Raw genomic sequence first — 57,671 nt, forward strand, 5'->3', positions numbered from 1 at the left:
GTACTTGAGTCGGGTCGGTGTGTTTCCTCCTCATTTACTCCCAGCTCCATCAATCATTTTACAATCACTTATGACAATGACATCAGATGGAAGTTTATGGACACATACGAGCATTACATTATATCGCCTAGTGCTTGGTTTCTTATTTGGCACTGTTGCAGCATTAATTATCGGTGCCGCTGTTGGCTATTTTTCAACAGTTGAAAGTTTATTAGATCCGCTTATCCAAGCTTTTCGTTCCATTCCTTCATTGGCATGGGTGCCGTTATTTATTCTCTGGATGGGAATTGGGGAGCCTTCCAAGGTGGTTTTAATCGCTGTCGGTGTTTTCTTCCCAGTATATTTAAACATCGTTTCAGGCATTCAAGGAATTGACCGTAAACTAATTGAAGTGGGGAAAATCTATCATTTTAGTTCATTGCAATTAATTCGAAAGATTATTTTACCAGCAGCTTTACCATCATTTTTAGTCGGACTAAGAAGCGGATTGGGACTTGGTTGGATGTTCGTAGTCGCTGCGGAATTAATGGGCGCCTCTACAGGTATTGGCTACTTGCTCGTATATGGTCAAAACACTTATGCACCGGAATTAATTATTTCTAGTATCGTCTTATTTGCTATATTAGGAAAAATAACGGATGCCATTTTAAAACGACTAGAGACAAAAACATTGCATTGGCAAGATACGATTGTCAAGAAGTAGGAGGTGGCAAGATTGTTATCAATCGAACGAGTATCGAGAACTTTTTCCAATGGAACAACGGGATTCAAAAATATTGAATTAAAGGTAGAACAGGGTGAAGTCATTGGTATCTTAGGAACAAGCGGTTGCGGTAAAAGTACGCTTTTACGGGTATTATCCGGCTTGGATAAACAGTATGATGGTCGAGTTGTAATAGATGACGAAACTGTCCATGATGTTCATAAGAAAATCGGCATGATTTTTCAAGAACCTAGACTGATGCCTTGGTTAAAAGTTCATGACAATATTGGATTCGGTCTACAAAAGAAGGAACAAAGTAAAATAGCACAATATATAAAAGCCGTTGGGCTCGAAGGCTTTGAAAATCATTACCCGAAAGATTTATCTGGTGGGATGGCGCAAAGGGTTGCCATCGCCAGAGCACTTGTAACCTCTCCAGAAATATTACTTTTGGATGAACCCTTTAGTGCGTTAGATGCTTTTACAAAAATGCAGTTACAAGACTTATTATTGAATCTCTGGCAAACCTATCAATCAACTATTCTCTTAGTGACGCATGATATTGATGAAGCATTATATTTAGCCGATCGCATCATTATTCTTAGAGGACAGCCGGGAGAAGTATATCAAGAAATAAAAATTGAAAAATCGAAACCAAGATCAAGAGGAGATCAAGATCTTGCTGCACTAAAAGATAAGATTTTGCAATTATTAGATTTATCTCAAACGAAAGCAATCTAAAAATAAAGGAGCTAAGAACTTATGACAGTGATAGGGCGGCAACAGCTTGCTCCCATTGAAGGAGATTACAACTTAACGAATTATGAAGAGGCATGTCAACATATTTCATGGGATGAAGTTAAACAACAGTTTAGCTGGGGCCAATCAGGTCTCGTCAATATGGCTTATGAATGTATTGATAAACATGTGGTTGACGGTTATGGGAACAAAATAGGATTGCATTACGTGAATGGTGCATATGAAGAGACGTACACATTCGCAGAGATTAAAGAAAAAACAGATCATATTGCCACCGTTTTAAGAAACCAAGGGGTGAAAAAAGGTGATTTTGTATTTATTTTTTTACCTAAACATCCTGATTGTTATTTTGCCATGATTGCAACCATTAAACTCGGCGCAATTGCTGGTCCCCTTTTTGAAGCATTTATGGAGGAAGCAGTAAAAGATCGAATCTCTGATTGTGACGGTAGATTTTTGATCACGGATACTGACTTACTTAAGCGAGTACCAAAAAATGAACTGCCTTCTTTAGAGAAGATATTTATTACTGATGACGTACAATTATTAGGTGAAAAGGAAATTTCTTTAATCAAAGAATTAGAGAAAACAGAAATAGAAGAAGATATCACGACGTGGGTTGATCTTGAGCATGGTTTAAATATCCATTATACGAGCGGTTCTACAGGAAAGCCAAAAGGAATTATTCATGCCCATAGAGCGATGGTTCATCAATATCAAACAGGGAAATGGGTGCTGGATTTAAAAGAAGATGATGTGTATTGGTGTACGGCACATCCAGGTTGGGTTACGGGAACTGTGTATGGCATTTTCACACCTTGGTTGAATAGAGCGACAATTGTTGTTAATGGTGGCCGCTTTGATGCAAAGGGTTGGTATCATACATTAGAAACAGCTGGAGTATCTGTATGGTATAGTGCACCGACAGCATACAGAATGTTAATGGCAGAAGGAAATGATTTACCGAATAATTATGATTTATCTAACTTAAGGCATTTATTAAGTGTCGGTGAGCCGTTAAATCCTGAGGTTATTTATTGGGGACAAGAAACCCTAGGGAAAAGAATTCATGATACATGGTGGATGACGGAAACAGGGGCACAATTAATCGTCAACTTACCTTCAGAAGTAATTAAACCCGGATCAATGGGGCGACCATTTCCTGGTATAAGCATCGCTATTCTCGATGATGATGGCATCGAACAATCAAGAGGATCGATTGGTCATCTAGCAATTAAAGCACCATGGCCAGGAATGATGAAAGAAGTATGGAAGAATGAGGAGAAATACCAGTCATACTTTCCTTTTGAAGGTTGGTATGTATCAGGAGATCTAGCTGTTCAAGATGAAGATGGATATATATTCTTCCAAGGTAGGAGTGATGATATGATCAATTCTTCCGGGGAGAGAATCGGACCTTTTGAGGTTGAAAGTAAGCTCATTGAACATCCTGCTGTAGCAGAAGCTGGGGTCATTGGTAAACCAGATGTATTAAGAGGAGAAATCGTCAAAGCCTTTATCGTCCTGAGAAAAGGATATACAGGCAGTGATGCATTACTTGAGGAGATTAGAAAGTTTGTGAAAACAAGATTAGCTGCTCATTCTGCCCCACGGGAAATGGAAATTGTCTCAGAACTTCCAAAAACAAAAATCAGTGGCAAAATATTACGCAGAGAACTAAAGGCAAGAGAGCTAGCCAAACTTAGTCAACAAGTACAGTAATATCATGTAAAGGGAGGTAAAGGGCATGACGATAAATATCGCTTTACTTGGCTATGGTACTGTTGGTAAAGGTGTTTACCGGACAATTCAACAGCATCAAGGGCGTTTGCAGAAATTATTAGGTGAGGAAATAAAGGTTGTTGCGATTTTAGTTAGGGACATTAAGAAGCATACAGCCCCTGATCAGTCAGTTATTTTGACAAATCAATATGAAGAAATTCAACAATTGGAGAATGTTGATGTAGTTATTGATGCCATTGTTGGAATTGAACCAGCTGTGACCTATTTACAAAGTGCGATTGAAAAAGGCCGCCACGTGATTACGGCAAATAAAGAGATGTTTGCTGAAAAAAGTAACAAATTAAGAGAATTAGCAAAAAAATATCATGTCTCAGTTGGCTACGAGGCTACTGTTGCAGGCGGTATTCCTATTATTCAAACTTTAAAGAAACTGTTAAATGCTAATAAAGTAACGAAGGTTGAAGGCATATTGAATGGTACATCTAATTTCATATTAACCAAAATGAGAGAAGAACAATTATCATTTGATAATGCCTTGGCGCTGGCGCAAGAATTAGGTTATGCGGAAGCGGATCCAACGAATGATATTGAAGGCTTTGATGCGTATTATAAAGCATCTATCTTAAGTGAATTAATTTATGGCGAGAAACCGAAAAGTGAACAGGTTGAAAGAAAAGGGATTTCGAGTATCACTAAATCGGATATTACGTTCTTTAATGAGCTAGGTCTTAGATACAAGCATGTGGCAACAATTGAATACGCACATTCTCATGTGAAATGTGCTGTTCGACCAGTGTTAGTTGAAAGTAATCATCCTTTGTATCAGGTGGAAGATGTGCAAAATGCTATCCATATCGAAGCGGATATTGTCGGGAGTATTAGTTTGCAGGGACCAGGTGCAGGTATGTATCCAACAGCAAGTGCGATTATAGAAGATTTAATTCATTTAAAAGAAGAGGATCGGGAATATACATTTAATGAAGAGTCCGCCCTTGATCAACAAAGTGTGAAAACGAGTTGGATTGCATATGGGCGTTCAGCTTTACTGCAATTACCTGAAGGAGCAGAAATTATAAAGATGATTGCCAATGATACATGGGTAGTAGAAATCGAGGGGGAGTTAAGTATAAAAGATGCTTGCTTTATTGAAATTTTAGGTGATACCACAAGATTAAAAGAAATGAAAAAAATTCACTAAAGTAGTAGATGTTAAAACCTTATATCCAATTAATTGCCTTGTTCAACTGGAGGATTCATTCGTTGAACAAGGTAATATTTGTATGGCTCTAATACCATTGGCCAATAACAATAGAAATCAACCAAACAGAAAAAGGAATTATCAATGATATATATGTATGGTTCTGTTTATAGTCTTCTTTCTTATATATGAAGGAAAGAAAGATTCTAATACCATCAAAGTATATAAAATGAAACTCCTTGTTTTTTATGAAGAACCCATCATTAATCCTTTTAGTTCATCAATAACCAACGGTTTTTATTTCATACATATAAGTTCATTATAAAAATAAAAAAGGATAGCTAGCCCCGATTTGTAGACTAACTATCCTAGTAAATACATTTATCTGCTCTTTTAAACTGATTGCGATGGTGTTTTTACTGATTGTTTCGGAAGTAACGTTTGGTTAATTTCTGAATATAAATCCTTTATATTGACAGTGACAATTTTAGCCCCGATCTGTACGTGGACCATATTATCAAAGACTGCTGTAACGAGACCATTTAAAGACACGCTTGTTCCGATACTTACATCTTTCTTTTCATTCTTTCTTATATTTGTAACTTTGTTATTTGCCATATTCTCCACCATCCATTCTTATAAATTATAAGTATAGAAGTTTTCTACTTCGTTTACATTATATCTATTTATATTACCTGTTTATAGTAAAATAAACGTTAAAAGTGAAAATGTCCAGTGAAAAGGTTGGTCTTTTTATCGACAAATTTCTCTCATTTTATAATTGTAATAAATCATTCAATTGCTTCTTTAAAACAGGATATTGATTAAAGTTGTTAATCATTCCTTTAATGACTGGAAGGCGAGGATGTTCCCTTTGGGTTTCTTCTTCTATCATATCGAGGGAGACCTCTAAAGTTTCCTTATCATCGCATTCTTGAATTTGTTGTCTAATATCTGCAATGGTAGTCGATGGACTAGTATTTGGTAAACATAAATTAAACTTTTGCAGGAGACGGTTCATTTTATCTTCGGTGATCAAAGGTTCTTCTTTTTTTAAACCTTCTGCTAAAGAGTCCATTCTATTCAATAAATAATCAGTAACATTTTCAGGCTTAAATATTTCTTTATCAATAATTAATATTTTTACGTATGAATGAAAAAGACCATCAAGGAGCTGAGACAAATCCCATAAATATGGAGTCATTTCTTCTCCATATATAGAAGATAAACTTTTGCGGTAAAATTCATTCATTTCAATTTGCTTTGAGAATAATAATTCTTTAATTGTTTCATTAATAGGTATGGCTTGTTCTCTTGTTTGTGTAATAATAAAATCCTTATGTTGGATTATCATATTAATGGTTGTATTGATTTGTGCCTTGAATTTTTCTCTGGCTGAAAGGTTCTTGTTGTCCCACTTCATGATTTCTTCAGTTAATTGATCAATATAAAATATTAATAAGGACTCTAACAATTTTTCTTTTGATTTAAAATATAAATAAAATGCCCCTTTGGAAATGCCACTATGAGTGGCGATATCTTGTACAGATGTGGCAGTATATCCTTTTTTTGCGAATAATTTGATCGCAGCTTCAATAATTATTTTCTCTTTTTCTTTCATCTGTAACAACTCCTTAACCGAAGAAGGATCTCCGTGTTAACAAAAACTTCACAATAATATAATTGACACATGACTGACCGGTCAGTTATATTTATTGGTGATGTGACCCACTAGTCATATTCTATAGGATACCCGAGTTTGTCGTCAAGAAAACAACCAAAATAGATTGTATAGAACCGTAACGATTTTTTTGGGTATGATAGTTAGTATCCCTATTTGTTAGACTTCATTTACGCTGATTTCTACTATATACATAATGGTTATCAGGTAAAGGAAAATCGAATCTTTTAAAAAAAGAGGTGTCAATGTGAAGGGCATAGTCAATTTCGTTTTAAAGAATAAGCTCGCTGTGTGGTTATTAACCATTATTATTACAGTTTCAGGGGTTTACTCCACTACACAGATGAAAACTGAAACAATCCCGGATATCTCTATTCCATTCTTAATGGTGAATGGCGTTTATCCTGGTGCCACCCCTGAACAAGTGATGGAAGAGGTTTCAGTGCCTATTGAACAGGCAATCGAAGGGCTTGAAGATGTCAATGCTGTTTATTCTAATTCAAGTGCGAATGTAGGAAGTATTCAAGTAGAATATAAATATGGCGTCGATATGGATGATAAGAAGGTTGAACTAGAAAGAGCGGTTGCTAATCTAGATCTTCCTGAAGACGTGGAAGAGCCGACTGTAACATCTATCAGTATGAATATGATGCCAGTAGTTGCACTTTCAATTAGTAGTACAGAAGAAGATATTGTTGGACTGACTGAATTAGTGGAAGATGTTATTTTACCTGATATTGAGAAGATTGAAGGTGTAGCATCTGCAACAATGACCGGTCAACATATTGAACAAGTGGAATTTACTTGGGATGAAGACCAGCTAGCCAAGTTTGAATTGAATCAAGATGATGTAAAAGAACTGATTAAAGCAAGTGATATGGCATTATCTTTAGGTTTATTTGATTTTGAAGAAGCTGAAGAAGCGGTTTCGGTAGATGGGAAAGTAACAACTGTTGATGAGTTGAAAGAAATGATGATCCCAGTAACGCCAACTGCCGATCACCCACAACCGTTTGTTGAGTTAAGTGAACTTGCTCAGATTGAACAGGTAGGTAAAGTAGAGTCTGTTTCTCGTACAAATGGAGAAAATGCGATTGCCATCCAAGTTGTAAAAGGACAACAGGATAACACAGTAGATGTTGTTAATCGTGTGAAAGACTACGTTGCAGAAGAAACGGATAAGTATGATGGACTTGCTATTGATATTTCTTTAGACCAAGGGGAACCAATTGAAAAGTCTGTTAGCACAATGGTTGAAAAAGCTCTTTTTGGTGGATTAATTGCTGTTTTAATTATTCTGCTATTCTTAAGAGACTTTAAGTCAACGATTATATCCATTGTTTCTATTCCAGTGTCAATCTTTATGGCATTTTTAGTTCTCAATTGGTTGGATATTACACTTAATATTATGACCCTTGGAGCGGTTACAGTAGCAATTGGTCGTGTAATCGATGACTCGATCGTTGTTGTTGAAAATATTTACCGTCGCTTACATTTGAAAGAGGAAAAATTAACTGGTCGTGCTTTAGTAAGAGAAGCGACTATTGAAATGTATAAGCCAATTCTTTCATCTACATTAGTAACAGTGGCCGTTTTCGCTCCGTTAATTTTCGTAGGTGGGATGGTTGGAGAGTTATTTGTCCCATTTGCTTTAACAATGACATTTGCATTAGGCGCTTCATTAATAGTTGCCATTACAATTGTTCCAGCCCTATCTCATTTCTTATTTAAGAAGAAGCTTTACGGTAAGAAAGAGGAGAGCAATCATAAAGAAGTAGGTAAACTTGCTTTATGGTATAAGGGTATTTTAAACAAAGCATTAAATCACAAAATTATTACATCAGCTATTGCTATCCTTTTATTAGCTGGATCATTAGCACTAACCCCATTAATCGGTTTTAGCTTCCTCGGAAGTGAAGAAGAGAAGGTGATGTATTTAACATATACACCTGAAACCGGCGAAAAAATGGATAAAACAGAAGAAAATATAACTGAAGTAGAAGAAGAGTTATTAAAACGCGATGAAATTGATATATTACAAGTGTCCATTAATGACCCAGACAATGTAGATCCTGCTGCAATGATGATGGGCGGTGGAGCTGGTGGAGCTCTCATGTATCTAATCTTTGATCCAGACATGAAGGACTTCCCAGAGGTAAGAGAAGAAATTGAAGAATACGTATTTAATCTTGAACAATCAGGTGAATGGAAATCTCAAGACTTTTCTTCAATGGGTGCGAATACTAGTGAAGTAAGCTATACATTGTATGGTGAAGATTTAGATAAGCTAAATGATGCAGTGACACAAGTGGAAGATGTCATGCATGATACTGATAATTTAGAAGATATTTCTTCTACAGCAGAAGATGCGTATGTGGAACATATCTTAAAAGTTGAGCAGGCAGATGTCATGCAGTATGGCTTAACGACAGGTCAAATTGTTATGGCGTTAAACAATACAGATAATAGTGAAGTGCTGACAACTGTTCAAAGTGATGGTAATGAAATAGATGTCATTATTCAAACTGAAGCTGCTGAGCCTGCGAAATCAATTGATGAATTATTAGATACAAATGTTCCGACTGCAACAGGCCAAGAAATGCCATTATCTGAGCTTGTGAATGTCGAAGAAGGGACAACATTAAATACACTGTCTCGTAGTAAAGGTGAGTACTATGCAACTGTCTCTGCCACAGTAACTTCAGATGATTTATCTAAAGTTACAAATGAGCTGGATAAAGGTATCGATGATTTAGAATTGCCACAAGGCGTAACGCTTGATGTTGCTGGTGTAACTGCAGATATGAATGAAACGTTTACGCAATTAGGTTTAGCGATGCTTGCCGCCATTGCGATTGTATATTTCATCTTAGTTGTTACATTTGGTGAAGGTGTTGCACCGTTTGCCATTCTATTCTCACTACCGTTTGCTGTAATTGGCTCATTTGTCGGATTATACATTGCAGGGGAAACAATCTCTGTTACTGTAATGATGGGTCTACTCATGTTAATCGGTATCGTTGTTACAAATGCGATCGTATTGGTTGACCGGATCATTCATATGGAAAGAGACGGTATGACGATGAGAGACGCTATTCTAGAAGCGGGTGCCACTCGTCTTCGTCCAATACTAATGACAGCTATTGCTACAATGGGTGCGCTAGTTCCATTATTATTTGGTTCAGGCGGTGGAGGCTTAATCTCTAAAGGATTAGGTATCACAGTTATCGGTGGTCTTGCAAGTTCGACCTTATTAACTCTAGTCGTTGTTCCAATTGTGTATGAAGTATTATCAAAAATGTTTAAAAAGAATCGGAAAGATGTTCAAGATAATTAATTGATAAGTAACCCAAAGCGTTGATGCTTTGGGTTATTTTTTTTTTTAGTAAATGAAAACCCTGGGCTCGGCCTAGGGTTCCAAAAAGCTTATAGCGTTGTATTAAAAAAACTCTTCCGAGATGCTAAGATAATCATGGTTCGCCAACCAAAATCAAAGCAACGGAGGAGTTTTTAATGTCAAAAGACACTAATAGTTTAGCACATACAACGTGGAATTGTAAGTATCATATAGTGTTTGCCCCAAAGTATAGAAGGCAAGTGATATACGGAAAAATAAAGAAAGATATTGGAGAAATTTTAAGGCTGTTATGTGAAAGGAAAGGAGTTGAAATAATCGAAGCAACGGCATGTAAAGATCATGTACATATGTTAGTGAGTATCCCACCAAAAATAAGTGTATCGTCATTTGTAGGGTATCTAAAAGGTAAAAGTAGTTTAATGATCTTTGATCGTCATGCAAATCTAAAATATAAGTATGGGAATAGAAAATTCTGGTGTACAGGCTATTATGTAGATACAGTTGGGAGAAACAAGAAGGTAATAGAAGAATACATTCGTAATCAAATACAAGATGATGTAGTGGCGGAGCAATTAAGTATGATGGAGTATCTAGATCCATTTACAGGAGAAGAAGTAAATCGAAAAAAGAAGAAAAGATAAAAAGAAGGAGACCTTTGAGGTCTGGCCAGAAGAAGTAGTACAATTGGCGAACCCTTCAGTAGCCCTTTAGGGTCTGGTCAGTAACAAAGGCTTTCAGCCGCAGAACAAACCACCCGTTATCACGGGTGGTTTTGACTTAAATAAAGTTGATCTAATGAATTAATTGGGCTGATTTTAGGTATACGATCACTTTAGAGACGTTATTTTAAACTTTTTGAATACTGTTGTGATAATGTTAAAATGAACCAGAGCATGGAAAAGGTGAGTGATAACTATGGAAAAAAAGATAGGGTTTATCGGTTGTGGAAAAATGGCACAAGCGATTATTGGAGGCATATTAAAAAACGGGTTAGTAAGTCATCATGAAATTATTTCAAGCGCAAAAACGAAAGAAACACTACATAAGGTAGAAGAAAAGTATGCGATTCATACAACACAATCAAATAAAGAAGTGGCAAGAAACGCTGAAGTGGTATTTTTAGCGATCCCTCCAAGTGACCATAAAGAAGTGATTGAGGAAATAAAAGGAGAAGTAAATGAACAAAGCATTATCGTAACAATTGCTGCGGGCATTACTTTAGATGATATCGAAAAGTACTTTGGGCGGAACGTAATGGCTGTACGTACAATGCCAAATACACCTTCACTTGTTGGTGAAGGAATGAGTGTGTTAAGTAGAAACCAGTATATTAATGAAGAGAAATTAAGGAAAGTCATACGCATCTTTTCTGCTATCGGGCAAGTAGAAGTAGTTGATGAATCATTAATGGATGGAATTCCAGCAATTAGCGGCTCTTCTCCTGCCTATGTGTTTTTATTTATAGAAGCATTAGCCGATGGAGCGGTAAAGGACGGTATACCAAGAGAGACTGCTTATAAACTAGGTGCCCAGGCAGTATTAGGTGCAGCAAAGATGGTGCTTGAATCTGGTAAACACCCTGGTATGTTAAAAGATGAGGTTTGTACCCCTGGAGGCGCGACTATTGATGCGGTCAGCAAGTTAGAAGAAACAGGATTTCGTTCCTCTGTACTCACTGCTATGAAAGCATGCAGTGAGAAGGTAAAAAGTTTATAAGATGATTTTTATTTAAGCTGCGGCCATCACTTGAATTTTCAAAGTGATATCGCAGTTTTTTAATTTGTGTAAGCATATCAAGTGATGGTATATATTCATAAAAAAAGCATATACCATAAAGGATAATTAAAAAGGAATTCATACTTGACTTATAGGAATAATCGTATTAATATATGAAATTGTGCAAAAGTAAGATATTAGGAGGAGTAATGATGGATAATGTATGGTTTATTATTAACTTAGCATTAATGATTGGTTTTATTAGTTTATTATTTATTATGCAACGTAAACATATTTCATTTTCTAAAAGAGTCTTTACGGCATTGGGAATAGGGATATTATTTGGTTTAGCATTGCAACTAATTTATGGACCAACTTCAGAAGTACTTGAAAGATCAACGGATTGGTTTCAATTAGTTGGTGGGGGTTATGTTAAATTCTTGCAAATGATTGTTATGCCACTCGTGTTTATTTCCATTTTAGGCGCGTTTACAAGATTAAGCCTCTCAAGTAATATTGGTAAAATAAGTGTCTTAATTATTGGCATACTACTTGGGACTACAGCTTTGGCTGCAATTGTTGGAATAGGTTCGGCAACCGTCTTTAATTTAGAAGCAATCCAAATTGAAGAGGGTGATGCAGAGATCAGTAGAGGGACACAAATGGAAGAAACCTCTCAATCACTTGAAGCTCAAACATTGCCACAACAAATTCTAGAGTTACTTCCTGCCAATCCTTTTCTTGATTTAACGGGAGCGAGGGCGACTTCAACGATTTCGGTCGTTATATTTGCAGCCATCTTAGGTATTGCTTACTTGGGTGTACGAAGAAAAACCCCTGAGCAAGCAGAGGTATTTGCAAAAATCGTCGATGCCTTCTATAGCATTATTATGCGAGTAGTCACATTAATCCTCAGATTAACTCCTTATGGCGTGCTAGCTATTATGACTAAGACAGTTGCGTTAAGTGATTTTTCTGCAATCTATAATTTAGGGAAGTTTGTTATTGCTTCGTATGTAGCATTAGCGGTTATGATGTTAATCCATTTGTTATTATTACTATTTGTCGGATTAAGTCCACTACAGTACTTAAGAAAAGCCTTTCCGGTGCTTGCGTTTGCCTTTACGTCTAGAACAAGTGCTGGGGCATTACCTTTAAATATTAAGACGCAAAAATCCTTAGGGGTATCAGATGGGATAGCCAATTTTGCTGGCTCGTTTGGTCTCTCAATTGGGCAAAATGGTTGTGCGGGTATTTATCCGGCTATGTTAGCGGTTATGATTGCACCTACAGTCGGGATTGATCCATTACAGCCAAGTTTTCTGTTTTCTATTATCCTTATTGTTGTTATCAGCTCATTTGGTGTTGCAGGAGTAGGTGGGGGTGCAACATTTGCGGCCATTCTCGTCCTTTCTGCTTTAGATCTACCTATTGCTCTTGCGGGTTTATTGATTTCGATTGAACCGTTAATTGATATGGGAAGAACAGCGGTAAATGTAAGTGGATCTATGACTTCGGGTATATTAACAAGTAAGATTACGAAAGATCTCGACCAAGAAGTTTATAATAACCCAAATAATAAAATTGAAGAAGTTGACATTTAACTGTTTCAATATGAAAAGCAATTACTAATGAAAAAGTAAGAAAATCCGAACATTCATCATCAGATGCTACTTTGCTTTAGCATTTGAAGAGATGTTCGGATTTTTTATCTTTCCAATCAATTGACTTTAATGTGGTAAAAAGAGCAATTGAATGAGAAATAATACAGCGAAAATATAGACAAGCGGATGAACTTGTTTATATTTGCCTTTAAATATTTTTAAGATTGGGTAGGTAATGAACCCGAGTGCAATACCTGTTGCGATACTAGAGGTGAGCGGCATCGTCAAAATAATTAAAAAGGCTGGGAAAGCTTCGTCAAACTCGCTCCATTTAACTTTAACTAAGCTTCCCATCATTAAGCTACCAACAATAATAAGTGCAGGTGAAGTAATGGCTGCAATACCGGAAACCGCACTGACAAGAGGGCTAAAGAAGGCAGCTACGATAAAAAGGATACCTACTGTCAAAGAAGTTAGTCCTGTTCGACCACCGGCGGCAACCCCACTTGAAGATTCAATGAACGCAGTTGTAGGGCTTGTTCCGAACATAGAACCGACTGTTGTGGCTAATGAATCAGATAATAAAGCCTGCCTTGCACGAGGCAATTTATTCCCTTTCATTAAACCAGCTTGTTGTGCAACACCAATCATCGTTCCAGTTGTATCAAAGATTGTTACTAATAGAAACGAGAAAACAACGGCATAAAGACCATGAGTGATAACGTCTCCAATAGCTGATATCGGATTGAATACTAAAATGCCTTCTGGAAGCGAAGGTAAAGATGTAAGCCCGTCACTAAACTGTAGTTGTCCAGTAAAGAAAGCGATTAAGCCTGTTATAATCATACCGAAAAACAGTGCTCCAGATACATTTAGTGCAATTAAAATAAGTGTGATGACTAAACCAACTAACGTTAATATTGTCGAAGTTGCTGTTAAATCACCTAATGCGACAAGATTACTAGGATCACTAGTAATAATACCTGACATTCTCAGTCCAACAAAAGCAATAAATAAGCCAATACCAGCAGAAATTCCAGCTTTTAAGTTTTCTGGAATGGCCTCGATTAATTTTTCGCGAAAAGCAGTTAACGATAAAATGACAAAGATTAGACCGGCTACGAATACGGCAGCGAAAGCAGTTGCATAATCTAAGCCACCGCCAACGACAGAATAGGCGAAATAAGCATTTAATCCCATACCGGGAGCGATAGCAATTGGATAGTTAGCAAAAAAGGCCATCCAAAGTGTACCAATAACTGCGGCAATAATCGTTGCAGTAAAGACTTGATCAAATGGGACTCCAGCGTCAGAAAGAATGACGGGGTTAACAACAACGATATAGGCCATTGTTAAAAAGGTGGTAAAACCGGCGAGTATTTCTGTTTTTGCTGTAGAATTGTTTTCTTTTAACTTAAACATTAGAATCCTCCAAGTTTTAAATACATGGTCGTGTGTATAATACGAACGAAAAAAGGTCACATGGACTATAGTATTCGTTTTTATGAAGATTTTCAAGTTATTTATAGTATTTGTTATAGATGTATTCTTATGAGAAAAGAAAAAAATCCTTAAAGGATTCATACCTTTAAGGATTTGTATGCGTTATAGGAAAGAACTTAAAATTAAATAGGTTAAACCAGCTATCGTTGCTGAAATCGGCAAAGTAATAACCCAAGTAATTATCATACGTTGTGCTGTTCCCCATTTAACTCCTTTTACTCGATGAGCAGAACCTACCCCGAGGATAGATGAAGAAATAACGTGTGTTGTACTAACTGGCATATGTAGTGCGGTTGCACCAAAGATAACCATTGCCCCTGTAATATCTGCTGCTACTCCATTAACAGGGCGAATCTTCATGATTTTGCCACCAACTGTTTTAATTATTTTCCAACCACCAACAGATGTACCAAGTCCCATCGCGATCGCACAAGAAAGTTGAACCCAAAAAGGAATGTCCGTTGAGGTTACATAGTTGTTGGCAATTAACGCTAATGTGATGATCCCCATTGCTTTTTGAGCATCATTTGTACCATGAGTATATGATTGCAATGCAGCGGTGAAAATCTGTATTGTTCTAAAATTTCTATTTGTCTTTGTTAAATTATTATTTCTAAAAACAATTTTAAAAATGCTATAAATGATAAATCCTGCTGCAAAAGCAATCAGTGGTGAAAAAATGAGTGCCTGTATGATCCCGATAAATCCGCTATAGTTTAATGCAGAAAACCCAGCTGATGCAATGGCAGCACCTGCGATTGAGCCGATTAAAGCATGAGAAGATGAGCTTGGTATGCCGAAATACCAAGTCAAAAGGTTCCAAAAAATCGCTGCTATAAGGGCAGATAGTATGACAATTGAGCCGTTTTGCAATGTGAAAGGATCGACAATATCCTTCGTTATCGTTTTTGCTACACCTGTAAAAGTCATTGCACCTACAAAGTTCATTGTTGCAGCTAGTATAATGGCATGTCTAGGTTTTAAAGCTTTCGTTGACACTGAAGTTGCAATAGCATTTGCTGTATCGTGAAACCCGTTAATAAAGTCAAAGACTAAAGCGAAAATGACGATTAATACTGTGATAATTAAAATTGCATCCATTAGTTATTGCTCCTCACGCGTTTTTCATTATAATTGTTTCGAATGCGTTGGCAACTGTTTGGCAGCTGTCAGCAATTTCCTCTAGGTTTTCGTAAATTTCTTTTATCTGAATGATACGAATTGGATCTTTTTCAACGGAAAAAAGATGCTTAATCGATTGGCGTAATACGCCATCGCATTTTGATTCGAGATCTTTGATTTTAATCGCATGATCTCGTATTTTTAGCAACTTTTTAGAGGATAATAGCTCAACTGATTTTTCAATTTCTACTGCACTTTGTTGAATAGCTTCTACAAACTTCAACATATACTCATCAGCGTTCGTGATGGAGTACATTTCAAATAAATCTGCTGTTTGTTCAAAACCATCTAATACGTCATCCATAGCCATAGCAAGATGAAGAATATCTTCTCTTTCTATTGGTGTAATGAAGGCGTTGTTTAATTCTTTAATTGTTTCATGAACCAGCGTATCACCTTTTGTTTCGTATTCTTTCATTTTTTCTGAGAAGATTTTTAAGTCACTAATGTTATTTAGCTTATATTCGGCGAAGTACATTGCTCCTTCTTTCAAGTTGATTGCAATATCACTTAATAATTTATTGAATTTATCTTGTTTTTTAAAAACCATCATAAATACCTCCAGTAATTTTCGGAAAATAAATCCTTCAAACGTTACTATTTTAAACGAAAATTTTTATTGTATAAAGCGAAATTTTCGGGTCTAGAAGAAAAGTGTCGAATTATGTATACTTGTAACCAAAATGTAATATTTCTTATTATTTGATTAAATGACCTTTACCCCTTGTTATTATTAACTTTATTAGAGTATAAATGGGGGAAAACATGCTTTTTCTTATGAATTTGGTGATTTCACCTTTACAAAAAATTAATAATATTTATCATTACTTTTACATTATTCCCAAACTAAATTATCATATTGGAATACCTTAAAAGAAATGTACATTTATTTGATTGTTATGCATTTTTCTGATAATATATATTTCTTCTCACTTACACAACGTCAGATTACTCTCCATCAGCGGCTAATTATTAAAATGGAGGTAAATGATTATGACAACGGTACATCAACACCCCGATTACAATGAAGAAAGCCAGCGTCTAGAATATACAAAGAGATATATGGAAGCAGTTATTAAAACGGCAGAAACATCGAAGGATAACTTTCAAGACAATATGAAAGCAGCCTTTCAAGACGTCGATTCCAGCTTAGGTTATTCATCCTTATTAACGAATGCTCGCTTTTTTGATATGTCAAAAGAAGAACTATCAAGTTTAAAAAAATCCCGTCTCAAACCTTATTTTGCAAGAATTAATTTTTCCAGAAATGATCAACCAATGGAAGAAGTCATCTATATTGGGAAAACATCTTTATATTCAAGAGAAAATCAGGATCAATTAATTGTCGATTGGCGATCACCAATAGCAAATCTTTATTATGAAGGCAGGCTAGGGGATGTTTCGTATGCCTCGAATGGAGAAAACTTCAACGGTGAGCTTTTATTAAAAAGACAATTTATGATGGAGCGAGGTTACCTGACTGAGATTCGGGATATTGATTTGACAACAAATGATCAATTGCTGCAAGAAACGCTAGCTGGAAGTGCAAGTAATCGCCTCACAGAAATTGTATCTACTATACAAGAAGAACAAAATAAAGTGATTAGAGCAGATTTGAATAAACCAATCATCGTTCAAGGCGGGGCGGGAAGTGGTAAAACGACGATTGCTCTACACCGAATTAGTTATTTTATCTTCCAATACAAAGAAAACTTTGAACCTGAGCAATTGATGATTATTGCCCCAAGTAATCTATTCCTTGATTACATTTCCGAAGCGCTGCCAGAGCTTGGCGTAGAAAATATTAAACAAAAAACGTATGAGGATTATGTGCTGGGAGCGTTACAAAAGGAAAATATAAAATTGAAAAAAGATGATAAGTTAATTCAATTGTTAGAGAATAATCATCAGAAGGAAACCGTTCATGCGCTTCAAATATCAAAATGGAAGGGATCTAAAATTTTCCAAACAATCCTAAATGAATATATGAAAGAAATCTTTCTAACTTTTCATCCGTCTACTGATTTTTATGTTGATAAGTATCGATTATATAAAAGTGAGCGATTTGTCAAATTATTAGAAGAAGATTTTTATTATTTACCTCTGTATAAGAGACTAAATAAGTTACGATCGATATTACAAAATGAAATAAAACATAAAAAGAAGCGGATGCTTGAGAAAATTGAAACGTTTTATGATGACAAAATTGAGCGAGCATTATATCAAGCGAAAGATCCTATCAAGAGAAAAAGGTATGTATCACAGGCCCTTGATAAAAAAGAAGCGAGATTACAAGAAATGAAAACGGCAATAAAGACATCGGTTGCTACATATATGAAGCAATTTCCAAAGAAGAATATTTGGACCTATTATAAAGATCTATTTCAAAACTCACAGCAATTAGTCAAACGCTCGCATAATCAGTTAACACAAGCAGAAGCAGATTATATAATTCGCTATCAACAAGACTTGTTTAAGAGGCGAACGTATGAAAGAGAAGATTTAGCTTTATTATTGTATTTGCAGGTTCATTTATTTGGGATTGAAAAAGAATGGAAAGTAAAAAACATAGTCATCGATGAGGCGCAAGATTATACGTTCATGGAACTTCTTTCTCTTAAGAAAGCAGCTGATACCGATATGTTTACATTAGTTGGAGACTTAGCTCAAGGTATTCACTCTTATAGAGGGCTTACATCTTGGGAAGACGTCAAGGCTGAAATTTTCCCTCGAGCTACTTATACCGAATTACAGAAAAGTTACCGAACTACTGTTGAAATTATGGAAGCAGCTAATCATTTATTAAAAAAACTGCCGTATACTTTTCCTAAAGTGGAGCCTGTTGTTAGACATGGAGAGCATCCGCAGTTTATTCAATCAAATGAAGGCAAGCACTATATAAATATCCTAGAGGCTAAATTACTTAAAGTAAAAGAAGAAGGATATAAAACTTTTGCATTAATTGGGAAAACGATGAACGATTGTATGAAGCTTTATCAACAATTTGAAAAACATGGTAATATGTCGGTTTATTTACTAGGTGAACATGGACAAATTCCTAAAGAATCAGTCGTCATTGTTCCGGCTTATTTAGCAAAAGGTTTAGAGTTTGACGTAGTATTTATCTTTTCAGTTGATGAGGTGTTTACCGCAAAAACTCCCTTGGAAATACAGTTGCTATATGTGGCAATGACTAGACCGCTTCATCGTTTATATTTTTATGGGAATAAAAAAACAGATTTTTTACTTGAGGAGGATGAAGGATGATAAAAATACCTAATGTAAAATTAGCGAATGGAATCTTGATGCCCCAATTTGGGTTAGGTGTATATAAAGTAGAAGAAGGGAAGGAAGTGGAAAATGTCGTATGGAATGCGATTCAACTAGGTTATCGCTTAATCGATACCGCAAGCTTCTATGATAATGAAGAAGGCGTAGGTAAAGCGATAGAACAAAGTGGCATACCTAGAGAAGAGCTGTTTATTACGACAAAAGTTTGGAATGATGATCATGGATATGAGGAGACCATTGCAGCCTTTAAGAAAAGTTTGAATAAATTACATTTATCTTATATTGATCTATATTTAATACATTGGCCCATACCAACTAAGTATAAAGATACGTGGCGAGCACTGGAATATTTGTATGAAGAAGGCTTAGTAAAGGCAATAGGCGTTAGTAATTTTCACGAACATCACTTAGCAGAAATAAAAAAAGACGCCAAAATAATGCCAATGGTAAACCAGGTTGAATTGCACCCGCAATTATCCCAACAACCACTTCGTGAGTATTGTAAGAGTAACGATATTCAAGTGGAGGCGTGGGCGCCTATTGCAAGAGGTAAACTTTCTGAGGAGCCACTTTTCGTTACTCTAAGTGAAAAATATAATAAATCAGTCTCGCAAATCATCTTACGTTGGCATATACAACATCAAGTGGTCGTTATACCTAAAACAACGAAATTAGAAAGGCTAGAGGAAAATCAAGCTATATTTGATTTTGCTCTGTCTGAAGAGGATATGAGCATGATTGACAAATATAATAAAAATAAACGAATGGGTAAAAATCCTGACGATTTGTAAGTGGCATTTCCATATTAGGAAAAAAGTGAATGAATGATTTTTTGAATGCTATCACAACCTAAGTGTACATCTAATGAAGATGGAATAGATGTAATGAAGGAGTGAAGAGCATTGTTTAGCTTTTTATGGTCTTTAATTATTGGTGGTCTTATCGGCTGGGTTGCGAGTTTAATCGCAGGCAGAGATATTCCAGGAGGAGTTATAGGCAATATTATTGCTGGCTTTATCGGAGCTTGGTTAGGGTCTCTTATTTTAGGGGATTGGGGACCAGTAATCGCAGATTTTGCCATAATTCCAGCAATCATTGGTGCGATTGTACTTGCCTTTGTCGTAAGTTTCATCATGAGATCCATGAGGAAAACGACAGATTAAAAAAGTCAAAACGAACAGATTCAGGAACTCGAATTTGTTCGTTTTTTTATTTTTAAAGTTTTTCCTAATTGACTTTTATGGAGATATTGAACGGAAGTCTGCTGGTGCCGGGCAAGTAATCTCCTGCTTTTCTTTTGTGAAGGGGTGCTGCCATTCAAGTTTATATGCATGTAATGCTTGTCTAGTTAGAAGATGATTCCCACCATATAATTGATCCCCAACGAGTGGATGTCCGATATGACTTAAATGGACACGAATTTGATGGGTTCTGCCCGTATCAAGTTGACAAGTGATGAGTGAAATATTTCTTTTGCTGTCGTAAGCTTGGACGTCATAAGTCGTTTTAGCATACTGACCTGTAGTTGAGACTCTTCGCTTATTAGAATGATGGCGATCCTTACCAATGGGAAATTCAATACTATCATGTTTATTTTTTAATTGTCCATGGACGAGAGCCATATACGTGCGCTTGATTGATCTTTGTGCAAGTTCTGTATCAAGGATAGCGCCTGCTAAAGAATGTTTGGCAAACAATACTAAGCCAGATGTATCCTTATCTAAACGGTGAATATGGCGGATGTAAGTAGATTCACCCTGCGTTTGCATATAAAATTTGGCTGCATTTAAAAGGGTGTTTTTTTGAACTAAGTTGTGTGGGTGTGTTTCCATCCCAGCAGGTTTGTTAAAAATGATTAAATGATCATCCTCGTACTTAACATCTACATCTTTAAAGAAACCATCATTCTCCAGTGTCTCCACTTGATGATCAGCCAAAAGTTTGAATTGTAACCGATCTCCTTGTATTAGTGGCTTTTCCCATACAATAGGGTGGTTATTCTTTTTTACGCAGTGTTCCATGCGCATTTGATGGGTAAGCTTTTTAGGGGCGCCCCAAATCTCTCTAAACAATTGCATAGCAGATTGACCCGCCCATTTCTTTGGAATGGTTAATTCAAACCATTCTCCTTTTTTACTTACTGTTACCATTATTTACTTCCTTCCATTTAAGCATATCAGCTAGTGTTCATTCATATAGATGAAAAGTGTATTTTATCAAGGATTATTCATCCTCTCTTTTAGAAAACAACAGTTGCATCAATAGTATATAAAATCATGGTGATAATTACCACCAAGAGGCAAAAGTAGTTTATGCTATTCTATTGGTAATCATGAAGTATTAGTGAACAAAGGTGGGTTACTTGTGAAAGTAGTTTTTGCGGCAACAACAGAACAAGAGGAGCAAATTGAAGCATTGGTGGATAAAATGTTACATCATGTGTTACCTCATTATTTTTCAGAGAAAGAATTACAGACATTTGGTGATATGAATATTTTAAAGCCGACAGAGAAGTGTATGGATACTTTGGGAGATGCTTACTCGGTAATGGCTAGTTTACAAACTTTAATGCATCTGCTTGAAAATGAAGGGCTGAAGAAAGAGCATTGTGAGTTATTTAATAGAAATACTGAGATTTTAAATCGATTTGATATCTCTTTCCCATTTTCCTTTCAGCATTTCCTTCCTGAACAAACAAAAGAGTCAATGAATGTCGATCAAACATACTTACAGTAAGAATCAATTTAAAAGCGTGTAATGAACAAAAAACGACCAAATACATGATCATTTTGGTCGTTTTTCTTTTATTCTTTTTATTCTGTTACGTTTTCCTCAAACCAATCTTGAAATACAGCTTCTTCTTGGTATCCCGTAATACGAGCAACTTCTTTTCCATCTTCATAATGCACAATAGTTGGTGTTTCAGAAATGCCAAAGTCATTCCAACCTTGATCGAATTCTAGTAAGTTGTATTGTAATAAGTCAACGCCCATGTCATCGGATAAAGGAGCAACAATTGGAGTTGTTCTTTGGCAGTGAGGGCATGTTGGACTAAAAAAGTATACAGTAGCTTCGCCGCTTTCATTTAATTGATTGTCTAAATCCTCCGGTAGCACAATGTTGCTATAATTAGGATCATCTAACTGATCAATCGTTTCTTGCTCTAGATCAGTTGTTCCATAAGGGTTGTCCCCTGATACTTTTTGGTCGTTCTGCATTTTTGTTAACAGTGCAACTCCTCCAAAAAGGATAATAATGACTGCTAAGAATATGATGATTTTTTTCATTTCGTTGTCTCCCCCTTCGTTCTTTTCCATATCATGACACTACAAATAAAAATAATAATAAATGCTACCAATGCTAGAAATGGAATGGTAATAAAGCCAAACCAGTTAATATATTGTCCCGTACAAGGAACTCTGCCACATGCTGGAGCGGTTTCAGTTAAAAAAGAAAGCTTTTGAATCCCGTAATGGTAAATAGAGATGAGTCCTCCAATTCCAGATAAAATCATCGTATAAAAGCTGATTCGAAAGTCTTTTTTAACTACTGCTATGCCTAAAATGACAATGAGAGGATACATAAGAATTCTTTGGTACCAGCATAATTCACATGGTTCATACTGTCTAATCTCCGAAAAATATAAACTGCCGAACACTGCAACGACTGAGGCAGCCCATGCTGTAAACAGTATACTTTCCCTCGCATCCTTCTTTTCTGTTGGTTTCATAACGTTCTCCCTTTTTTCATATTTATAGGCGAAATGAAAAATATGTATACTAACGTATTTTAACAAATTATACGTCTCTTTATCGTAAAAATAAACGATGCTTAAAAAAATTCTATAAAAAGTCATAAAATGCACACAAAATAAGCATAGTTATGTGTTGACAAATGAATCTATAGGAAGGCCTTAGACTAAGGTTAGAAATAGGAGAATAGGGGTATAAGATTAACAAACGTTTGTTTCAATGAAAATAAGGGGAGTATTTATGAGAAAATTAGATTTAAGTAAATTTGAGAAAAAAATGATTATTAGAAATATGAAAGACGAAGATATCGATAAAATTATCGCGCTTCAAGAGGTATGTTTTCCTGGAATGGATCCATGGAAGAGAGATCATCTTGAAAGTCATTTAAATATATTTCCAGAAGGGCAGTTTGTGGCAGAATATGATGGTGAAATCATTGGCTCCTGTTCTAGTTTAATTATTAATTTTGATGAATATGATGATCGCCATACTTGGGCTGATGTGACAGATGATGGTTATATTACTAATCATAATGATGATGGCTACAATTTGTATGGAATTGAAGTAATGGTTCATCCTGAATATCGTAGAATGAAGATTGGGCATCGTCTTTATGAGCAAAGAAAGGAGCTAGCTCGGGAGTTAAACCTGAAGAGTATTATTATTGGGGGGCGAATCCCGAATTATCATAAGCATGCAAAAGAGATGAGTCCGAGAGAATATGTCAATGAAGTATCACTTCATAAAATATATGACCCTGTTTTATCCTTTCAATTATTAAATGGTTTTACACTGATGAGGATAAATCCGAATTACTTACCAGATGATAGGCAATCCAATAAATACGCAACATTAATGGAATGGAATAATGTTGATTATAAATCGACGACGAAAAGATTTTATAAAACAAGTTATCCAGTTAGAATTTGTGTCGTACAATATATGATGCGCCAAATTCAGTCATTCGAAGACTTCGCTAGTCAAGTTGAGTATTTTACAGATGTTGCGTCAGATGCAGAAGCGGACTTTGCGGTTTTTCCAGAGATATTTACGACGCAATTAATGTCATTTTTGGACGAGAAAGTACCGAGTCTTGCCATAAGAAAGCTTACTGAGTATACAGAAGAATATATACAATTATTTACTGATTTAGCAGTTAGATATAACATAAATATTATTGGAGGATCTCATTTTGTAAAAGAAGATGAGGATAAAATTTATAATATAGCCTATTTGTTTAGACGTGACGGTACAATTGAAAAGCAATATAAGCTCCATATTACTCCTAATGAAAGAAAATGGTGGGGGATATCGCCAGGCGACTCTGTCCGCGTCTTTGATACAGATTGCGGAAAAATAGCGATTCAAATATGTTATGATATTGAATTCCCAGAATTAGCCCGAATAGCAACTGATATGGGGGCAAAAATTATATTCGTTCCTTTTTGTACCGAAGACAGAGAAGGGTATTTACGGGTTCGATACTGTGCACAAGCTCGTGCAATAGAAAATCAAATTTATACGGCAATATCCGGCACAGTCGGGAATTTACCACAAGCAGAAAATATGGATATACAATATGCACAATCAGCAATATTTTCACCTTCAGATTTCGAGTTTCCTAAGGATGGGATTGTGGGAGAAACGAATGCAAATATCGAAATGGTGCAAATTGGAGATGTAGATTTAGAGGTATTAAGAAGGAAAAGACAAGACGGAACGGTAAGGCATTTAAAAGATAGAAGGCATGATATTTACCAAATTCAATATCGTCTTCATAAATAAATCTATGGACAGTATCCTTTTCACGAACAAATTTATTTGTTCGTGTTCTTTTTGGGAGGATTATTCATTGGGGCTCTTGTGAATATCCATCTAATGAAATGGAAATTGCATTAATTTATTGAAAATTTTATAAAAATCAACTATTTTTAATAAGAGAGAATAGCTTACAAAATGGATTAATTTAGTCGATAATGGAATGAGGTATTTAACTAGGGGGGAAATAAATACGATGGATTGGAAAAGCAATGTCGATAGATGGAATACATATTCACAATTGACGACTGAAATGAAAGAAGAATTAATTCAATTAAATGACAATGAAAACCATCTAGAAGATGCGTTTTATAAAAACCTCGAGTTCGGAACTGGTGGGATGAGAGGCGAGATTGGTGTAGGCACAAATAGAATGAATATATATACCGTTAGAAAAGCCTCTTACGGTTTAGCCAAATACATAATTGAAAAAGGACAGGAAGCAAAAGTAAGAGGTGTTGTGATTGCTTATGATTCAAGACATATGTCACCAGAATTTGCTTTAGAAGCGGCAAAAACGCTTGCTTCAAATGATATTCAAACATATATTTTTGATGAGCTAAGACCCACACCGGAGCTTTCGTTTGCTGTAAGATATTTGCATGCATATGCTGGTATTGTTATTACGGCTAGTCATAATCCAAGAGAATACAATGGCTTCAAAGTATATGGACCAGACGGAGCACAATTGATTCCAGAGGATGCTGATACGGTTATTGCAAAAGTAAATGAAATTGAAAACGAGTTACTTATTGAAGTAGAAGAAGAATCAATCTTAAGAGAAAGAGAACTGATTGTTACAATTGGCTCAGCTATTGATCAGGCTTATGTTCAAAAGTTGCAGACAATTTCAGAAGACCGTTCGATAGGTGAAAGAACGGATCTTACTATCGTATTTTCTCCACTACATGGCACAGGCAATAAGCCGGTTAGAGAAGGTCTTGCAAGCTTGAATTATAAGCATGTTCATATTGTAGAGGAACAAGAAAAACCTGATGGCGATTTTCCAACAGTAGAGAGCCCTAATCCGGAAGAAAGGTCTGCATTTACGTTAGCTATAAAAAAAGGCAAAGAGGTAGATGCGGATTTACTTATTGCTACAGACCCTGATGCTGACAGACTAGGTATTGCAGTTAAAAATGATAAGAATGAATATGAGCTTCTGACAGGCAATCAGACAGGTGCTTTAATCCTTTACTATATGCTATCACAAAAGAAGGATAAAGATAGCATTCCGGCAAATGGAATTGTACTGAAAACAATTGTTACTTCAGAACTTGGAAGTGAAATTGCCGCTTCGTTTGGTTTAACAACAATAGATGTACTCACAGGTTTCAAATTTATTGCTGAGAGAATTAAAGAATATGAAACAACAGGTGAGTATAAATTCCTTTTTGGTTATGAAGAAAGCTATGGTTATTTGATTGGTGATTTTGCTAGAGATAAAGATGCTGTTCAAGCCGCATTATTAATTGCTGAAGCCGCAGCTTTTTATAAAGAAAAGGGCCAAACACTATATGATGTATTAATGATGATTTATGAAAAGTATGGCTATTTTCGCGAAGGGTTAAAGTCGATCACTTTAAAAGGCCAATCAGGTACAAAAACAATTGCAAACATACTTTCCAAGTTTAGAAATACATCTTCAATGGATATAGAAGGTCTTAGTCATATCGCGACAGAAGATTATTTAACAAGTATTCGCACGGATAGTAATCGTAATTTTTCGGATATCCATCTTCCGAAATCTAATGTATTAAAATATTTCTTCGCAGATGGTACTTGGATTTGTTTGCGCCCATCAGGAACGGAACCAAAAATTAAATTTTACTTTGGTGTGAAAAGCGAATCATTAAGCTTGAGTCAAGAAAAGCTTGACCATGTTCAAATGGAATTAATGAAGAAAGTGGATCAATTGATGCAAGAGGAATTAAAAAACTAAATGAAAGCAAAAAATTCGAACATCATTCCAATCTATGTAAAGGATGCGAATGATGTTCGGCTTTTTTTTAATTAAGTAAGGTAGCCAAAATCATCCTTTGAACCGCGTAAAGTAGATTTGCATGCAGATCAGAAGAAAAACGTGTTTGAGCGCTTCGCGAAAGGATCACTGAATATTCACAAATTTATAGTTGGAAACAGTAATCGAACAGGCTTGATACATAAGACTTTAGACTGAGATATATTCATTGTTGCGAATGAAGATTATTGCATCAATACTCATTATAATCATTATAAAGAGAGGGTTTAGCGAATGGTGGATCAACAAATTCGTGAAGCAGTAATACTTAAGGAAATTGCGGAATTACTTAATGAAGGAAGCGAAATGAGAGAAACATTGTCTGCTGTATTAGAAAGATTGTTACAAGTAACCCGATTAAAAACAGGGTGGCTTTTTTTAATCAAGAATAATGAACCTACTCTAATCGCATATCATCATTTGCCCCAAGCATTAACAAGGAATCAGCTAGCTCCTATGTGTACGAAAGAATGCTGGTGTGTCAACCGTTACAATAACGGAGAATTAAATCGTGCGAGTAATATTATTAATTGTAAAAGAATTGAAGATGCAAAGAAGGATGGACATGCAGATATTGAAGGATTAACACATCATGCAACAGTTCCCCTCCGCTTTGGTGAAGAAATGTTTGGCATTTTAAATGTAGGAGCTCCGAATAAAATTCACTTTTCGGAAAAGGAACTTTCTTTATTAGAATCTGTTGCTTTTCAGATAGGATCGACATTGAAAAGAATGGCATTAACTGAGAGAGAGCGAGAAATGGCCCTTATTGAGGAAAGAAATCGCCTGGCTCAGGAATTGCATGACTCTGTCAATCAGTTGTTATTTTCGGTGAGTTTAACGGCTCGAGGTGGAAGAGAATTAACAAAATCTAAAACAGTTCAAGAAACATTTACTTATATACAAGAACTATCCCAACAAGCACTTCATGAAATGCGCGATCTAATTTGGCAGTTACAACCAAAAAGTTTAGAAAACGGGTTGCTTTCATCATTAAAGGAATACAGTGAAATGCTTGGTCTTCAGTTATATTGTCATGTTAATACATTAACAAATATTTCTGGACAAACAGAAGAAACTTTATGGAGGATAGCCCAAGAGGCGATGATGAATTGTAAGAAGCATTCTGGTCAGGATAAGATTGAAATTGCAATTGATTTTAACCAGGAGAAACAGAAAGTACAGATGATTATCACTGATCAAGGTGTTGGGTTTAATTACAGTCCATCAGTAATCTTACCTTCTCATGGATTGAGGAATATGCGTCAACGAGCTGAAAGGCAGAACGGTACAATGGAAATATTCACTAGTGAAGGGAATGGGACGAAAATCATTATAGATCTGTTCAATTAGGAGAGGAGGGACTAACGGGTGAATGTATTAATTATTGACGATCATCATGTTGTAAGAAAAGGGCTCATCTTTTTTTTGAAAACCCAAAAGAATATTCATATCGTTGGCGAGGGTAGTACTGGAGAGGAAGCAATAAGATTAACAGAACAATACATGCCCGATCTTATTTTAATGGATCTTGATATGCCTGATATGAATGGGGTTGAAGCAACCAAAGTAATTAGGAAGAAATTTCCCCAAGTAAAAATACTCATACTAACAAGTTTCTCAGATCGAAGCCATAGTCTCTCTGCAATAGCAGCAGGTGCATCAGGTTATCAACTGAAGGATGTAGAACCAGATGAGCTCGTAAAATCAATGAACGGAATAATGGATGGGGAAAATTATATTCATCCTAAAGCGACAACGCATTTAATGTCAAAGTTCTCTCATGAAAATGATGGCATACATTTATGGCATGAACTTACAAAAAGAGAAAAAGAAGTATTATCGGAAATGGGAAAAGGTAAATCCAATAAAGAAATAGCGGCCGATTTATTTATAACAGAGAAAACGGTAAAAACACATGTCTCACATATTTTGTCAAAGTTAGACGTCGATGACCGCACACAAGCGGCAATTTTTGCAGTGAAAAATAACTTTGTCAATTAAAAGAAGAGCACTACGATAGATAGTGCTCTTACATTATTTGGTGGAATTCTACATAAAATAGGGTGAAGCTGTTTTCATTTCTTCTTCCGATAATTGATTGGCGTGATCAATATAACGAAGAAGTGTATATAGATGCTGCTCGATTATCGTGTAATCTTTTTCAAAATTGTACGCATGAAGAAAATGCTCTATTTTTTTCGCTAAAAATTGATCACTTGTTCTAACCATAAGAATGAGTAAATTATCCCATTCGGAACGGTGAGTATAATATAGCGCGCGGTCATAATCCACTTTATTCATTATCATTCTCCTCCCTTGGGAGTTAAGAATAGTTTGAGCTATAATGAATTATTTTTTCAAGCAAAAATTTGGTCAACCTGTTATTTAACGTTTTTCAAGTTTTACCTGTATAAAATTAAATTCTTTTATTTATACATAATCAAGTTACAATTTGAAAAAGCTACAAGTAGTGATTTTAGATAAACGGGGGTTTATTAATGAAAAAGCTACTTTTATTGTTACTTACTGCAGTATGTTTGAATTACATTCAGGCACCAGTATTTGCCGACGTACATACACATGGAGAGCATAAAGAAAAAGTCGATTATAAAAAATACGGAAGAATCGCAACAGCGGTTGTGAAGGAAGATTACCCGGAAGAAGAAGTGGTTGATTATCAGTACGCTGGAAGACGTATGATTTCAGAAAATGAAGTCATTGATACTTTTATATTTCAAGTAAAAGAGGATGGAAAAGATTTGACTGTGCTTGTTAAAGTAACTCATCGACTAGACGATAGTAAATATTTAAATTTAACTGTTGAAGAGCAGGAGCGAAAGTGAAAAGAATGTAGTAGACGCCTAGCGACTTCTTTAGAAAAAAATAATTATTTCACAAAGGATGCTCATTTTAAGGGCATCCTTTGTTTGTCTAAATGAAGATTATTGGATCACTAAAAGTCTTGTTTGAATGACTGAAGTGTACTCATCATTCTCTTTTTTCTATCATAGATTATGTTAAAGGTGAAGATAGGAGTGAGAGAATGCTTGGTAGTGAACACAAATCGTTAGAATATGCAATAGACGAAATCACAGAAATCGCCACAGGTTTTGGTCTGGATTTTTATCCAATGAGATATGAGGTTTGTCCAGCAGAGATCATTTATACTTTTGGTGCTTATGGAATGCCAACAAGATTTTCACACTGGAGTTTTGGAAAGCAGTTTTTTAAGATGAAACTACATTATGACCTCGGTTTGTCAAAAATATATGAATTGGTGATTAACTCTGATCCATGTTATGCTTTTTTATTGAATTCCAACTCTTTAATTCAAAACAAATTAATTGTCGCACATGTTCTTGCTCACTGTGACTTTTTCAAAAATAATGTTCGATTCCAAAATACGAAGAGAGATATGGTTGAAAGCATGTCCGCTACGGCAGAACGGATTAGAAAATATGAAATTGACTATGGCAAAAAAGAAGTAGAGACATTTTTAGATGCCATTTTAGCTATTGAAGAACATATAGATCCTTCTCTCATGCGTCCGAAATTTATTTGGGATGATAATGAGGAAGAAGAGAGTTCGTCTTTTCCTGTTGAAACACCTTATGACGATTTATGGGGACTTGATCAAAAAGAAGTGAAACAAAAAAAGAAGAAAATGAAAAAGTTTCCACCTAAACCAGAAAAAGATATTCTTTTATTTATTGAACAATATAGCCGTGAATTGACTGATTGGCAGAGAGATATCTTAACAATGATGCGAGAAGAGATGCTCTACTTTTGGCCACAACTTGAGACAAAAATTATGAACGAAGGCTGGGCCTCTTTTTGGCATCAACGAATTTTAAGGGAGATGGATCTCACTTCTGGGGAAGCTTTGGAATTTGCGAAATTAAATGCGGGTGTGGTGCAACCATCAAAAACAAGTATCAATCCATATTACCTCGGCTTGAAGATTTTTGAGGATATTGAGGAGCGATATAATCATCCGACGGAAGAAATGATTCAGAGAGGAATAGAGGTTGGCTCTGGAAGGGAAAAAATGTTTGAAGTACGCGAAATTGAATCTGATATCTCATTTATCCGGAATTACTTAACAAAGGATTTAGTGATGAGAGAGGATATGTATTTATTTCAAAAGCAAGGAAAAGATTATAAAGTTGTCGATAAAGGCTGGGAAAATGTTCGTGATCAGCTAGTAAATATGAGAGTAAATGGAGGATTTCCTTATCTGACGGTAAATGATGGGGATTATATGAAAAATGGTGAGTTGTATTTAAAGCATTGGTTTGAAGGGATTGAGCTTGATTTGAAATATTTAGAAAAAGTCCTTCCTTATGTACATCAGTTATGGGGAAGAGCGGTTCATTTGGAAACAATTGTAGAAGAGAAAGAAATGGTTTTTACTTATGATGGAAAGACGCTTCATAGAAAATATCTATAAAGGTGATCATTGAAAAATTCAGTAATCGTGACAAATACGAACAGTTCTGATTTGAATCGATTCTGTTCGTATTTTTTTATGCAAATAGATGAATGGTATTATTTTTTTTAAATTAATGAAGAGCCGATTTAAATTTACTGCCTCGTGCTTCTTGTGTGTCCATAATAGTTGTAAAAGCAAGGGGATCAATTTCGGCAATGATTGTTTTAAGTTTCGATAACTCTAATCGCGTCACAACAACGTAGATAATTTCTTTATCTGAATTAATATATCCACCTTTGCCGTTCAACTTCGTGACACTTCTTCCTAGCTTTGTAATAATACAATCAGCCATCTCCTTATAATTGTCAGAAACGATGAGCACAGCTTTCGTATCTCCTTCAAATCCTTGTACAACCATATCAATCGTTTTAGAAGCAATATAGTAAGTGATAATTGAATACATGGCTTGTTCCCATCCTAAGACGAACCCTGCCCAGACAAAAACGAAAATATTAAAGAACATGATAAATTCCCCTATAGAAAAGGGGATTTTTTTTGTGAGAAGAATAGCCATAATATCGGTCCCATCTAACGCACCACCATATTTAATGACTAGGCCCACTCCAGCTCCTAGAATGACACCTCCGAATACTGTTGCCAGTAATGGGGTAGATGTAAAAGGAGTCGTATGATGGAATAGTGATTCGACTGCTGCTAAAGAGATAATACCTATTAAGGACGCAAGAAAAAAACTTTTTCCTAATAGCTTATAGCCAGCAATTAAAAAAGGAATATTAAAACAAATAATTAATACACCGAAATGGACGGTAGTTAAATGGTTAACAATTAAAGAAATACCAATAATTCCGCCATCTATAATCAGATTAGGTATAAGAAATAATTCAATTGATAAAGCAGCAAGTACAGCACCAACGATAATCATTATAAACTTATAGATAAGAAATGCTTTACTTTTGAAGAGTGCTTTTATCATGAAAAAATCCTACTTTCTGTTGAAGAAGCTTTGTTCTTTTGATTTTGGTGATGTTTTATATCATTTTTGTAAACAATACCATATTTTAGGCTACAAACAAACTTTTCATTCGGTTTTATACAAAAACATTTGAACAATTTCGTTAAGTTTGTCATAATGTAATATATGAACATATATTCATATATGAGGGGTGAAATATAATGAGTCATCATCATTCACATTCACATTCACATACGCATCATTCGTCTAACAATCAAAATGTTTTATTACTGACCTTCTGTTTAATTTTTGGATTCATGCTTATTGAGTTTATTGGTGGACTGTGGACGAATAGTTTAGCACTTTTATCGGATGCAGGCCATATGTTAAGTGATGCAGCCGCTTTAGGGTTAAGTTATATCGCCATCAAGGTAGCTAAAAGGGAATCAACAAACAAAAAAACATTTGGATTTAAAAGGTTTGAAATTTTAGCGGCGGCAATCAATGGGATAACTTTAATAGTCATTGCTATACTGATCATGATTGAAAGCGTGAAAAGGTTTATCTCACCGCCCGAAGTAGCAAGCTTAGGAATGTTAACAATCGCTACAATTGGTTTTCTTGTTAATATAGTAGCAGCTGTTATCTTAATGAAAGGTGACAAAGATGAAAACCTCAATGTGAAAAGTGCGTTTCTTCATGTAATTGGAGACTTACTTGGCTCAGTAGGAGCGATTATAGCAGGATTACTGATTTACTTTTTTGGCTGGGGCATTGCTGACCCTATAGCAAGTTTAATTGTTGCTATTCTGATTATAAATAGTGGATATAGAGTGACAAAAGAAGCCTTTCATGTATTGATGGAAGGGGCACCTGATGGGATACAAATTGAGCAAATTAAAGCTTCCATCAAAACACTTAATAAAGTAAACGATGTCCATGATATCCATCTCTGGACCATCACTTCAGGGTTCCCTGCTTTTAGTTGCCATATAGTCTTAAATGATGACGGGCATCATGACACTGTACTTAAAGAAACAAAAGAATTACTATCTCATCAATTTGGAATCAATCATAGTACGATTCAAGTTGAAGCCAGAAGCAGTGGTTGTCTAAACCTTGAGGATGTATGTAATTAAGAATGGCGAGTGTGTTCTATTGTTTGTTTTAATAAATGCATAACATGCTCATCATCGTGACTATAATATAAAGTAGTTCCTTCCCGTCGGAATTTAACTAGTCGCAAGTTTTTAAGAAACCTTAATTGATGGGAGACAGTTGATTGTAATAGAGAGAGCTTATCGGCAATCTCATTAACCGAGTGTTCTTCGTGAAAAAGTAAATGTAAGATTCTCAGCCTTGTCGGATCAGATAAGGCTTTAAAAGTTTGTGTGACTAAAAAAAGAGTTTCTTCGTCTAATTCGTTGTATGCTGGTTTGTCATTCATTATTTTATTCACCTTCCTATTTATCCTAAGTATACCTTTGTTAAAATTGAAAATAAATATCGAAGTCATCTTTCAATTACTTTTAGTGAGGACGCAATGTGACTTTCATATTTTTAACACCGTTTTGACACATAAATGAGATATAATTCTTTTATTAAAATAAAATATGTCTATTCATTCGAATAAAATAAGGTCTTTAAAATAAACTTAGATTACCTGTTTAAAGGATGGTGTTTATACATGAATTTATTAGTAGTTGAAGATAATGAAAGTGTTTGTACAATGCTTGAAATGTTTTTCATGAAAGAAGGATATAGAGGAACCTTTGTCCACGATGGACAATCAGGGTTTGAGGCGTTTAATAAAGGAGACTGGGATTTAATCATACTCGATTGGATGCTCCCGGCTATGGACGGTGTAACATTATGCAGAAAAATTCGTGATATTAGCAGTGTTCCTATTATTATGTTAACAGCGAAAGACAGTGAATCTGATCAAGTACTTGGGCTTGAGATGGGTGCTGATGATTATGTGACGAAACCATTTAGCCCTTTAACATTAATGGCAAGGATTAAAGCAGTAACAAGGAGATTTCAATCAGATACAACAGAGAAGGATCATCTTTTTACGACAAGTCATTTTTTTAAAATTAGTAAAGAAGCAAGAGAAGTATATTTTAAAGATGAACTGCTTTCAAACTTAACACCTAAGGAGTTCGATTTACTGTATTACTTTATTACACATCCGAAACAAGTATTTTCAAGGGAACAATTACTTGATAAAGTATGGGGATACCAATTTTATGGAGATGAAAGAACAGTTGATGTTCATATTAAACGTTTAAGGAAAAAGATAGGCAGTGCAGACCAACCATTTATCCATACTGTGTGGGGTGTAGGTTATAAATTTGATGAGTCGACAGATGCTCATGAGAAATAAGTATTTTCTTAAACTGCTATCGAGTCATGTTCTTATTTTAATATTGGCGTTTCTTTTAATGGGATTGATTTTTTCACAATTTGTAAGAAGTTATATTTTTGAAAATAAAGTGGAAGAATTAAATGAATATGGCCAGCAAATTCTAGAAGATGTATCCATTCATGAAGAAAGTCCTCAAACATTTTTAAACAAGTATAGTAAGCTGCTTGAAGCAAGAAATATTCAATATATTTTATTCGATAGTAATGCAGATATTATCTACCCCAATGTTTCTATGGACCCTAGTATACGGCTTTCCCAAAAAGAGTGGGACAAGTTATCAAAGGGTGAGTCTGTAACGATTCTTCATGATATTAAACGGTTTGATCAGGAAGTATCATTAGTAGCTTTACCATCAATGGAAGGTGAAAACATTACGGGTGGAATTTTATTACTTTCGCCGATAAGTACTTCTTTAAAAATGATTGGACAACTTAATCAATATTTATTATATACGATTGCTATCGCTGCAACTGCAGCAATCTTTTTAAGTTTAATCTTCTCCCGTAACTTATCAACAAGAGTGAGGGCATTTAGAAAAGCAACATCAATGATTTCATCAGGTGATTATAATGTACATGTGCCAGATGATTCAAAGGATGATTTAGGCTATTTAGCAAGGGACTTTAATGAGATGGTTGTGCAATTGAAAAAATCTCATGAGGAAATTGAAAGGCTAGAAAATCGCAGACAAAAATTTCTTGCTGATGTCTCACATGAACTAAGGACACCCTTAACGACAATTAGTGGATTAGCGGAAGGCATTAAAAATCAATTGATTCCTGAAGGGGAAGTTGATAAAGGGATGAATTTAATTGACCGCGAAGCTAAAAGGCTGATTAGGTTAGTAAATGAAAACTTAGACTACGAGAAGATTCGTTCAAATCAATTGGAATTACATATGATTGATATTCAAGCAATTGAGGTATTTGAGGTCGTCAGTGAGCAACTTTTAATGCAAGCAGATGAAAAAAACAACCAAATTTATATTGAAGCAGCAGATGATATCTTTATTCATGCCGACTATGACCGATTGGTCCAAATTCTTATTAATATTGTTAAAAATAGTATTCAATTTACAGAAAACGGATGGATATCCATGCGCGCCTTTGAGAATGAGCATGACATCTGTATTGAAATTGAGGATAATGGAATGGGGATAGACCCAAAAGAAGTTGATTGGATTTGGGAAAGATTTTATAAGGCGGATAGTTCAAGAACGAACAGTTATTTTGGTGAATTTGGGATTGGTTTGTCAATCGTAAAACAATTAGTCTCTTTACACAATGGTAAAATAGATGTTCAAAGTGAACCAAATAATGGAACCATTTTCCGCTTGTTTTTTCCTAAAAAATGAAGGAGGAAATAAAATAATCGCGCTGAATTTCAGCGCGGTTTTTATTTCACATTTGTACTTGTGATTCCGTAGACAAAGGAATTTGGGAAGGAGCTATTTCTTCAATAACTGGTTTTTTGAATGCTTCCACTAATTTGATATGGTGATCTTCCATTTCTACAATAGTAAACACAAAGTTCTCCTGTTCAATAAAATCGCCTTCTTTGGCTTCGAAGTTTTCAGTTAACAACCAACCACCTATCGTGTCAACGTCTTCATCATTGATGGAAATATTTAAGATGTCATTAATTTGACTAACTAATACTTTTCCTTCTAAGATATAATGATTTTCTTTCACTTTTTGAACACTCGGTACTTCGTCTACATCAAACTCGTCTCTAATATCACCGACAATTTCTTCGATTATATCTTCAACTGTCACCAATCCTGAAGTCCCGCCATATTCATCCATCAATATAGCCATATGAATACGTTCTTTTTGCATTTTTAACAACAAATCATGAATCGGTGTCGAATCGATTACACGAATGATAGGACGAATATAAGATGATATTGATTTTATTGTTGTCTGAGACTTAGAAGAAATTAGGTCCGTTAAAATTTCTTTCATGTTGATCATACCGATGATATGGTCTTTGTCACCGTCAATTATTGGATAGCGTGTGAACTTCTCATTCTTCGCGATAGGCAAAAATTCCTCTAGAGAATCATCTTTAGAAATCGAAATAATCTCTGTGCGTGGAACCATAATTTCTTTCGCAATACGGTCATCAAAATCAAAAATTTTGTTCACATATTTATATTCAGATTGGTTAATTTCCCCACTTTCATAACTTTCTGAAAAGATGATTCTTAATTCTTCTTCAGAGTGAGCCATTTCATGTTCAGAAGCAGGTTTTAACCCAATCAATTTTGTTAACAATCTGGCGGATCCGTTTAGTACCCAGATAAATGGGAACATGATACGATAGAACCAAATTAAGGGCTTGGCTACCATTAATGTGACCGCTTCGGCTTTCTGAATAGCAATTGTTTTCGGCGCAAGCTCTCCAACGACAACATGTAAAAATGTAACGATCGTAAAGGCGAATACAATAATCAAAATATGAGATAATGAGGCAGGTATTTGAAACAACTGGAATAACGGTAAGAGAAGATTTTCAAATGTTGTTTCACCAAGCCAACCGAGAGCTAATGCCGTAATTGTAATTCCTAATTGACAGGCAGACAAATACTCATCTAAATGAGTAGTTACTTTTTTTACTGAAATGGCTCTCTTGCTACCTTCTTCGATTAATTGATCCACTTTTGAGCTACGTACCTTCACAATAGCAAATTCTGAAACGACAAAGAATGCCGTTAAGCCAATTAAAATGGCAACAATAACCAAGTTTAATATGTCCAAATAAATTCCCTAAACCCAATAAAGGGTAGGGTGTCACCTCCTGAGAATTGAAAAATAGATGAGCTCCTATTACAAGCAAACGAAGCAATCAATGAGTTAAGTATTCTATTTGATGTATACTTAAATATTCCTATTTCAAATTTAGAGGTATAGGTTTTTTGTTTTTAATTTTAAAAAAAGATGGAATTGCTTCGATGATCTTGTAAACTATTGTAGTTCTTTTTCATAGAAAGTTCATCACAATATATAGAAGAAACTTCATATACGCCTATTTCCTGCAATAACTCAATTTTCACTAATCCACCGATGCGATAGAATATCCCATTTTACCACCTCAGTTTGAATATTTTAAATAATTATACTTCAATAAAATATAACCCGTCAAAGGGAAACTTCGTAATTAAAACTATTTTATTCAAAAATTCTGTAAATATGAAGGGCGAAAAAACGAATTTCTGTTCCATCTGGGTTTTATTAAGGGTATAATATTTATACATCTTTTACCAATTGTGATCTGTACTTAACAGAGAATAAAGAACAAGGTCATGAAAATGGTTATTAATGTACTCGTTGTCTCTGAGAATACCTTCTTGAGTAAAACCTAATCTTTCTGGTACTTTACGGCTTTTTTCGTTTTGTACGGCACATTTTATTTCTAGGCGATGAAGATGTAAAAGAGAAAATGTATAGTTAATGAGGTGATTAGCTGATTTCGTAATAAGACCTTTCCCTTGATGTGTTTGATCCAATAAATAACCAATGCTTGCTTGCTTATTTTGCCAGTCTATCGTATGAAGACTAATGGAACCGATTAATTTTTGATTTATAAATATACCTAAGAATATCCCGTTCTGTGTATGATATTGTTGGAGCCATGAGGAGATCATTGTACTTGTTTTTTCGATACTATTTGTGAATTGCACCCATGGCAACCACTCAGCTAAATAGGCGCGATTTTTTTCAATTAATAAATAAAAATCCTGCGAATGATTAGGCTCTAATAAGTGAAGTGTATGAGAGGAATCGATATTCATTTTCCACTTCGACAAAAAGCTCACCCCTTCGACATAAATAAGTAAAAAATAACCAATTTTATAGGTATAAAGTTCTGTTTTTCGTCATGGATGGACAAAATGTTTTGCAGAAATACACTTGTATATATTACGATTGTATCTCGAGTATATTATTTTATGGGAGGACTTCTATGAAAATTACCACAAAAATTATTATTGCGTTACTTGTTGGTGCAGTTGTCGGAATTATCTTAAATATAACCGCTCCTAATGTATTTGAAGTATTAGATACGTGGTTATTTTATCCGCTTGGACAAATTTTTCTTAATTTAATTAAGATGTTAGTAGTGCCAATAGTTTTATTCTCAATTATTCTCGGATTTACTGGCTTAGGGGATCCGAAAAAATTAGGGAGAATCGGTGTTAGAACCATTTCATACTTTCTTGTAACAACGGCAATAGCTATAGTCATTGCTATTTCTTTAGCGTTAATTTTCAAACCTGGCGAAGTGGGCACATTTGACACAGCAAATGCCGAATTTAATGCAGAAGAGGCACCACCAGTAAGTGATACCTTACTTAATATGATTCCTGCTAATCCATTTGCAGCGATGACTTCTGGTGATATGTTACAAATCATTGTTTTCGCAGCATTTATTGGTTTTGCATTAACAATGTTAAGAGAAAAAACACAAGGTATTATCAAATTGGTCGAACAAGGCAATGAGATTATGATGTATCTTGTTGGCGTTGTTATGAAGTTTGCACCATACGGAACTTTTGGTTTGATTGCTTCAGCAATTGGAAGTCAAGGTTTCTCGGCAATTAAAGCAATGGGATTATATTTTATCCTAGTAGTTGCTGCACTTATCATACATTTAATTATTGTATATGGTGGTACAGTGTATTTCTTAGGTGGTAGACAAAACCCATTGAAGTTCTTTAAAGGTTTCTCACCTGCAATGGGCGTAGCATTTAGTACGTCAAGTAGTAATGCTGTTTTACCAATCTCAATGGAAGTAGCCCAAGAGAACTTAAAAGTTCCTAAGCATATTAGTAGTTTCGTTCAACCTTTAGGTGCAACAATTAACATGGACGGAACAGCCATTATGCAAGGTGTGGCAACCATTTTTATTGCTCAAGTTTATGGAGTAGATTTAAGTGTTGGCCAATTATTGACAGTAGTTCTAACAGCGGTCCTTGCTAGTATTGGGACAGCAGGCGTACCGGGAGTAGGTTTAATTATGCTTGCGATGGTTTTACAATCAGTTGGTTTACCTGTAGAAGGAATTGCGTTAATTCTTGGAATTGACAGATTATTAGATATGGCACGTACAGCTGTTAATATTACGGGTGATGCAGCTTGTGCTGTTTACAATACAGCAGCAGAAGAGAGACGTGAAAAAAAGCTGGCTAAATAAGTTAATCCTATAAGAGGATTAATCAAAAATGGTTTCATTAAGATCCGAGCACATATGAATTCTTTCAAGAAGGATTTAAGGCATGTGTTCGGGTTTTTTCTTTTGATTAAAATATTGATGGTTATTTAAAAGTATGAGAAGTCTCTATTCCCAAATGACAATAGATTTTTCACTTAATAAACACCATAAAATTGATGGTGAAAATTGCCTGCATCTTATAAAAATAATGGCATTTTATATAGTCCGTATTTCTTAATTATTTGCAATTATGTTGTGTTCAATTGAGTAATCTTTCTTGCAATGTTAATATGATTATCAATCGATGTGTATTGGACTTTTAAATATATCTATAATATAAAATTACATTTGTTAAACAAATGTAGGATGTATATGCGTTATTCATTTCGTTTTTTATTTGAAAGGTTCGAAAAATTTAATTATAATCGATGTGAAAAGGTGTAAAAATACACGAAAAATAAATCAAGGGAATGAAATGATTTTGACTAGAGATGAAATCATATTAAAAGTTTCGGAGAAGATGCGCTTAATTCGTACTGAAGCCGGTTATACACAAGACAAAATGGCAGAAATCGTTGGGGTTTCCAAGAAAACACTTGTACAAATTGAAAAAGGTCGAGCAAATGCTGGTTGGTCGACAGTGGTGGCTGTATGCGCGTTGTTTAGAGAAACAGAGACAGTCAGGTTTTTATTCGGGAACGAGCCTTTGGAAGTAATTGAAACAGTAGTGCGAGAGGGAATTGATTTTCGCAAAGAGAAAACTCTAGGTGGAAAGATTTGGTGGAAGGAAATACAGAATAAAAGCGGTTATGTTTTGCAGCAAAATATCATTAGTCAACATTACCGAATTATTGACGAAGAGCATTTCCGCATTTATAGTAGTTTTGATGAAACCTCTGCTAAAGAGAGATTTGCTGAAGTCATTGAAGAGCTTCAACATCAATATTGATTCATTTAATACATAGCTTTAAAAAACCCAACAAAGTTGGGTTTTTTGCTTATTATTTGACGACCATTACACTACATGGTGCTTCTTTTGTTATTTTTTCACTATTGCTTCCTAAGAAAATTCTTTTTAATCCTTCTTTTGAGGAACTTCCTACGAATATAATGTCTGCATTTAATTCTTCTGCTAATTCGCATATGGCATCTGCCGGTTTGCCTTCTAATATTTTTATTTCTATTTTCCCTCCAGCATCATCAGCAATTTGTTTAGCATGTGTAATTGCTTGGTCGACACTGTTAATTACTGTGGAATGTGAAGTTTGTTCTTCTGCATGATTACTAATATGGAGAGGTTGTATTTGCATGCCTTCAACAATCATATTATTCGATCTTAATTGAGGGTTTTGTTTAGTTGCTGAATAAGAATGTTCAATCACTTCTTCATCAGCATGAGCTAGAATGACTTTTGTGTCAATCGTGGAGAAAGAAAGTGCTTTTTCCAATGCGTGTCGGCTGTTTTCAGAATCATCATATCCGACAATAATTGTTTGAAAGTTTAACAATCTTATCACCCTTTCGTCTTATGTTATACTTTACCCTTATTGAAGAAGTATAATCCTATAATAATAGAAATTTTTTTGCTAGGAACATAAGGTGGGATATTATGAAAAGGGGAAAAACACCATTTATTTGGTTGAAAAATGTCATAAAGAAATTGCATATATGGCAGGTAATATTATTACTCGTATCACTGGTGGTTCTTTTGGGTTTAATCTATCTCATTCCATTTGCAACAAACAATGATATTGAGGGTTTAAATAGTCAATTAAGTAAGCCAACCATTATTTATGATAAAAATGGTGAAGTGGCTAGTAAGGTTTCTGCGAATAAAAATGAAGGAGTAGCCTTTGATGAGATCCCCGAATCACTCATCCAAGCTGTTATTGCTATAGAGGATCATCGTTTTTTTCAACATGAAGGCATAGATTATCAAGGAATTGGCCGCGCTTTTTTCAGCAATATCAAAGCAGGTAGAATTGTTGAAGGTGGAAGTACAATCACTCAACAACTAGTGAAAAATGAGCTTCTAACTGCAGAAAAATCATATGACAGAAAGCTACAGGAGTTTTTTATAGCTAGAGAAGTAGAGCGCCAATATAGTAAAGAAGATATACTTCAAATGTATTTGAATAGAATTTATTTTGGTGAAGGTGCGTATGGGGTAAAAAAAGCAGCTAATAAATACTTTGCTAAAGAGTTAGACGAATTATCGTTAAGTGAATCTGCATTGTTGGCTGGTTTAATTAAAGCACCTTCTGTGATTAACCCTTACAATGATAAACAAAAGGCTATAGCAAGAAAAAATCTTGTTTTAAGGCAAATGAAGGAACATGGATACATTAATGAAGAGGAAATGAATCAGGCAATAAAGGTAGAAATGAGTTTTAAAGAAGGGGAAGCTGATCCAATAAAAGGAAAGTACCCTTATTATATTGATGCAGTTCTAGAAGAAGCAATGAATCAATATGATCTCACATTAGATGAGTTGTTAACACAAGGCTATCAAATATATACCGAACTAGACCCTAATATGCAAGCTGATATAGAGTCTACTTATCAAAATGATGAAATTTTTCCTTCAACAACAGGGGATAGACCGGTTCAAAGTGGGATGATATTAATGGATCCTAAAACGGGTGGAATTCGTGCTTTAGTTGGTGGAAGAGGTGAGCATACGCTTCTTGGACATAATAGAGCCATTCACCCTGTGGGAGAGCCAGGTTCAACGATGAAACCGATTATTCCTTATGCTGCGGCAATTGAAGCTGGATGGGAAAATACAGATATGTTGAACGATGAAAAATTATCATTCGGTGAGTATGCTCCAAACAATTATAATAACCAATATTTGGGTGAAGTCCCAATGTATGAGGCTATGATGCATTCCATCAATTTACCGGCTGTATGGTTATATAATGAAATAGGTGTAGAGACTGGAAAGAAGATGGCCGAACAATTCGGCATCCCTAAGAATGTATTGGATGGAGGGCTAGCTCTTGCCTTAGGTGGAACAAGCCGCCCCGTATCGCCTAAAGTAATGGCTGAAGCTTATAGTGTTTTCGCCAATGATGGTAAGAAAGAAGAAGCTCATACAATTATTGAAATAAAAACACAATCTGATGAGCCTTTCGTTCAATGGGAAAGTAAAAATAAAAGAGTCATCTCTGAACGGACGGCAAATCAAGTGACAGCAATGCTATTAGGTGTAGTCGATTATGGTACAGGGAAAGCTGCTAAAGTTGATGGAGTGGAAATCGCAGGGAAAACGGGTTCAACACAGTTGGGAATTGAAGGTTTAAGTGGGACTAAAGATCAATGGTTTGTTGGTTATACTCCTCATCTAGTAGGTGCTATCTGGGTTGGTTATGATCAGAGTGATCGTCATCATTATTTGACGACGAGTAGTAGTGAAGGCACTGCACCAATTTTCAAGGAAGTCATGGGGAAGGTGCTTCAAGGAAAATCGGTTGAAAGCTTTAATGTCGATAAAATCGATGATGAATATAACAAGAAACAACGTAATAAGGAGAAACAAGAACAAAGGGATGAAATAAGAAAGTGGTTAGAAGATAAAAGAAATCAGTTTTTTGATTGGTTTAATTAAAATGAGAGTAGCTTGGAAAGGGAAATAGTGAAAAATCTAATGAGAAAGTATAATAATCTCATTAGATATCCTATTTCCCTAATCCTTTACTGAATAAGATATCTTATACATGAACACTTTTGTTCAATAATAAATTTTGATTCTCGGCTGTAAAGTGAGCATCATCAGTACACAAAGTTTTAATTTGATTAAGTATTTCTTCTGGTTCAGTGCCTTCCACAATCACTTTCAATTCGTCTTTCGGACGGACCATCATAAGAAAGGTTACGAGCTTTGATAAGTGAGAAGGAATCACTACATTATGTTGATAAAGAAAGTAAATTGTACCGTCATATTTAGTTGCAGTTTGGTATATAGCAATCATTTTCTTTATAGCTAATGATTTTTCAAATTTTAAACTGGAAGAGATTATTTTTCTATTCATGATATGTAACTCCTTTATAAAAGAATTTAATAAAAAATTACCCCTTTCTTTTTAAGTTAAACATTTTGCATTTAGATTGTATTCACATTTAAATTCTCGATATTATTAATAGAAAAGTCGAATAACTTGATTCTGTTAATTAGGAATGTAAAACTAAAGATGAAGCTTGAATAAACCTATTTTAAAATGTCTTGAAATAGGAAAGTAATAGACAGGAGAGAATTTTGGGAGGTAGTAAGATGACTGAATATCGTGTAGAAAAAGATACGATTGGCGAAATTAATGTGCCTGCTGAAAAATATTGGGGGGCACAAACAGAAAGAAGTCGCAATAATTTCAAAATAGGTATTGAAAAAATGCCATTAGAGTTAATTTATGCCTTTACTACGATTAAACGTTCAGCCGCGATCGTCAATTACGAATTAGAAAAGTTATCAGAAGAAAAGAAAAATGCAACTATTGCAGCGTGTGATGAAGTGTTAGCTGGCAAATATGATGAACATTTTCCTTTAGCTGTATGGCAAACAGGAAGTGGAACGCAAACAAATATGAATGTTAATGAAGTCGTTGCGAGACGAGCAAATGAGTTATTAGGTAATAAAGATATTTCCATTCACCCGAATGATGATATAAACATGTCGCAAAGCTCTAATGATACTTTTCCAACAGCGATGCATATTGCGGCAATGAATAGTGTGGAGAAGCATTTAATTCCTGCCCTTATTAGTTTAAAAGAAGTTATCTTACAGAAGGAAAACGATTTTGCAGATATCGTGAAAATAGGAAGAACTCATCTTCAAGATGCAACTCCACTTACATTAGGACAAGAGATAAGTGGTTGGCGTTATATGTTAGAGAAGGATGAGCGTCTTATCAATGAAGCGAAACAAGCACTAGGGGAACTAGCTATTGGTGGAACTGCTGTCGGAACAGGAATTAATGCTGATCCTTCGTTTGGAGAAAAAATGGCTAATGAGATTTCTAAATTAACGAAGCTCTCGTTCACTTCTTCTCCTAATAAATTTCAAGCACTAACAAGTCATAGTGAGATTGTTCATCTTCATGGCACATTAAAAGGTTTAGCTGCAGATTTGATGAAGATTGCTAATGATGTTAGATGGCTTGCGAGTGGACCAAGAAGTGGGATTGGAGAATTAACGATCCCCGCTAATGAACCAGGAAGTTCAATTATGCCAGGAAAAGTAAATCCAACACAAAGTGAAGCGTTGACAATGATTTCAAGTCAAGTATTTGGAAATGATGCAACGATAGGCTTTGCTGCAAGTCAAGGGAATTTTGAATTAAACGTCTTTAAGCCAGTAATTATTTTTAATTTGCTACAAAGTATTACATTACTTAGTGATGGTATGAATTCATTTAATAAAAATTGCATCGTTGGTTTAGAAGCTAATACTGAAAAAATTTCTCTTTTTGTTGATCAATCCCTCATGTTAGTGACAGCTTTAAATCCCCATATCGGGTACGAAAAGGCAGCTGAAATTGCTAAATTAGCTTTTAAAGAGGAGACAACATTGAAGGAAGCAGCATTAAAATCAGGATATATTACTGAAGATCAATATGATGAATGGGTCGTACCAGAAAAAATGATCTAAACAAATAAAGCCCCCTAGATGATAGGGGGCTAATCCATATTATTAAGTTTTGCAACTTAGAACTTTCCGCCACCAAGTTGTTGTTCAGCCATTTGAACAAGACGCTTAGTAATTTCTCCACCTACAGAACCGTTCGCACGAGATGTTGTTTCAGCACCAAGGTTAACTCCGAATTCACTTGCGATTTCGTACTTCATTTGATCTAAAGCTTGAGATACTCCAGGTACTACTAATTGATTTGAAGATTGGTTTGCCATTGTGTTTCCACTCCTCTAAATTTTTTTTTTGGCTGGGTCAGTTGGTAGTGAACCAACGCAATTTTCTTTGCACCATATTTGGTTGAACCCATCGTTAGTAGAAGTTTTAAGCGTGTTTGCCGCTTGTAATAGTTATTATGGATGAAATCTAAAAGATTATGCCTGAATATGTTTAGGGAATTATTTCCTAATAAAGTTTTGTTGTCTTGATATCGTGCATAGGGAGAAACAAAGGAAACATGATATAATATAAATCATCAATTTAAACGTCATTAAAAATTATTGATTAATGATGAATACCCTAATCATTGAAAATGAGGTTAGAAGGTGAATAAATGCATTACACAGAGGATATGAAAAACAGGCTTAAAAGATTAGAAGGTCAAGTGAGAGGCGTATTGCGTATGATGGAAGAAGAACAACATTGTAAAGATGTGGTGACACAGCTGTCAGCTATTCGCTCAGGCGTTGACCGAACGATTGGTTATGTCGTCGCAAAGAATTTGGAGGCTTGTATAAGAGAAGCAGATGCCGAAGATAAAAATGCAGAAGAAGCGATACAACAAGCTGTTAACATGATTGTGAAAAGTAGATAAGGTGTTTTGTAAAAGGAAAGGAACGATTGTAAGCAATCGTTCCTTTTTACTCTATTCTTCGTCACAGCAATGCGGAGGTTGTTCTTTTTCTATTTCTCTTGCTTCTTCGATATTCGTGTATTCCCCGCTAACATGCACAGTACCTCCGGACATCCCTTCGTTAATATAACGATCAACATCGAGGAAGACTTCATCACGTCCTTCATATGGTAAATCTTTTTTTATATCGTCTTTTTTGTTTGCCATAATCGAACCTCCTTAATTTCAGAAGAATGGATTCATATTCTTCCACAATTCTTTACCGGTCATACACATGGTAAAGCATGAGTTCGTGTATATGGCTTTTTAATTTCTCCTCATGATTTTGGTCAGGAATAGTGGATAACCATTCGATTTTTCCATCACGATGATAAATACCTAAATACTTTTTGCCATAATGAAAAAAAGAAAATTTCCAGCCTGGTAATTCTTTGTTTTCATATAATGATTGAAATTGAAAATGTGAAATCATGATTACTCCTCCTTATTCTCATTTTAACTTGAATAGAGGAGTTCTGAAATGAAAATAAACATAAATTAATGAGGAAAAATGGGAAAACCACTTAATTGCATACATAAGTGACAAATGGCTTTTATTCGTTTGTTTTCAATATGCTCTTCATCAAAACTCATAGGCTTTGAATTTACCTCATACAAGTAGAATTTCCCATTAACATCTTTACCAATATCTAATGAGAATTCTCCAAATAAACCAAGGTGTTCATTAAATAAATGACCGACCTCTTGTATTATGGCATTAAAAAATATATCATCATCTTCTTTAGCGAGCAGTTCATAAGGCAGTATCTTCCCGCCGTGAGGGACATGTGTTGTTACTTGTTGGTGATTGCTAGATTGCCTTATACCGATGCCAGAAATGATAAAATGGTTCTCTGTCTTATGCGATAATATTCTAAAATCATACCTTGAACCATTATATAATGCTGGTTCAATCGCTTCTTGTATGATATATGGACCTTTAGCTAAATAAATTTTTAATTCATGCCATAATTCGTTAAAGGTCGCGAGCTGTTTTGTTAGATGAACCCCTTCCATTAAATAGTGATTTTCCTGTGCGAAGATTCGAAAGATCCCCTTTCCTTTCGCACTACTTACGGGTTTGATATATATATCTTGTTTATCTTCCATCCAATCATGTAGCATTTTTTTAGAAGTTAATAACGTAGTTTCTGGTAATAAAGGTTTTAATGTGGGAGATTGTTTTAATAAATGGTGCATTTCCAATTTGTTAATAAAACAGGGATTGAAAAAAGGAATATTATGTTTTTGTAAGAGTGATGTAAGTGCAGCAAAATCAGTATCTTCTTCTAGGTTGCGAAAAGGAATACGGTTATATACGACATCTGGTAATGGGGATGAGACCTGTATCCATTTCCCTAGAGCAGGATGAAATGTATAGCCAGTCATAAGTGAATTTCCTAAATCTTCTTGCGTAAAGACGATGGATAATGCGCCTATCTTAAAAAAATGTTGCACAAGAGATAAAAATAGCGGACCATTGCCCGCTAATTTTTTGTTTTTTCCTTTGCTTGTTAAGATTCCTATAATTGGACCGATACGGTGAGAATCTTCATTTAATGAGAATGGCACCCATTTTTTTGAATAATGAAAGAGTTTTTCTGTTTTTATTTTATTTTTTCCAAACATTTTTTCTTGCGCATGATACCACTTTTTGGATAAGGGGTCATAGTAGGTAGTACTCATTTAAATAATGCCTCAGGGCTTTTCATTGCTTGTTCTGTTAAATAGATACTATAGGCTAAAGAAAGCTTACGTGTTAAAAAATCAAATTTTTTCATACTTGGATGTGTAAAGATTGAGCGTCCTGGTTTAGAATTTGCTTCAAAAAACCAAACTTTCCCTTTCTGGTCGATACCTAAGTCAAATCCTATTTCTGCGACAAGACCTTCCATATTGTTTTCTATTGCTTCGCTTAATTTTAATGAAGCTGTTTGCAATTTCTTTGCAATTTCTTTTCTTTCAATTGGATCTTCGAAAATTTCATCTAATGATTGAATGGTACCTCCACTTTTTACATGGGTTGTAACACTTCCGTTTCCAGCCACTTTTGCTGCACAAGCAGTAACGTTCCACTGTCCTGTGGAATCTTTATTCGTGTGGACACGAAAATCAATGGAGCATTTCTCTTTCTTCAGCAAATAAATACCCTGTTGGATAATCATTCTTTCGAGGTTTTTACCTGCAAAAATATGCTTCATTAACCCTTCAAGACTAGAGAATTTCTTCAGTTTGTTCATACCGGCTTTTAAATCTCTGTACCGACAATAATAAACACTGTCTTGCTTGTTATAAATAATCTGATGAACACCTAATCCTAAACTGCCATTCATTGGTTTAATGTATATATGACTATATTTGGAAAGCATATTTTCAATTGCGGAATAGGAGCTAAATGGCTGTGTTTCAGGTAAATACTCCGAAATTTCTTCCACTTGAAATAAACGATCATAAATATCCATTTTATTGAAAAAACCTGGGTTATACCAAGGAATTAAATATTCTTGCTCTAATCGTGCTTTGGCTTCTTTTTGTTGTTTTTGCCGTTCACTCTTTCTATTTGGAAGACGATCATATATGACGTTTGGGAAAGGCACTTCAATGGTCTTCCATCCATTTTGTAAATAGAATAAACCTTGGATAGTGCCTGTATCCCAATTGATATGCTTCTCCCCAAATACGAACGGAATTGCACCGACACTAGAACTTACAGATAAGAGTTTAGAAAAAATAATGGAGCGATCACCGATAGGTCGCATAGGAAATGGTGTAAACCCTGACGTGAAGATACCAACAAGGGGTCCAATTGTTAAGGTTTCATCATGTATGAAAATATGAAGCGGATGCTTGACATAAGGGAAGAAAATGTTTGTAGCGAGATCCTCACTGATGGTGATTGATTGCTTTGAGCTTGGTTGTTGCTTAAATTTTGCATCAATGGTAACTGTACCGAAATTTAATTTGTAAAGGGCAGTATCCAGATTTAAATGGTTTGGCAAGAATACACAGCCTCTATCATCTGATGAGATATCTATCATAAATGTTTGATTCTTCATTTTTTCACTTCCTTTCAGTTAAAGCCTGCTGTGATAATAGATAATCCCCATACTTAAATGGAGAAGTGTAAAGGACATCAGCTAATTGTGGGTTTGTTTGTAAAACCAATTTTCTCCCTGGTTTAGAGTTAATATCAAGAATCCAGATGCCACCTTCTTGATCAATTCCAATATCAATACCGAGTTCAAATAGTGTAGAAAAGCATGATTCCATAATTGAGGGAAGAATAAATAATATTTCTTTTAATTCTTCTTGTAAAAACGACTTTTGGCTTTTTGGAATACTATCTAACCAACGCTCATAAGGGGAAGTTGTTCCACCAGCACTTAAATTAGAGATAATGCCATTTTCATGACCAGTTCGCATGGCTCTTGCTCGTTCTTTCCATTCACCGTTTGCATCTTTTTGCAAAAAAACGCGTAAATCAAACGGGCGATTCTGTTGGTCAACGAGTAATAAAAAAGGTTGGATGAGATATTGATATCTCTTTGTCAGCCTCTCTAGCCAGACCATTGCTTTATGAATGGGAAGTGTTTGTTTAATCTGTTTAGAGCCTTTGTCAGTTTTGATAATCACTGAGTCACCTTCGATTGAGATAACATAAATACCTATACCTTGTGAACCGTTTACTGGCTTTAATACGAGTGGAGCCTGCTTTTTTAATTGTTTAATGAAAGATTTTGCTGAAGTGAATGAATCTGAATGCAGTAAATAAGGAGCGAGTCTAGAATGTTTTAATGCATCATATATTTCTAGTTTATTTGGAAGTCCTTGACCTAAGAATTGAGTCTTACCACTATTTTTTAACCAATTAGTAATGACTTTGCATTTTTTTGAATGATCATCTTCTTGATAAAAGCAGCGGTCATATAATAGTTCAGGTAACGGAAAAATCGCGGACTCCCATAGCTCTGTTTCTTCATTAAATCGCTCTCCATTTACTTCATTATTGTGTGGTAGTATGTTTTTCGGGATAAAACGAAAGCATTGATAGCCATGATGTTTAGCTTGTGAAGCAATCGCTGTGATATAGGTTCTTTCACTTGTTTCATAAAGAGTCATAATACCAAGTGTTTTCATGCTGATTTCTCCTCCTAATGATCATGTTGAAAAAGCTAAAAAAGTGCAGTACTCTACAAGTGCTCTTGCAGAGGGTCTAATCTGATTAAATTGACTATCCATTTGTTTAGATGGCTTAGAGTTTGCTTCAATCATCCACAATTGGCCTTCATAATCAACGCCTATATCAATACCAAGTTCCCCATAAAGGCCAAATGTTTTTTGATCAATCATTGTGCATAGTTCTATTGAAATCTCTTTCATTAATGCTAATATTTGTCTTGCTGTGGTTTTATCAAATAGTGTAGTTAAAAGTGCTAATGGTTTTCTCATTTCCCCGCCCTGTGCAAGATTGGATACAAATTGTTCTGCATTAGAGATTCGGGCTACAGTAGAAGTAACCTTCCATATGTTTTGCCTATTTTTATGACATAGAATGCGAAAGTCAATCGGTCTTTTGTTGAGTTGAATTAGTGGTATTCCTTCTTGGATAATATAATTACTTGTGTGATGCTCCTTCTCAAATTGCGATATGAACCGCTCGATATGATGGAAATGGTGAGCTGTTCTTGCCTTTTTTCCCGATGAGTAGCCAACGGTGTACGAATCATTATTTTTCCGTATATGAATAATTTGTTTGCCCTGACGTCCATTTACAGGTTTTATGAAGATAGATGAATACTTTTGGATAAAATGAAGTAACTGTTCTTTCGAATAATTTTCTGTTTCTGGTAAATAGGTACGTAAATGGGTTTCGTCGAATAAGTATTCATATACCTCTTTCTTTGATAAAAATTGTTCATTAAAAAAGGGGATGGCATATTTGTATAGTAGATTTTTTAGGTTTTTAAAGCTAGGTGAGTTTTCAATTTTTCTAGAGTGAACACGGTTATAAATAACATCAGGCAATGGGAGTAGTTGTTTCTTCCATTCTCCCTCGATATTTATATAACCAAGGACTTCTGTTTCTTTAATATCTTTGGGATGACAAACATAAGTAATTCCTCCTAAAAGGTCAACCGTTTGATTGATTTCTTGGCAAAATTGATGTATGGTGCGAAAATGTGGAGGAGATTGATCTGCAATTTCAAAAAAGTCAGTCATGATAGCAATAATTGGCCCGAGTGACAATACCTTGCTTTGAACAATATAATTAACAAGCATAAGGTGGCCTTCAAGTGGTATATTGAAATAATCGAATACAGATTGACTAATGAACAGTTCCTTTTCATCTACTTGACGATAAATGATGCGAATGGTTAATTGTTTTTGTCCTAATGATAAAAGGATGCTCTCCTCATTAGTAATTAGTAAATGTTTTGCTAATGCTGGGTTGAGCTCTAGAACCATCTTATTTTCATATGGAAGAACTCTAATTTTAATGTTTGTATATCGTGTCATCATGAATCCCCATTTGCCCGCACGAAGCGAGTAATTATATAATAAAAATCTAGGCGAATGCTGATACGCTATCTTATGAATGGCAAGGTAAATTGGTGCGATTGCACAAAGAATTTGGTGAAAGAAGAAAGGTAGAGAGCGGAATGAAAGAAATTTTCACGACCCTGTTTATGATGGTGGCTACTGGTGCCATCATTGGAGGAGTTACAAATTATTTAGCCATTAAAATGATATTTAAGCCATATAAGGCAATTTATATTGGGAAATGGCGTCTTCCTTTTACCCCAGGTTTGATTCCTAAACGTAGAGGTGAGATGGCCGAACAAATGGGTAAGCTTGTCATTAATCATTTGTTAACACCAGAAGGGATACAAAAGAAACTACAAAATGAACGTTTTCAATCTATGCTGACGCAATTTGCTGCTGTAGAAGTAGAAAAGAAATTGAAAACAGAAGAAACGTTAGAGCAACTGTTGGAACAATTAGATATAAACGAACCGGCAAAAATGGCTGAGGATAAGATAGGTACGTTTTTAGAGATTAAATATGAAAATTGGATGCGTGAAAATCAAGATGTAGCTATTAAAGAAATCATTCCACAAAAGCTGGTAGGTAAAGTGGAGGGTGAGTTGCCACAACTAAGCAATTGGATTGTACAATCAGCAAAGAATTATTTCGCAAGTGAAGAAGGAAAAGAAAGTATTCAAAGGATGGCCGATGATTTTGTCCAAAAACGAAGTGGTATGATTAAAAGTATGCTACAAATGTTTTTAGGTAATGTGAAATTAGGGGAAAAACTCCAACCTGAAATCATAAAATTCTTAAATCATCCTGGGACAGAGGAGCTGTTAACATCACTCCTTAGAAAAGAATGGCGAAAATTATTAGACAAAAGAACTGCTGAGTTTGAAGAAAAGATAGGAAGAGATAGCCTTCTTCAATTCATCAAGCAGACTGTTTTCCGATTCGTTCAAGTTCATGAAATATTTCAAATGCCAATTAGTCAACTAACAGCAACGATAAGACCTTATATCATTTCTGAACTTATCCCGAAAGCTTCAGTTGGATTAAGTAAACTATTAGCTGATAAAATATCAGTTTTAATGGAAAAAATGAAGCTCAATGAAATTGTAAAAGAACAGGTGGACTCATTTTCTGTTGAAAGGTTAGAGGAAATGGTGTTCTCGATTATTAATAAGGAATTAAGAATGATTACATTTCTAGGTGCCTTACTGGGTGGTCTAGTAGGTGTGTTTCAAGGTATTTCTGCCATTTGGATATTATAAATCCTTATCAATTATAGGTTTTCCCTCGATTTTACTTCCATTGTCTGTTATAGTGGGGGAAGTCTATGAAAAGGAAGTGTTCAATTTGGCAAATAATTTACAAGACGCAGCAATCGCATTAGAAAAGGCAATCCGTGAAAGCAATGAATATCAAAGCTTAAAGGATTCTTATGATAAGGTGAATGCAGATCCATCAGCTAAATCGATGTTTGATAACTTTAGAAATATTCAAATACAGTTGCAACAGAAGCAAATGTCTGGTCAAGAAATCACACAAGAAGAAGTGGATCAAGCGCAAAAAACAGTTGCACTTGTACAACAACACGAACTGATTTCTAAACTAATGGCAGATGAACAAAAAATGAGCGAAGTGATTACAGACTTAAACAAAACAATCATGAAGCCCCTTGAAGATTTATATGGTGCAGCCGAGTAAGATATGAGTTAGACTTAGCTCTAATGGCAAAAACACAAACCTTGCTTTCAACAGCAAAGTTTGTGTTTTTTTGCGTGCAGATTTAACAACTCAATTTCTTCTTTAAGATGTGAATGTCTATATCCAAATAAGAGCCGGAGGGATAACCAGATAAGTTTATAGTCAAAAAGAGAATAAGCTTCATTTACTCTAAATCTTCCTGTTCTATTTTCTGTTTCAGGTACATAAAAGTGTCATAAGGACAATTTTCATCCAGAATAGGGGGCAAAAAGATGATTTATCGTCTCTTAGCTATAAATATTGATGGTACCCTTCTTCAAAGTAACGGAAGGCTGCATAAATCAACAAAGGAAGCAATTGAATACGTCCAGCAAAAAGGAATTTATGTGACGTTAGTAACAGCGAGAAGTTTTCCATCGGCTAAGAAAGTGGCTAAAGCATTAAAATTAAATTCCATTCTTGTGACATCAGCTGGTGCTTATACAGCGGAAAAGTTAGAACAACCAATTGAAGTGAAGCGAATTAAAAAAGAAGTAACCTTTGATATTGTACGTTTATTAGAAGGTTTCCCATGCCAAATAAGACTTGTGCATGAAAAGTTTTCCCTAGCAAATAAGACAAAAACAAATAATAATATTCTCGCTAAAACGGTGTTCTCAACAGGTGACCCTGTTTTTTATTCTCATCAGTTTGTTGAGTCCTTGAGTGAAAATTTGCTAGAAGATCCAGTGAAGCCACCAAAAATTGAAATTTATTTTGAAAATACCGACGATCTTATACATGCCAAAAAAGCATTAGCTGTCATGTATGATGAGGAAATTGCTATCACCCAATTAAATGACTCTCGTTTAGATATTGTCCCTTATGGCGTTTCCAAATGGAATGGTTTATTGAGATTAAGTAAGGAACTCGGTATTGGACCGCAAGAAATTGTAGTCATTGGAGATGGCTATGATGATTTGCAGATGATTGAAGGGGCAGGCTTAGGCGTAGCGATGGGAAATGCTCCTCATATCTTAAAAAAGCAGGCTGATTGGGTAACAAGAACAAATGATGAACATGGTGTAACATATATGGTGAAAGAGCATTTTCGCAAACAGCATCCTATTCAATTTTTAAGGAAAATGAATCTTTTGAAGTAAGGTAGAAGCTCTGAAGGTGGTAGAAGAATTTGCTACCTTCAGAGCTTCTTATTCGTATGGTTACAATTTGCAGGGATTGAGGGGTTTTTATGCTTTTAAAAAAAGATCAACTCTGAATCAGAGTTAACAAAATGACAAACTAAAATGACCCTTTCGAATGAAGATTGACCCGTAAGGTCTTTTTTTTGTAAACTTAAAGAAGTTTGATGAAGAGAAAGTATAAAGGTGATAAAAATGAATATATCTATTTTAGGTTTGAATGATAACCGTTATATAAGACCGTTGCAGTTAATTGGTAATTTGTTTTTCGAAGAATGCTCTGTAAAACTTGATAAAAATGAGGGTGCAGATGTAGTTGTATCTTTCCACTATGAAGTACGCGGAGAAATTAACATGAGTGTTACGCTTACTACGAACGAGGAAGAAGTGTTTACCGCTAATTATAGAAAGCAACTTAAAGCGTATGAGACAGAAAAAGAATACTTTAATCAATTAAAGTATGCAGCTTCCCATGTTTATTTAACTGTTTTACAGGATTGGACAGGCATTATCCAGAAGTGGGGCATATTAACCGGAATAAGGCCGACAAAGCTTTATCATCGTCATATGATGTCTGGAAGTAGTAAGGAAGAGGCTCATCAAGCTTTGAAAAGAGATTATTTAATTTCAGATGAAAAAATTAATCTAATGGAAAAAATCGTTGCACGACAATTAACGGCGATTCCAGATCTTTATGAATTAAAAAAGGAAGTCAGTATCTACATTGGCATTCCCTTTTGCCCAACAAAGTGTGCTTATTGTACATTCCCTGCTTATGCAATTGGTGGTAAACAAGGTAGAGTCGATTCTTTCTTAGCTGGCCTTCATTATGAAATGAGACATATGGGGGAATGGTTAAAGGAAAATGACATAAAGGTGACAACCGTATACTATGGTGGAGGCACGCCAACAAGTATTACAGCAGAGGAAATGGATCTTCTATATGAAGAAATGGTTGAGTCGTTTCCAGATGTGAGTCAGATTCGGGAAATTACGGTCGAGGCAGGTAGACCGGATACAATTACAGCTGATAAGTTAAATGTATTAAAAAAGTGGAATATTGACCGTATCAGTATCAATCCACAATCTTATACACAAGAAACGTTAAAAGCGATAGGTAGGCATAATACGGTTGAAGAAACAATTGATAAGTTCCACCTGGCGAGAAGTATGGGGATGAACAATATTAATATGGATCTAATCATTGGCTTGCCAAATGAAGGCACAACAGAGTTTGCCCACTCATTAAATGAAACAAAGCAGTTACTACCCGAGTCGCTGACAGTCCATACATTATCTTTTAAAAGAGCTTCTGAAATGACAAAGAACCGTCAGAAATATAAGGTGGCTGACCGCGAAGAAGCAGAAAGAATGATGAATATGGCTGAAGAGTGGACAGCTGAACATCATTATGAGCCCTACTATTTGTATCGACAAAAAAATATTTTAGGAAATTTAGAGAACGTTGGCTATGCGTTACCGAAACAAGAAAGTCTCTACAATATTATGATTATGGAAGAAATGCAAACGATTATCGGAATTGGTTGCGGGGCAGCAAGTAAGTTTATCCATCCTGAGACAGGTAAAATTACTCACTTCGCAAATCCGAAAGATCCTAAATCCTACAATGAAAGTTTTGTTGAATACACAGATAAAAAAATCGCTATGTTAAATGAGCTTTTTAATATTGAGGCGAAATCTATATAAGCAGAATAATGTGAGCTGTACCTTTGCTTTAGGTGCAGCTTTTTTGCTTTTAAAAAGAGCAGATTTAATAATCGCACTTTAATAGAGGATTTTATTAAAAAAACAAGAATGTAATAGGTACAAAAGCGCATATACATCTATGAATGATGTAAGCGGTTACTAAATGGGAGGCGATTGGTGATGAAGCATTCTTCTTTGACGATGGGACAGATGATCAAAAGAGCAGAAACGTTTTTCGCAAAAAAAGAGATTATATCTAGAACAGCAGGTGGTATGCAAACATTTACGTATAAAGAAATGGCTGAACGAACACGAAGACTTGCTTCAAGTTTACAAAGGCTTGGTATTAAAAGAGGGGAGAAGGTAGGGACATTTGCCTGGAACCATCATCGCCATTTGGAAGCATATTTTGCGATTCCTTGTAGTGGAGCGGTGTTGCATACAATTAATATTAGACTCTCGTCTCAGCATATCAGCTATATTATTAATCACGCAGAAGATAAAATTCTCCTCATAGATGAAGAGTTAGTTCCATTAATTGAACAATGTAGGGACGAACTTTCCAATGTAAAAGCATTTATCATTATGAGTGACCATAAGGAACCTCCAACTACAACTCTATCTCCAGCATATAATTATGAAAGACTACTAGAAGAGGCTGATCCCAATTATCAATATCCAGATGATTTAGATGAAAATGACCCGGCTGGGATGTGTTATACATCGGCGACCACCGGAAATCCTAAAGGGGTCATCTACTCTCACCGAGCGATTGTGCTCCATAGCTTAGCATTAGGTTTAGCAGATAGTGTTGGTGTAAGTGAAAAAGATATTGCCCTACCTATCGTACCGATGTTTCATGTCAATGCATGGGGCTTACCTTTTGCAGGGGTGTGGTTCGGCACAAAATTAATCATGCCTGGTCCAGCATTTACGCCTAAATTAATTGCAGAATTAATAGAAGAATATAAGATTACCATTACTGCAGGTGTGCCTACTATTTGGCTTGGTTTATTAAAAGAATTGCAAGCGAAAAAGTATGATTTAAGTTCTTTAAGGAGCATTCTTTGTGGCGGATCTGCTGCACCAAAAGCCATGATTAGAGTGTTTGAAGAACAGTATAAGATACCGTTTCTTCATGCCTATGGAATGACAGAAACAAGTCCACTTGCAACTGTCTCCAATTTGAAAAGCTATCAAGAAAATATAGATCTTGAAAAGAAACTAGAGTTGAGAAGCAAGCAAGGATTATTGGTTCCGGGATTAGAGATGAAAGTGGTTAACGAGAAAGGGGTAGAAGTAGAGTGGGACGGAAAGCAGATGGGCGAGCTCTGCTTAAGAGGTCCGTGGATTGTAACCGAATATTATAATGACGAGCGGACTGCCTCTAGTTTTAAAGATGGCTGGCTTCATACCGGAGATGTTGTCACGATTGATGAAGAAGGACTTTTAAAGATTGTTGATCGCACGAAGGATCTAATAAAGAGTGGTGGGGAGTGGATTTCATCTGTTGACATAGAAAATGCACTCATGGCTAATGAAGCCATTTTTGAAGCTGCTGTTATTGGTATTCCGAGTGAAAAATGGCAAG

53 protein-coding genes (2 of these 53 running past the window's edge) are annotated in these 57,671 nt (G+C 35.3%); 31 read left to right on the forward strand and 22 right to left on the reverse strand.

What is annotated here, in order from left to right; genetic code table 11:
* The 4 genes in view from MHH73_RS07180 to MHH73_RS07195 are tightly spaced (at most 25 nt apart) and all read left to right on the forward strand, a layout consistent with a single transcriptional unit that may run on beyond the window.
* A protein-coding gene (locus MHH73_RS07180) for an ABC transporter permease (RefSeq protein WP_225230628.1) crosses the window boundary here: on the forward strand, positions 1 to 703 show its 3' portion. It extends 125 nt beyond the left edge of the window; only the last 703 of its 828 coding nucleotides appear in the window; the start codon falls outside the window, past its left edge; the stop codon is at positions 701 to 703.
* 12 nt (positions 704 to 715) lie between these two features.
* Positions 716 to 1,444, forward strand: a complete 729-nt coding sequence (locus MHH73_RS07185) for an ABC transporter ATP-binding protein (protein ID WP_341065836.1) — start codon at positions 716 to 718, stop codon at positions 1,442 to 1,444.
* A 21-nt stretch (positions 1,445 to 1,465) separates the two neighbouring features.
* Positions 1,466 to 3,184 carry an acetate--CoA ligase gene (acsA, locus tag MHH73_RS07190; RefSeq protein ID WP_341065838.1) on the forward strand — a complete coding sequence of 573 codons (1,719 nt, stop codon included), beginning with the start codon at positions 1,466 to 1,468 and terminating at the stop codon, positions 3,182 to 3,184.
* A gap of 25 nt (positions 3,185 to 3,209) precedes the next feature.
* The gene (locus MHH73_RS07195) at positions 3,210 to 4,403 is read left to right on the forward strand and encodes a homoserine dehydrogenase (protein WP_341065839.1); all 1,194 of its coding nucleotides are present in this window, start codon (positions 3,210 to 3,212) and stop codon (positions 4,401 to 4,403) included.
* Positions 4,404 to 4,796: 393 nt separating this feature from the next.
* Here the strand turns inward: MHH73_RS07195 and MHH73_RS07200 are convergent, their stop codons facing one another.
* Both MHH73_RS07200 and MHH73_RS07205 read right to left on the reverse strand, forming a co-directional pair.
* Positions 4,797 to 5,021, reverse strand: a complete 225-nt coding sequence (locus tag MHH73_RS07200) for a hypothetical protein (protein ID WP_191814601.1) — start codon at positions 5,019 to 5,021, stop codon at positions 4,797 to 4,799.
* A gap of 157 nt (positions 5,022 to 5,178) precedes the next feature.
* Complete coding sequence (locus MHH73_RS07205) at positions 5,179 to 6,024, reverse strand: TetR/AcrR family transcriptional regulator (RefSeq protein WP_341065842.1); 846 nt, start codon at positions 6,022 to 6,024, stop codon at positions 5,179 to 5,181.
* A 307-nt stretch (positions 6,025 to 6,331) separates the two neighbouring features.
* Between MHH73_RS07205 and MHH73_RS07210 the strand changes: the two genes are divergently transcribed.
* The 4 genes from MHH73_RS07210 to MHH73_RS07225 all read left to right on the forward strand — a co-directional run bounded on the left by MHH73_RS07210 (position 6,332) and on the right by MHH73_RS07225 (position 12,762).
* Entirely contained in the window at positions 6,332 to 9,421 is a 3,090-nt protein-coding gene (locus MHH73_RS07210) for an efflux RND transporter permease subunit (protein ID WP_341065844.1), read from the forward strand.
* A 176-nt stretch (positions 9,422 to 9,597) separates the two neighbouring features.
* Positions 9,598 to 10,083, forward strand: coding sequence for an IS200/IS605 family transposase (gene tnpA, locus MHH73_RS07215; RefSeq protein WP_191817419.1), 486 nt, complete (start codon positions 9,598 to 9,600; stop codon positions 10,081 to 10,083).
* 274 nt (positions 10,084 to 10,357) lie between these two features.
* Positions 10,358 to 11,158 carry a pyrroline-5-carboxylate reductase gene (proC, locus tag MHH73_RS07220; RefSeq protein WP_341065847.1) on the forward strand — a complete coding sequence of 267 codons (801 nt, stop codon included), beginning with the start codon at positions 10,358 to 10,360 and terminating at the stop codon, positions 11,156 to 11,158.
* A gap of 212 nt (positions 11,159 to 11,370) precedes the next feature.
* A complete protein-coding gene (locus MHH73_RS07225; protein WP_341065850.1) occupies positions 11,371 to 12,762 on the forward strand; it encodes an L-cystine transporter in 1,392 nt (463 codons plus the stop codon).
* A 126-nt stretch (positions 12,763 to 12,888) separates the two neighbouring features.
* Here the strand turns inward: MHH73_RS07225 and MHH73_RS07230 are convergent, their stop codons facing one another.
* The 3 genes from MHH73_RS07230 to MHH73_RS07240 form a co-directional block, all read right to left on the reverse strand.
* Positions 12,889 to 14,184, reverse strand: a complete 1,296-nt coding sequence (locus MHH73_RS07230; RefSeq protein WP_191814611.1) for an NCS2 family permease — start codon at positions 14,182 to 14,184, stop codon at positions 12,889 to 12,891.
* Positions 14,185 to 14,367: 183 nt separating this feature from the next.
* A complete protein-coding gene (locus tag MHH73_RS07235) occupies positions 14,368 to 15,366 on the reverse strand; it encodes an inorganic phosphate transporter (protein ID WP_341065854.1) in 999 nt (332 codons plus the stop codon).
* 13 nt (positions 15,367 to 15,379) lie between these two features.
* Positions 15,380 to 15,997, reverse strand: a complete 618-nt coding sequence (locus MHH73_RS07240; RefSeq protein WP_191814616.1) for a DUF47 domain-containing protein — start codon at positions 15,995 to 15,997, stop codon at positions 15,380 to 15,382.
* 443 nt (positions 15,998 to 16,440) lie between these two features.
* Here MHH73_RS07240 and MHH73_RS07245 point away from each other — a divergent pair, with 443 nt between their 5' ends.
* From MHH73_RS07245 to MHH73_RS07255, 3 genes are all read left to right on the forward strand, one after another.
* The gene (locus tag MHH73_RS07245; RefSeq protein WP_341065857.1) at positions 16,441 to 18,714 is read left to right on the forward strand and encodes a HelD family protein; all 2,274 of its coding nucleotides are present in this window, start codon (positions 16,441 to 16,443) and stop codon (positions 18,712 to 18,714) included.
* Positions 18,711 to 19,529 (forward strand): aldo/keto reductase, encoded by an 819-nt coding sequence (locus MHH73_RS07250; protein WP_341065860.1) that lies wholly within the window; start codon positions 18,711 to 18,713, stop codon positions 19,527 to 19,529. The genes MHH73_RS07245 and MHH73_RS07250 overlap by 4 nt, the downstream gene beginning before the upstream one ends.
* 111 nt (positions 19,530 to 19,640) lie before the next feature.
* Positions 19,641 to 19,901 (forward strand): GlsB/YeaQ/YmgE family stress response membrane protein, encoded by a 261-nt coding sequence (locus tag MHH73_RS07255; RefSeq protein WP_191814622.1) that lies wholly within the window; start codon positions 19,641 to 19,643, stop codon positions 19,899 to 19,901.
* A gap of 75 nt (positions 19,902 to 19,976) precedes the next feature.
* On the opposite strand, the gene MHH73_RS07260 is transcribed toward MHH73_RS07255, so the two are convergent.
* Positions 19,977 to 20,888 (reverse strand): RluA family pseudouridine synthase, encoded by a 912-nt coding sequence (locus MHH73_RS07260; protein WP_341065864.1) that lies wholly within the window; start codon positions 20,886 to 20,888, stop codon positions 19,977 to 19,979.
* A 214-nt stretch (positions 20,889 to 21,102) separates the two neighbouring features.
* Here MHH73_RS07260 and MHH73_RS07265 point away from each other — a divergent pair, with 214 nt between their 5' ends.
* Positions 21,103 to 21,474, forward strand: a complete 372-nt coding sequence (locus MHH73_RS07265; RefSeq protein ID WP_341065867.1) for a DUF5365 family protein — start codon at positions 21,103 to 21,105, stop codon at positions 21,472 to 21,474.
* A gap of 77 nt (positions 21,475 to 21,551) precedes the next feature.
* On the opposite strand, the gene MHH73_RS07270 is transcribed toward MHH73_RS07265, so the two are convergent.
* Together MHH73_RS07270 and MHH73_RS07275 are read right to left on the reverse strand one after the other, a co-directional pair.
* Entirely contained in the window at positions 21,552 to 22,025 is a 474-nt protein-coding gene (locus MHH73_RS07270; RefSeq protein ID WP_191814629.1) for a thioredoxin family protein, read from the reverse strand.
* Entirely contained in the window at positions 22,022 to 22,468 is a 447-nt protein-coding gene (locus MHH73_RS07275; protein WP_191814631.1) for a disulfide oxidoreductase, read from the reverse strand. Before MHH73_RS07275 ends, MHH73_RS07270 begins: the two co-directional genes overlap by 4 nt.
* 262 nt (positions 22,469 to 22,730) lie before the next feature.
* Here MHH73_RS07275 and MHH73_RS07280 point away from each other — a divergent pair, with 262 nt between their 5' ends.
* The 4 genes from MHH73_RS07280 to MHH73_RS07295 all read left to right on the forward strand — a co-directional run bounded on the left by MHH73_RS07280 (position 22,731) and on the right by MHH73_RS07295 (position 28,332).
* A complete protein-coding gene (locus tag MHH73_RS07280; protein WP_341065872.1) occupies positions 22,731 to 24,275 on the forward strand; it encodes a bifunctional GNAT family N-acetyltransferase/carbon-nitrogen hydrolase family protein in 1,545 nt (514 codons plus the stop codon).
* A 229-nt stretch (positions 24,276 to 24,504) separates the two neighbouring features.
* Positions 24,505 to 26,250 carry a phospho-sugar mutase gene (locus MHH73_RS07285; RefSeq protein WP_341065874.1) on the forward strand — a complete coding sequence of 582 codons (1,746 nt, stop codon included), beginning with the start codon at positions 24,505 to 24,507 and terminating at the stop codon, positions 26,248 to 26,250.
* Between the two features lie 312 nt (positions 26,251 to 26,562).
* Complete coding sequence (locus tag MHH73_RS07290; RefSeq protein ID WP_341065875.1) at positions 26,563 to 27,681, forward strand: GAF domain-containing sensor histidine kinase; 1,119 nt, start codon at positions 26,563 to 26,565, stop codon at positions 27,679 to 27,681.
* Positions 27,682 to 27,699: 18 nt separating this feature from the next.
* Complete coding sequence (locus MHH73_RS07295; protein WP_341065877.1) at positions 27,700 to 28,332, forward strand: response regulator transcription factor; 633 nt, start codon at positions 27,700 to 27,702, stop codon at positions 28,330 to 28,332.
* A gap of 48 nt (positions 28,333 to 28,380) precedes the next feature.
* Here the strand turns inward: MHH73_RS07295 and MHH73_RS07300 are convergent, their stop codons facing one another.
* Positions 28,381 to 28,632 (reverse strand): YhdB family protein, encoded by a 252-nt coding sequence (locus MHH73_RS07300; RefSeq protein WP_095369951.1) that lies wholly within the window; start codon positions 28,630 to 28,632, stop codon positions 28,381 to 28,383.
* Between the two features lie 197 nt (positions 28,633 to 28,829).
* Between MHH73_RS07300 and MHH73_RS07305 the strand changes: the two genes are divergently transcribed.
* Both MHH73_RS07305 and MHH73_RS07310 read left to right on the forward strand, forming a co-directional pair.
* The gene (locus MHH73_RS07305; RefSeq protein WP_341065879.1) at positions 28,830 to 29,174 is read left to right on the forward strand and encodes a DUF3889 domain-containing protein; all 345 of its coding nucleotides are present in this window, start codon (positions 28,830 to 28,832) and stop codon (positions 29,172 to 29,174) included.
* A gap of 200 nt (positions 29,175 to 29,374) precedes the next feature.
* Positions 29,375 to 30,781, forward strand: a complete 1,407-nt coding sequence (locus MHH73_RS07310) for a SpoVR family protein (RefSeq protein WP_191814643.1) — start codon at positions 29,375 to 29,377, stop codon at positions 30,779 to 30,781.
* A gap of 112 nt (positions 30,782 to 30,893) precedes the next feature.
* Here the strand turns inward: MHH73_RS07310 and MHH73_RS07315 are convergent, their stop codons facing one another.
* Entirely contained in the window at positions 30,894 to 31,757 is an 864-nt protein-coding gene (locus tag MHH73_RS07315) for a YitT family protein (protein WP_191814645.1), read from the reverse strand.
* 200 nt (positions 31,758 to 31,957) lie between these two features.
* On the opposite strand from MHH73_RS07315, the gene MHH73_RS07320 reads away from it, so the two are divergent.
* A complete protein-coding gene (locus MHH73_RS07320) occupies positions 31,958 to 32,875 on the forward strand; it encodes a cation diffusion facilitator family transporter (RefSeq protein ID WP_341065882.1) in 918 nt (305 codons plus the stop codon).
* Here the strand turns inward: MHH73_RS07320 and MHH73_RS07325 are convergent.
* The gene (locus tag MHH73_RS07325; RefSeq protein ID WP_191814649.1) at positions 32,872 to 33,183 is read right to left on the reverse strand and encodes an ArsR/SmtB family transcription factor; all 312 of its coding nucleotides are present in this window, start codon (positions 33,181 to 33,183) and stop codon (positions 32,872 to 32,874) included. The two genes, MHH73_RS07320 and MHH73_RS07325, sit on opposite strands and share 4 nt — an antisense overlap.
* Before the next feature lie 240 nt (positions 33,184 to 33,423).
* Between MHH73_RS07325 and MHH73_RS07330 the strand changes: the two genes are divergently transcribed.
* The gene (locus MHH73_RS07330; protein WP_341065885.1) at positions 33,424 to 34,122 is read left to right on the forward strand and encodes a response regulator transcription factor; all 699 of its coding nucleotides are present in this window, start codon (positions 33,424 to 33,426) and stop codon (positions 34,120 to 34,122) included.
* The gene (locus MHH73_RS07335; RefSeq protein WP_341065888.1) at positions 34,094 to 35,518 is read left to right on the forward strand and encodes a HAMP domain-containing sensor histidine kinase; all 1,425 of its coding nucleotides are present in this window, start codon (positions 34,094 to 34,096) and stop codon (positions 35,516 to 35,518) included. Before MHH73_RS07330 ends, MHH73_RS07335 begins: the two co-directional genes overlap by 29 nt.
* 46 nt (positions 35,519 to 35,564) lie before the next feature.
* Here the strand turns inward: MHH73_RS07335 and MHH73_RS07340 are convergent, their stop codons facing one another.
* Entirely contained in the window at positions 35,565 to 36,923 is a 1,359-nt protein-coding gene (locus MHH73_RS07340) for a hemolysin family protein (protein ID WP_191814653.1), read from the reverse strand.
* A gap of 500 nt (positions 36,924 to 37,423) precedes the next feature.
* Positions 37,424 to 37,972 carry a GNAT family N-acetyltransferase gene (locus MHH73_RS07345; RefSeq protein ID WP_191814655.1) on the reverse strand — a complete coding sequence of 183 codons (549 nt, stop codon included), beginning with the start codon at positions 37,970 to 37,972 and terminating at the stop codon, positions 37,424 to 37,426.
* Between the two features lie 155 nt (positions 37,973 to 38,127).
* Here MHH73_RS07345 and MHH73_RS07350 point away from each other — a divergent pair, with 155 nt between their 5' ends.
* Positions 38,128 to 39,357 carry a dicarboxylate/amino acid:cation symporter gene (locus MHH73_RS07350; RefSeq protein ID WP_341065893.1) on the forward strand — a complete coding sequence of 410 codons (1,230 nt, stop codon included), beginning with the start codon at positions 38,128 to 38,130 and terminating at the stop codon, positions 39,355 to 39,357.
* 499 nt (positions 39,358 to 39,856) lie between these two features.
* Positions 39,857 to 40,324 carry a helix-turn-helix transcriptional regulator gene (locus MHH73_RS07355; RefSeq protein ID WP_191815030.1) on the forward strand — a complete coding sequence of 156 codons (468 nt, stop codon included), beginning with the start codon at positions 39,857 to 39,859 and terminating at the stop codon, positions 40,322 to 40,324.
* Positions 40,325 to 40,376: 52 nt separating this feature from the next.
* Here the strand turns inward: MHH73_RS07355 and MHH73_RS07360 are convergent, their stop codons facing one another.
* Entirely contained in the window at positions 40,377 to 40,883 is a 507-nt protein-coding gene (locus tag MHH73_RS07360) for a universal stress protein (protein WP_191814659.1), read from the reverse strand.
* Positions 40,884 to 40,984: 101 nt separating this feature from the next.
* Between MHH73_RS07360 and MHH73_RS07365 the strand changes: the two genes are divergently transcribed.
* Positions 40,985 to 42,985 (forward strand): transglycosylase domain-containing protein, encoded by a 2,001-nt coding sequence (locus MHH73_RS07365; protein ID WP_341065895.1) that lies wholly within the window; start codon positions 40,985 to 40,987, stop codon positions 42,983 to 42,985.
* A 103-nt stretch (positions 42,986 to 43,088) separates the two neighbouring features.
* Here the strand turns inward: MHH73_RS07365 and MHH73_RS07370 are convergent, their stop codons facing one another.
* Positions 43,089 to 43,409: a hypothetical protein gene (locus MHH73_RS07370; RefSeq protein WP_191814663.1), complete on the reverse strand. Its 321-nt coding sequence runs from the start codon at positions 43,407 to 43,409 to the stop codon at positions 43,089 to 43,091.
* Positions 43,410 to 43,648: 239 nt separating this feature from the next.
* On the opposite strand from MHH73_RS07370, the gene fumC reads away from it, so the two are divergent.
* Positions 43,649 to 45,022 carry a class II fumarate hydratase gene (gene fumC / locus MHH73_RS07375; RefSeq protein WP_341065897.1) on the forward strand — a complete coding sequence of 458 codons (1,374 nt, stop codon included), beginning with the start codon at positions 43,649 to 43,651 and terminating at the stop codon, positions 45,020 to 45,022.
* Positions 45,023 to 45,078: 56 nt separating this feature from the next.
* Here fumC and MHH73_RS07380 read toward each other — a convergent pair whose 3' ends face one another.
* Positions 45,079 to 45,279 carry an alpha/beta-type small acid-soluble spore protein gene (locus MHH73_RS07380; RefSeq protein WP_191814667.1) on the reverse strand — a complete coding sequence of 67 codons (201 nt, stop codon included), beginning with the start codon at positions 45,277 to 45,279 and terminating at the stop codon, positions 45,079 to 45,081.
* Positions 45,280 to 45,614: 335 nt separating this feature from the next.
* On the opposite strand from MHH73_RS07380, the gene MHH73_RS07385 reads away from it, so the two are divergent.
* Positions 45,615 to 45,875: a metal-sensitive transcriptional regulator gene (locus tag MHH73_RS07385; RefSeq protein ID WP_191814669.1), complete on the forward strand. Its 261-nt coding sequence runs from the start codon at positions 45,615 to 45,617 to the stop codon at positions 45,873 to 45,875.
* Between the two features lie 51 nt (positions 45,876 to 45,926).
* On the opposite strand, the gene MHH73_RS07390 is transcribed toward MHH73_RS07385, so the two are convergent.
* From MHH73_RS07390 to MHH73_RS07415, 6 genes are all read right to left on the reverse strand, one after another.
* Entirely contained in the window at positions 45,927 to 46,121 is a 195-nt protein-coding gene (locus tag MHH73_RS07390) for a hypothetical protein (protein WP_191814671.1), read from the reverse strand.
* Between the two features lie 52 nt (positions 46,122 to 46,173).
* A complete protein-coding gene (locus MHH73_RS07395) occupies positions 46,174 to 46,386 on the reverse strand; it encodes a YheE family protein (protein WP_191814673.1) in 213 nt (70 codons plus the stop codon).
* 65 nt (positions 46,387 to 46,451) lie between these two features.
* On the reverse strand, positions 46,452 to 47,639 hold the full coding sequence (locus MHH73_RS07400; protein WP_341065899.1) for a YheC/YheD family endospore coat-associated protein: 1,188 nt from the start codon (positions 47,637 to 47,639) through the stop codon (positions 46,452 to 46,454).
* Complete coding sequence (locus MHH73_RS07405) at positions 47,636 to 49,009, reverse strand: YheC/YheD family endospore coat-associated protein (protein WP_191814677.1); 1,374 nt, start codon at positions 49,007 to 49,009, stop codon at positions 47,636 to 47,638. Before MHH73_RS07405 ends, MHH73_RS07400 begins: the two co-directional genes overlap by 4 nt.
* Before the next feature lie 4 nt (positions 49,010 to 49,013).
* Complete coding sequence (locus tag MHH73_RS07410) at positions 49,014 to 50,090, reverse strand: YheC/YheD family endospore coat-associated protein (protein ID WP_341065901.1); 1,077 nt, start codon at positions 50,088 to 50,090, stop codon at positions 49,014 to 49,016.
* Between the two features lie 21 nt (positions 50,091 to 50,111).
* Entirely contained in the window at positions 50,112 to 51,470 is a 1,359-nt protein-coding gene (locus tag MHH73_RS07415; RefSeq protein WP_191814681.1) for a YheC/YheD family endospore coat-associated protein, read from the reverse strand.
* 143 nt (positions 51,471 to 51,613) lie between these two features.
* Between MHH73_RS07415 and MHH73_RS07420 the strand changes: the two genes are divergently transcribed.
* The 5 genes from MHH73_RS07420 to MHH73_RS07440 all read left to right on the forward strand — a co-directional run.
* Positions 51,614 to 52,756 (forward strand): DUF445 domain-containing protein, encoded by a 1,143-nt coding sequence (locus MHH73_RS07420; RefSeq protein WP_191814683.1) that lies wholly within the window; start codon positions 51,614 to 51,616, stop codon positions 52,754 to 52,756.
* Positions 52,757 to 52,841: 85 nt separating this feature from the next.
* Complete coding sequence (locus MHH73_RS07425) at positions 52,842 to 53,192, forward strand: YlbF family regulator (RefSeq protein ID WP_191814685.1); 351 nt, start codon at positions 52,842 to 52,844, stop codon at positions 53,190 to 53,192.
* Positions 53,193 to 53,464: 272 nt separating this feature from the next.
* Positions 53,465 to 54,334 (forward strand): Cof-type HAD-IIB family hydrolase, encoded by an 870-nt coding sequence (locus MHH73_RS07430; RefSeq protein ID WP_191814687.1) that lies wholly within the window; start codon positions 53,465 to 53,467, stop codon positions 54,332 to 54,334.
* 234 nt (positions 54,335 to 54,568) lie between these two features.
* Positions 54,569 to 56,080 carry a coproporphyrinogen III oxidase gene (locus tag MHH73_RS07435; protein ID WP_341065908.1) on the forward strand — a complete coding sequence of 504 codons (1,512 nt, stop codon included), beginning with the start codon at positions 54,569 to 54,571 and terminating at the stop codon, positions 56,078 to 56,080.
* A gap of 180 nt (positions 56,081 to 56,260) precedes the next feature.
* Positions 56,261 to 57,671 carry the 5' portion of a long-chain fatty acid--CoA ligase gene (locus MHH73_RS07440; RefSeq protein ID WP_191814691.1) on the forward strand. 209 nt of this gene lie beyond the right edge of the window, so 1,411 of the gene's 1,620 nt are visible here — the first part of the coding sequence; the start codon lies at positions 56,261 to 56,263; its stop codon lies beyond the right edge, outside the window.

Origin of the sequence: Cytobacillus sp. FSL K6-0265, assembly GCF_038003465.1 — a bacterium.
GTDB classification, from domain to species: Bacteria; Bacillota; Bacilli; order Bacillales; family Cytobacillaceae; genus Cytobacillus; species Cytobacillus stercorigallinarum.

Coding starts and splice junctions, on each gene's coding strand:
- MHH73_RS07320 (WP_341065882.1), top strand. CDS start 31,958: ATGAGTCATCATCATTCACATTCACATTCACATACGCATCATTCGTCT.
- MHH73_RS07200 (WP_191814601.1), bottom strand. CDS start 5,021: ATGGCAAATAACAAAGTTACAAATATAAGAAAGAATGAAAAGAAAGAT.
- fumC (WP_341065897.1), top strand. CDS start 43,649: ATGACTGAATATCGTGTAGAAAAAGATACGATTGGCGAAATTAATGTG.
- MHH73_RS07250 (WP_341065860.1), top strand. CDS start 18,711: ATGATAAAAATACCTAATGTAAAATTAGCGAATGGAATCTTGATGCCC.
- MHH73_RS07280 (WP_341065872.1), top strand. CDS start 22,731: ATGAGAAAATTAGATTTAAGTAAATTTGAGAAAAAAATGATTATTAGA.
- MHH73_RS07285 (WP_341065874.1), top strand. CDS start 24,505: ATGGATTGGAAAAGCAATGTCGATAGATGGAATACATATTCACAATTG.
- MHH73_RS07350 (WP_341065893.1), top strand. CDS start 38,128: ATGAAAATTACCACAAAAATTATTATTGCGTTACTTGTTGGTGCAGTT.
- proC (WP_341065847.1), top strand. CDS start 10,358: ATGGAAAAAAAGATAGGGTTTATCGGTTGTGGAAAAATGGCACAAGCG.
- MHH73_RS07365 (WP_341065895.1), top strand. CDS start 40,985: ATGAAAAGGGGAAAAACACCATTTATTTGGTTGAAAAATGTCATAAAG.
- MHH73_RS07400 (WP_341065899.1), bottom strand. CDS start 47,639: ATGAGTACTACCTACTATGACCCCTTATCCAAAAAGTGGTATCATGCG.
- MHH73_RS07240 (WP_191814616.1), bottom strand. CDS start 15,997: ATGGTTTTTAAAAAACAAGATAAATTCAATAAATTATTAAGTGATATT.
- MHH73_RS07405 (WP_191814677.1), bottom strand. CDS start 49,009: ATGAAGAATCAAACATTTATGATAGATATCTCATCAGATGATAGAGGC.
- MHH73_RS07245 (WP_341065857.1), top strand. CDS start 16,441: ATGACAACGGTACATCAACACCCCGATTACAATGAAGAAAGCCAGCGT.
- MHH73_RS07395 (WP_191814673.1), bottom strand. CDS start 46,386: ATGATTTCACATTTTCAATTTCAATCATTATATGAAAACAAAGAATTA.
- MHH73_RS07275 (WP_191814631.1), bottom strand. CDS start 22,468: ATGAAACCAACAGAAAAGAAGGATGCGAGGGAAAGTATACTGTTTACA.
- MHH73_RS07205 (WP_341065842.1), bottom strand. CDS start 6,024: ATGAAAGAAAAAGAGAAAATAATTATTGAAGCTGCGATCAAATTATTC.
- MHH73_RS07230 (WP_191814611.1), bottom strand. CDS start 14,184: ATGTTTAAGTTAAAAGAAAACAATTCTACAGCAAAAACAGAAATACTC.
- MHH73_RS07270 (WP_191814629.1), bottom strand. CDS start 22,025: ATGAAAAAAATCATCATATTCTTAGCAGTCATTATTATCCTTTTTGGA.
- MHH73_RS07310 (WP_191814643.1), top strand. CDS start 29,375: ATGCTTGGTAGTGAACACAAATCGTTAGAATATGCAATAGACGAAATC.
- MHH73_RS07305 (WP_341065879.1), top strand. CDS start 28,830: ATGAAAAAGCTACTTTTATTGTTACTTACTGCAGTATGTTTGAATTAC.
- MHH73_RS07370 (WP_191814663.1), bottom strand. CDS start 43,409: ATGAATAGAAAAATAATCTCTTCCAGTTTAAAATTTGAAAAATCATTA.
- MHH73_RS07325 (WP_191814649.1), bottom strand. CDS start 33,183: ATGAATGACAAACCAGCATACAACGAATTAGACGAAGAAACTCTTTTT.
- tnpA (WP_191817419.1), top strand. CDS start 9,598: ATGTCAAAAGACACTAATAGTTTAGCACATACAACGTGGAATTGTAAG.
- MHH73_RS07195 (WP_341065839.1), top strand. CDS start 3,210: ATGACGATAAATATCGCTTTACTTGGCTATGGTACTGTTGGTAAAGGT.
- MHH73_RS07380 (WP_191814667.1), bottom strand. CDS start 45,279: ATGGCAAACCAATCTTCAAATCAATTAGTAGTACCTGGAGTATCTCAA.
- MHH73_RS07410 (WP_341065901.1), bottom strand. CDS start 50,090: ATGAAAACACTTGGTATTATGACTCTTTATGAAACAAGTGAAAGAACC.
- MHH73_RS07260 (WP_341065864.1), bottom strand. CDS start 20,888: ATGGTAACAGTAAGTAAAAAAGGAGAATGGTTTGAATTAACCATTCCA.
- MHH73_RS07300 (WP_095369951.1), bottom strand. CDS start 28,632: ATGAATAAAGTGGATTATGACCGCGCGCTATATTATACTCACCGTTCC.
- MHH73_RS07290 (WP_341065875.1), top strand. CDS start 26,563: ATGGTGGATCAACAAATTCGTGAAGCAGTAATACTTAAGGAAATTGCG.
- acsA (WP_341065838.1), top strand. CDS start 1,466: ATGACAGTGATAGGGCGGCAACAGCTTGCTCCCATTGAAGGAGATTAC.
- MHH73_RS07225 (WP_341065850.1), top strand. CDS start 11,371: ATGGATAATGTATGGTTTATTATTAACTTAGCATTAATGATTGGTTTT.
- MHH73_RS07390 (WP_191814671.1), bottom strand. CDS start 46,121: ATGGCAAACAAAAAAGACGATATAAAAAAAGATTTACCATATGAAGGA.
- MHH73_RS07385 (WP_191814669.1), top strand. CDS start 45,615: ATGCATTACACAGAGGATATGAAAAACAGGCTTAAAAGATTAGAAGGT.
- MHH73_RS07315 (WP_191814645.1), bottom strand. CDS start 31,757: ATGATAAAAGCACTCTTCAAAAGTAAAGCATTTCTTATCTATAAGTTT.
- MHH73_RS07420 (WP_191814683.1), top strand. CDS start 51,614: ATGAAAGAAATTTTCACGACCCTGTTTATGATGGTGGCTACTGGTGCC.
- MHH73_RS07435 (WP_341065908.1), top strand. CDS start 54,569: ATGAATATATCTATTTTAGGTTTGAATGATAACCGTTATATAAGACCG.
- MHH73_RS07330 (WP_341065885.1), top strand. CDS start 33,424: ATGAATTTATTAGTAGTTGAAGATAATGAAAGTGTTTGTACAATGCTT.
- MHH73_RS07335 (WP_341065888.1), top strand. CDS start 34,094: ATGAGTCGACAGATGCTCATGAGAAATAAGTATTTTCTTAAACTGCTA.
- MHH73_RS07415 (WP_191814681.1), bottom strand. CDS start 51,470: ATGACACGATATACAAACATTAAAATTAGAGTTCTTCCATATGAAAAT.
- MHH73_RS07430 (WP_191814687.1), top strand. CDS start 53,465: ATGATTTATCGTCTCTTAGCTATAAATATTGATGGTACCCTTCTTCAA.
- MHH73_RS07235 (WP_341065854.1), bottom strand. CDS start 15,366: ATGGATGCAATTTTAATTATCACAGTATTAATCGTCATTTTCGCTTTA.